Origin of the sequence: Richelia intracellularis HH01, from assembly GCF_000350105.1 — a bacterium.
Lineage (GTDB): Bacteria > Cyanobacteriota > Cyanobacteriia > Cyanobacteriales > Nostocaceae > Richelia > Richelia intracellularis.
Window position 1 is genome coordinate 1 of the sequence record NZ_CAIY01000087.1, and the last position, 47,102, is coordinate 47,102.

The 47,102-nt window shown below is 31.5% G+C and carries 23 protein-coding genes and 2 pseudogenes; 14 read left to right on the plus strand and 11 right to left on the minus strand.

Features of this window, described 5'->3' with window-relative positions:
* Window positions 1–666 precede the first annotated feature (666 nt).
* Window positions 667–1,071, plus strand: coding sequence for an NIL domain-containing protein (locus RINTHH_RS09605; protein WP_008235899.1), 405 nt, complete (start codon window positions 667–669; stop codon window positions 1,069–1,071).
* Between the two features lie 954 nt (window positions 1,072–2,025).
* On the opposite strand, the gene petL is transcribed toward RINTHH_RS09605, so the two are convergent.
* The gene (gene petL / locus RINTHH_RS10570) at window positions 2,026–2,127 is read right to left on the minus strand and encodes a cytochrome b6-f complex subunit PetL (protein ID WP_081606253.1); all 102 of its coding nucleotides are present in this window, start codon (window positions 2,125–2,127) and stop codon (window positions 2,026–2,028) included.
* A 127-nt stretch (window positions 2,128–2,254) separates the two neighbouring features.
* On the opposite strand from petL, the gene aroB reads away from it, so the two are divergent.
* From aroB to RINTHH_RS09620, 3 genes are all read left to right on the plus strand, one after another.
* Complete coding sequence (gene aroB / locus RINTHH_RS09610) at window positions 2,255–3,358, plus strand: 3-dehydroquinate synthase (RefSeq protein ID WP_008235900.1); 1,104 nt, start codon at window positions 2,255–2,257, stop codon at window positions 3,356–3,358.
* A 329-nt stretch (window positions 3,359–3,687) separates the two neighbouring features.
* Window positions 3,688–4,251: a recombination mediator RecR gene (gene recR, locus RINTHH_RS09615; RefSeq protein WP_231291189.1), complete on the plus strand. Its 564-nt coding sequence runs from the start codon at window positions 3,688–3,690 to the stop codon at window positions 4,249–4,251.
* Window positions 4,252–8,321: 4,070 nt separating this feature from the next.
* Window positions 8,322–10,223, plus strand: coding sequence for an N-acetylmuramoyl-L-alanine amidase (locus tag RINTHH_RS09620; protein WP_008235902.1), 1,902 nt, complete (start codon window positions 8,322–8,324; stop codon window positions 10,221–10,223).
* A gap of 641 nt (window positions 10,224–10,864) precedes the next feature.
* Here RINTHH_RS09620 and RINTHH_RS09625 read toward each other — a convergent pair.
* Complete coding sequence (locus RINTHH_RS09625; protein WP_008235904.1) at window positions 10,865–13,117, minus strand: hypothetical protein; 2,253 nt, start codon at window positions 13,115–13,117, stop codon at window positions 10,865–10,867.
* Between the two features lie 1,908 nt (window positions 13,118–15,025).
* On the opposite strand from RINTHH_RS09625, the gene RINTHH_RS09630 reads away from it, so the two are divergent.
* On the plus strand, window positions 15,026–15,733 hold the full coding sequence (locus tag RINTHH_RS09630; RefSeq protein WP_044305002.1) for a rhomboid family intramembrane serine protease: 708 nt from the start codon (window positions 15,026–15,028) through the stop codon (window positions 15,731–15,733).
* A 1,741-nt stretch (window positions 15,734–17,474) separates the two neighbouring features.
* On the opposite strand, the gene RINTHH_RS09635 is transcribed toward RINTHH_RS09630, so the two are convergent.
* Window positions 17,475–18,338: an alpha/beta hydrolase gene (locus tag RINTHH_RS09635; protein WP_008235909.1), complete on the minus strand. Its 864-nt coding sequence runs from the start codon at window positions 18,336–18,338 to the stop codon at window positions 17,475–17,477.
* 291 nt (window positions 18,339–18,629) lie between these two features.
* Between RINTHH_RS09635 and RINTHH_RS10245 the strand changes: the two genes are divergently transcribed.
* The gene (locus tag RINTHH_RS10245; protein WP_008235911.1) at window positions 18,630–18,938 is read left to right on the plus strand and encodes a helix-turn-helix domain-containing protein; all 309 of its coding nucleotides are present in this window, start codon (window positions 18,630–18,632) and stop codon (window positions 18,936–18,938) included.
* A gap of 32 nt (window positions 18,939–18,970) precedes the next feature.
* Entirely contained in the window at window positions 18,971–19,411 is a 441-nt protein-coding gene (locus tag RINTHH_RS10250; RefSeq protein WP_052312045.1) for a DUF4115 domain-containing protein, read from the plus strand.
* Window positions 19,412–21,357: 1,946 nt separating this feature from the next.
* Here RINTHH_RS10250 and RINTHH_RS09645 read toward each other — a convergent pair.
* Together RINTHH_RS09645 and RINTHH_RS09650 are read right to left on the minus strand one after the other, a co-directional pair.
* Window positions 21,358–22,620 (minus strand): dihydroorotase, encoded by a 1,263-nt coding sequence (locus RINTHH_RS09645; protein ID WP_008235914.1) that lies wholly within the window; start codon window positions 22,618–22,620, stop codon window positions 21,358–21,360.
* A gap of 93 nt (window positions 22,621–22,713) precedes the next feature.
* Window positions 22,714–24,069, minus strand: a complete 1,356-nt coding sequence (locus tag RINTHH_RS09650; RefSeq protein WP_008235915.1) for a histidine phosphatase family protein — start codon at window positions 24,067–24,069, stop codon at window positions 22,714–22,716.
* A 266-nt stretch (window positions 24,070–24,335) separates the two neighbouring features.
* Between RINTHH_RS09650 and RINTHH_RS11405 the strand changes: the two genes are divergently transcribed.
* Entirely contained in the window at window positions 24,336–24,470 is a 135-nt protein-coding gene (locus RINTHH_RS11405; protein WP_008235916.1) for a hypothetical protein, read from the plus strand.
* A gap of 173 nt (window positions 24,471–24,643) precedes the next feature.
* The gene (locus RINTHH_RS09655; protein WP_008235917.1) at window positions 24,644–25,099 is read left to right on the plus strand and encodes a DUF2141 domain-containing protein; all 456 of its coding nucleotides are present in this window, start codon (window positions 24,644–24,646) and stop codon (window positions 25,097–25,099) included.
* Window positions 25,100–25,252: 153 nt separating this feature from the next.
* Here the strand turns inward: RINTHH_RS09655 and RINTHH_RS09660 are convergent, their stop codons facing one another.
* The gene (locus RINTHH_RS09660) at window positions 25,253–26,329 is read right to left on the minus strand and encodes a PIN/TRAM domain-containing protein (RefSeq protein ID WP_008235919.1); all 1,077 of its coding nucleotides are present in this window, start codon (window positions 26,327–26,329) and stop codon (window positions 25,253–25,255) included.
* Window positions 26,330–26,513: 184 nt separating this feature from the next.
* On the opposite strand from RINTHH_RS09660, the pseudogene hemW reads away from it, so the two are divergent.
* Together hemW and RINTHH_RS09670 are read left to right on the plus strand one after the other, a co-directional pair.
* A pseudogene (hemW, locus tag RINTHH_RS09665) lies at window positions 26,514–27,670 on the plus strand (radical SAM family heme chaperone HemW).
* A 301-nt stretch (window positions 27,671–27,971) separates the two neighbouring features.
* Window positions 27,972–28,355, plus strand: a complete 384-nt coding sequence (locus tag RINTHH_RS09670; RefSeq protein ID WP_008235932.1) for a DUF4346 domain-containing protein — start codon at window positions 27,972–27,974, stop codon at window positions 28,353–28,355.
* A gap of 189 nt (window positions 28,356–28,544) precedes the next feature.
* Here the strand turns inward: RINTHH_RS09670 and psb32 are convergent, their stop codons facing one another.
* The 3 genes from psb32 to RINTHH_RS09685 form a co-directional block, all read right to left on the minus strand.
* Window positions 28,545–29,297, minus strand: a complete 753-nt coding sequence (gene psb32, locus RINTHH_RS09675) for a photosystem II repair protein Psb32 (RefSeq protein WP_044305003.1) — start codon at window positions 29,295–29,297, stop codon at window positions 28,545–28,547.
* A gap of 2,241 nt (window positions 29,298–31,538) precedes the next feature.
* Window positions 31,539–33,143, minus strand: coding sequence for a B12-binding domain-containing radical SAM protein (locus RINTHH_RS09680; protein ID WP_044305004.1), 1,605 nt, complete (start codon window positions 33,141–33,143; stop codon window positions 31,539–31,541).
* A 2,101-nt stretch (window positions 33,144–35,244) separates the two neighbouring features.
* Complete coding sequence (locus RINTHH_RS09685; RefSeq protein ID WP_008235935.1) at window positions 35,245–37,170, minus strand: serine/threonine protein kinase; 1,926 nt, start codon at window positions 37,168–37,170, stop codon at window positions 35,245–35,247.
* A 1,686-nt stretch (window positions 37,171–38,856) separates the two neighbouring features.
* Here RINTHH_RS09685 and RINTHH_RS09690 point away from each other — a divergent pair.
* On the plus strand, window positions 38,857–39,582 hold the full coding sequence (locus tag RINTHH_RS09690) for an ABC transporter ATP-binding protein (protein WP_044305005.1): 726 nt from the start codon (window positions 38,857–38,859) through the stop codon (window positions 39,580–39,582).
* A 1,100-nt stretch (window positions 39,583–40,682) separates the two neighbouring features.
* Here the strand turns inward: RINTHH_RS09690 and grxC are convergent.
* Window positions 40,683–40,955, minus strand: a complete 273-nt coding sequence (gene grxC / locus RINTHH_RS09695) for a glutaredoxin 3 (protein ID WP_008235938.1) — start codon at window positions 40,953–40,955, stop codon at window positions 40,683–40,685.
* Window positions 40,956–42,325: 1,370 nt separating this feature from the next.
* On the minus strand, window positions 42,326–44,263 hold the full coding sequence (gene gyrB / locus RINTHH_RS09700) for a DNA topoisomerase (ATP-hydrolyzing) subunit B (RefSeq protein WP_008235942.1): 1,938 nt from the start codon (window positions 44,261–44,263) through the stop codon (window positions 42,326–42,328).
* A 207-nt stretch (window positions 44,264–44,470) separates the two neighbouring features.
* Here gyrB and miaA point away from each other — a divergent pair, with 207 nt between their 5' ends.
* Window positions 44,471–45,385 (plus strand): tRNA (adenosine(37)-N6)-dimethylallyltransferase MiaA, encoded by a 915-nt coding sequence (miaA, locus tag RINTHH_RS09705; protein WP_044305006.1) that lies wholly within the window; start codon window positions 44,471–44,473, stop codon window positions 45,383–45,385.
* 677 nt (window positions 45,386–46,062) lie between these two features.
* Window positions 46,063–46,607 (plus strand): annotated as a pseudogene (locus RINTHH_RS11290) (NUDIX hydrolase).
* Window positions 46,608–47,102: the final 495 nt, after the last annotated feature.

The window sequence follows — 47,102 nt, forward strand, 5'->3', positions numbered from 1 at the left end:
ATTCAGATATAATCTATGCAAATTCTTATGATCAGCAAATTACTCATAATGGAGTGATTAAGTTTTTTTAAATAAATGATAATTTTTTGAATACTCACTTTGACTTACTTATAATGTATCTTAGCACAAAGTATAATCCACACAAAAAGTAGTTAATAATATTAACTACTTTAATAGTCATAAATAATCAAATTAATGTCTATAATTTTTGTAGAATAATTAGCCCCAAATTTAAAAATAAATACTTATTTAATATAAATGTTGAAAACATTGAGAGGCATAATATAAATATGTATCACACATAATTTAGATATAGAGCTAATATCCCTATAGATAGAATAATAATGTTAAATATGATGGTTATATAACTGACATCAATATCACTCATCTTTAAAAATAGAGTCTTATTCAAGAAATATCATTACTTTGAATTAATCATATTTTTATAATAGAAAAAATAGATTAGAAAAATAAAGCACAAGTGTTTGTACCAAGTTATCTACTTGCTGCAATCAAAGTAGATTAAGATTGATAAAGGCAAATTCTAGGCTGACTAAATTAATTTAGACACGCATTTTGTAAATATTTTGTGTTTAGAATCTACACTAAATTTTTACAAAAAACTGAATTTTATCAAATATCCAACATTACATAACTATAAAAAACGTGAAAAAAAGAGTTACCCTTACTTTTCCTAAGCGTGCCATCCAAATACCTATTACTTACCGATTAGCAAAGGACTTCAATGTTGCGGCTAATATTATCCGCGCTCAGGTTGCTCCCAATCAAATTGGTAAACTAGTAGTAGAACTATCGGGGGATATAGATGAGTTAGATTGTGCTATTGAATGGATGAAATTACATAATATTCAAATATCTCCCACTTTAGGTGAGATAATTATTGATGAAGATGAATGTGTTCATTGTGGTTTATGTACTGGGGTTTGTCCTACAGAAGCCTTAACCTTACACCCAGAAACATTCAAGCTAATATTTGCGCAGTCACGCTGTATAGTTTGTGAACAGTGCATACCTACTTGTCCTGTCCAGGCAATTTCCACTAACTTGTAATTTGGGTACTATAAATAAATAAAAAATATTGATTTATAAATAATTGTAGGACATTTATTTCAGGAAATATTGATAATAAATTTGTAAACTATAATGCAAACATGTCAACAATTTGAGTTTGATATTATTGATATTAGCAATTTTATTTTTCTCTTAAATGAAATATGAAATACAAAAACACAACTCATAATCATTCTAGGTTTTGATTGACGTATTAAATTATTGAGATTTTTGAATTAAAAGATATTATTTTAGTTTAAGTTAAAAATAAACTGGGTCTTTATCAATAGGTAATAGGTGCTTACCAAAAATAGAATCGTTCTCAATTGAAAATAAAACATCAGAAATAGAAAAAGCCTAGCTATTAAGTAATTGTTGTTTTTTGAAATCAAGTGAAGTAACAATAAACGCTTATAGCTTAGGAAAATTATGCATTAATATAAAAATATTTGCCCATATGAGTGCAATGGAATCTGGTATCCAAATCTAAGGGTTTTTATGAAACATTGTTATTTACCTGTTTAAAAATACCCTTTTTTCATAACAGTGTTTATAGTATTTCAGGACCAGAAAATAACTTAAGATGAGCATACTTTTCGGACTTAGTTTATTTACCCCTCCGGCAAAATACTTTAAAAGTAGGTAGTAAACTCCTTTATTTGATTTATCTATATGTTGTAGTATAGTATGTATTACGATTAAATGAAAATTGCAGTATATGTGGCAGTGAGGGGATATAGGTTACATCCTATATCTCTCATAGATTAACTTTGCTAATTTGGAAGTGCCCCTATGGTATTTATGTTACGAAGAGGAGTGCTCTATCTTTAAATATAGAACCCACCAAAATAAAAATTAAGGCCTGCAAAAACCACTTTAGATTAACCCCTTTTAAGAAGATTAACCTAAAGGGCAGAATTCTTTTTCAGCGACTCTTACAATTAGTTGTATAAACTACAACCATTTAATTGCACGCAAGCCGAACAATAAAACAGTAGCAATACCAATAAATAAACCTAAGAAAACCAGGTATATGATTATGCCTAACATTTGCATCTCTCCATATTAGTTCATCATTCTCATTGAATCACCAATTATTGTCCATTGACTTTTCACAAAATACAGATAAACACCCCCAGGACTAGGATACAATACGCCCTATTAAATTTGAAAGTGTGTTTGTATGGCATCTATAATAACAGTTAATTTACCACAACATTCCTACGACATTATGATTGTGCCAGGAAGTCTAGGGCGGCTAGGTGAATATATGGCCAATTTAAAATTAGGGAACAAAGTATTACTGATTTCTAATCCTATTATCTTCAAACATTATGGACAAAAAGTTATTAACTCCTTAGAGTCTGAGGGGTTTAAGGTAGCGCATCAAATTCTTCCTGCAGGGGAACAGTACAAAAACCCTAACTCAATTCAAAAAATTTATGATGTAGCCCTTGCTAACCACCTGGAACGCTCATCAACAATGATAGCACTGGGTGGTGGAGTAATTGGTGACATGACTGGTTTTGCTTCTGCAACTTGGTTAAGAGGGATTCACTTTATTCAGGTTCCAACATCTCTCTTAGCTATGGTAGATGCGGCAATTGGTGGCAAAACAGGGGTGAATCATGTCCAAGGGAAGAATTTAATTGGTGCATTTCATCAACCTGATTTAGTATTAATTGATCCTTACATACTAAGAACTTTACCATCACGAGAATTTCGTGCAGGAATGGCAGAGATAATAAAGTATGGCATAATTTGGGATACAGAATTATTTGCCCGTCTTGAAAAAAGTAAAAATCTAAGTCAACTATGGCATATTAAATCAGAGTTAATGGACTTTATTTTACAATATTCTTGTCAGGCCAAAGTTGATATAGTAAGCAAAGACGAAAAAGAAACCGGATTAAGAACAATACTCAATTACGGACATACTATTGGTCATGCAGTAGAAAGCTTAACTGGTTATACCCAGCTAACTCACGGAGAAGCCACTGCTATTGGCATGTTCGCAGCGGGGGAAATTGCCATAAAATTGGGAATGTGGACCAAAGAGAATTCCCAAAGACAGAACGCACTTATTGAAAAAGCAGGTTTAAAAACAAAATTACCTGATAGTTTAAATATTAGTAAGATTATAGATGCCTTACAAAAGGATAAAAAAGTTAAAGAAGGGAAAGTGCGTTTTATCTTACCCACACAAATAGGTGGTGTGGAAATTACTGATAGAGTCCCAACGACTGCTATTTATGAGGTTTTATCAAGCATGAGAACTAGAGATTAATTATGTAAAGATTTGTTGATGTATAAAGTGTCTTAAGAATATTTTAATGTTGAAACTAGATTACTTTAGGGTATTCATACACACCATAAACTATTTAATAAGCACTTGGAGTAATTTTATACTGCAATCGTGTAATGAAATAATCATAATTGAATAGAAAACAATGTAAATATAGTCTTAGTCATTTAAAATTGCACACTTCAAAAAACTGTAAATTGCTGTAAATCTCCATCCAAAATGTCCTAATGATGTCATGATAGTTGAAAGGCATTCATACTGGAGATAAAATTACGGTTTACGCACGTCCATTGGCCCGGTTAATAGAGCAATTGCAACGTTTGCCAGGGATAGGTCCCAAAACAGCACAGCGTCTGGCTCTGCATGTTATCAAGCGTTCAGGAGATGAAGTACAAGATTTGGCACAAGCCCTAATTAATGCAAAAAAACAGGTGGGCTTGTGCCGGGAATGTTTTCACTTATCTGCCGATCCAATTTGTGAAATTTGCAGTAACCCTAAACGGGATATTAAAACCCTATGTATAGTAGCTGACTCTCGTGATGTGATCGCTTTGGAAAAAACTAGGGAATATAAGGGCAAATATCATGTATTGGGGGGTGTAATGTCTCCCATTGATGGGGTTGGAGCAGAACAATTAAATATTGAAGCTTTGGTGCGGCGAGTTAGTCAACAGCAGCCCCAAGAGGTAATTGTTGCCATTAGTCCCAGTATGGAAGGTGAAACTACTACCCTATATCTTGGCCAGTTACTCAAGCCATTTACTAAAGTTACCCGGATTGCTTTTGGCCTGCCTGTAGGTGGCGATTTGGAATATGCAGACGAAGTAACTTTGGTAAAAGCATTGGAAGGTAGACAGGAGTTTGATTCTATTTGATACTCAAATAGAATTGGTTTTAAGGGTAGACTATTCATGATTACTAAATGCTGTAAACCCCCTTGGAACTTAACTCCATAGAGATTTATTGGTAGTATATGTTTTGATAGTTTTTCTTAAAAAACCTGAGTTTTTAACAATTCTCTTGTATTCATGAGTAATTACCCTTATAAATTACATGATATGGCCGTCATTGGCGAGTTTTAACATCGTAATAGAATTATTGTACCAAGGTCTTAGACACTTATATTGCTTGGTTGAACTGCTTAGCTTGTCAAAATTGACATAGCTGTTTGTAAGTACTCCGCTTTGGTTTATACCCCATTTCGATAAAGATGGAATATTTTTGAGTGTGAATGATTTTATTATTTGTGAAGGATATTTTGTTTTGGTTTCTTCATACTCAAATAGTATTTTTCTAAATGATAGATGGGAGAAGTGGAGAATATATGATACTTAATAGTCTTTCATACGCTTTTCTTCAAGCAGTAAAATTTCCTTTTATTCTTTAATAATTTTGGATTAACATCAGAACTTTCTATAGGCTAATCTCCTATAGAAAGTTCTGATATCTGCAAATTAAGCTCCTATTGCCAAACTCAACAAACATTAATAGTTTTCTGGATTTGTCTTAAGCTATCAGGTATTAACTACCATAAGACAAATTGTCTGTCTTATGATAAATCATAAAGCTTATTAACGAACTATGAGTCTGTTTTATTTTGTGTTACATCTCCGGCTGTAATAAATAAACTAAGTCCAAATTGCACATGATAGAAGCTGAAATTTATATTAATAGTTTAATCGTAATAATTTATTAATTTTTTATTTTTCTGTAGATTTCTATAAAATTCTGAAGGAGTTCGTATATGATGTTTTCACTGCATCAAGTTTTTATTGAGGATTCAAGCTTATAATAGCTAATTATCTTAATTATTAACTTTTTACCTTTTATTTATATATAATCTTAAACCTTAAGGAAGAGAATTATTTATATCATTGGGTAAGGAATATAGTTAAATCACATACTTTTCTTTTAGAGATGATTAGCACAATTAAAAGAAAAAGTAGTAGAGTTAACTAGTTTTATGTAAAAATATAAGCTCTATCTAAATTCAGTATTTTGACTCAATACCTATATGTCTTTGATTATTAATTTTTTAGGGTGTGCTTTTGGGTTAATTACAGATATTAACAATTACGTATTTTTATTTCAATCACAAGTAATCTTGATGTATACAAAATTTATAAATATATTCTCATTAGAAATTTGTTTAGTATTTTATCCAGAGAAATTGACTATGAGCGGTTTAGAATATTTTTAGTATAAGTAAGGTTTTGTTTATACAAGTAGTAGTTTTTATATTATTTTTTAGAAAGTTACTCAGAGTGAAACATAATAATTTTTAACTCTATTTGCCTGTGAAGTTTATTCTGTAGGTTTCTGAAAAAATAACCATGCTAGTAGCACTGATAAATAAATACTAGATAATATATTAAGTCTGATGATAGTAAACTTATTTACCCTATTTTATGCTTATAAAAGCATTTTTACTTAACTATATTTTTGAGTTTCATTTTTTATTGAATAAATTTATTTATGTTGCATTTTTACAGAGTAGAAGGAAATGATTATATTTTTCTTGGAAATCAAGAAAACACAGATATATTTAAATTTGGAATATAAGCAATAATATCATGCTTGGTAATTTGTCTTTATAAATATAAAACTTTTTATAATTAGCCGCTCCCTAATTTTTTCTACTTAAAATTAATCTTTCTTCTCTGTGATCAGATTTTTCTAATTATTTTTGAGAATACATGCCTGTTTCTCGAAGATATTAAATATTATATTAAAATCTATTGATCACAAAAATCAGCAAGTTGAGATGTATTATTCAATTTATATTTAAATAATACATCTTTCATTCTTATACAAGATATAATACTTTATTATAATTTATAAATTTAGGAATAGGTTGGAAATACAAACCCATCAAATATACAGTAATAACTAACCTTGGATAGGTTTATATCTCATTTTACAAATGATTAACATAATACTTGGTAAATATTATTATGATGAGTTTTTGATATTTCTATCTCTACCTCTCTCTCTTAAAATATTGCTTAATACTTCCCTAAATTATATTAGTTCTTAACGAGCATATTTTTTTATTTGACATAATTATAGTTCTTACTATTTCTGCTGAATTATCTTTAAATGCTATAATAGTTGGTATTGCTTCGATTTTTTTTAAGCCAATAAGAATATTATTTATATGTAAATACCAAGCCTTGCGTAACCTAAACTTACGGTATTATCAAGTTACAAATTAAAGGTGTCAATAGCATTTTTTTGTATTTTACTCAAAATTGTGTTCTGGCGATTCCCCTCAGTATATGTCTAAAAGAATCTTTATTATAAAACTCTTTGTTTGGTATATAGCTATCAAATATAATTTTCTTGATTTTAATAAAATTTATTAAGTTATATAGTTGATTTGAAGACTTTCTTCAATGTCAGAAAACATGCAAAAAGGTTTATAAGCAGTCTGAATATATTACTAGGACTAATATCCTTCATCAATTATAGGATGTTTGTCAATAGAGGATTAGATTAAGAGTCAATTTAGGGTGATAGTGTGACAATATAGCAATTTTAATGGTGGTAAAAATCTCAAAGGATATAACAAAGACTTCATAATTTAATATTTTTAGGATTAGTAATGAATTTTATAGCAGGTAAATTTAGGGGAATTATGGAAGCCAAAAACTCATCGAATTAACAAGATATATTATCCAAGATATTACCTAACAAACATTTACATCGATTGTGGTTTGGATGAAAAGCAATTTATCCAAGGAAATAATAAATTCTCTCCTTGGATTATACCGATAGTTTTATTTTAAGACGTGCAAAACTGGGAACCTTATATTACTAAACGAAAGTTTATTACCAGAGATGATTTTAGTCATTATCAAGAAATAACAGCAATTGTTTCAAGAATATAAATTAGCATTCAAAATATCATAGACTTTTTTCATATCCTAATTGAATCGGCATTATTGTAGGCTAAGCAGCATAATTTCTTACCATAGAATAAATATCAAATATTTTTTTAGCAAACCCTATAACATAATTTATCAAAAATATATTAAATATATTTTTGATAAATTATGTTTTTTGATTAAGTAAATTGACAAGAAAAGTCTTAATTATCCTTGTTAAGCATTTTCTCGGTTATTAATTCTGAGTAATAAATAATTCTTAAATATCATCAATTCTTTAATAGTATTAAATTACAGTTTATCCGTGTAAGGAATACAGTTACAAGTACTACTATACTTTGCAGTGCATCAGAGAAAATAAAATCACACATTTGAGCTATTAATCTTGTAATACATGACATAGTTGACTTTGGTGATTAAAATAAAATTCAGGAAAGAAACTTATGTATAAAAGTCTACGTCTTGATAAGATGTAGACTAAAGACATCATAATGTTATTGTCAACACAATTATGTATTTGACTCTTCCTTAATATAAAAATTCAAGAATTTACATCCCTGATAATATACAAAATGAATGCATAAGTTCATAGTTATTATCAGCATCAGAAAAATAATTGATTTACAGTAATATTTCCCAATCTCTATATGACAATTTTTCCCCCATCAATAATAAAGTTTACTGATATGGATTGACTACTGATGTATGTTCTGATTACCCTTTGGTTAGTGTATTCTGATGCTTTGGAAAATTATACTTTGTGTTATAACTGCATGGAAAAACAATTAATGTTCTAAACAATAGGAACTTTTACATTTATTTGGATGATACACCATGGTTACGGAGGAAAGTCAGTATAAAATCCATAAAATGCACAAAAAAGCAGGGCTGGATGCAGAATAGCTTCTTTCTATTGAGAAAAATTCAGATTCTGATGACAGCATAACTATCCTATGAAAGGCAATCACCTCTTAGGCTGACATCTCGAGAAAAAGATACAGCAATATCTACGTTGAAGGTAGTTAAAATCCCGTAAATGCATATCAGGAAAAAGCACTGTGAAACTAGACTGGTTAATACCTGGAACTATTGGAACAATATTCGCATTATCTTCGCCTGCATTAGCAACAAAATTAGAATCTTGGCATTTTGATGCTAATCAAAATCGTTTGGAAATTAATACTAATGGATATGTTCAGCCCCAAACACAGTTGATTTTTGGTCCTACACGTTTGATTATTGATTTACCAAAAACAACATTTGGCAAAAGCCACCTAACTCAACCGGTCAATAAGGCTATTAGAGCAATTCGCGTGGGGCAATTTAATCCTCAAACAGCACGTTTAGTAGTGGAATTGAGTCCTGGGTATACTCTTAACCCCAAAAAAGTAAAGTTTGTTGGGACAACTCCTAGTCGATGGTTAGTACAACTGCCCAAACTAACTAAAATAAATAATACTAATACCTTTTCAAAAAATAATGTATACAATAATGCTGTAACTGTTAATACTTCTAGTGACTCAGAAATCATTCAAGGTTCTAAAGTTTTAAAGAATACTAGTAATGAGGCAGAAATTACAAGATTGCTGGTGACAGGTGATGGATTTTTTGTTCGTACTAGTGGTGGGAGACCAAAAGTAGAAGTAAATCGCAGTAAAGATCGCAAGACAATTACTATGGATATTTATAGTGCGAGGATATCCCCTAGTTTCTCTCCTAGAACAATCCAAGTCAATAAACATGGGGTAGAAACGATTCAAGTAGAACAGCTTAAAAATAGTTCTTCCTTAGTACGCATGACATTAAGGGTTGATAAAAGTAGTCCTGACTGGCAAGCGAGTAGTGATTATATCGGTGGGTTAGTAATTTTACCTGGCCGTATGGTGCATAATCTTACTAGTAGTAATAGTGCTAAGAAATTAACTAATACTCAAAAAGCAAAATATACACTGGGATCACATCCTATTATTCATAATGCTATTTCTACAATTAAGTCAATAGAACTGACTAATGATGGGAGTCAATTATTGATTCATGGCGATCATCCATTATCAGCCAGTAGTAGTGGATGGGATCGAAAGACTGCCTTGTTCCGCATCGAAATTTCTAATGCCAAGTTATCTGCAAATGTTAAAAAAACAAAATTAAATGCCAACAGTCCAGTATTAAGAGTTAGGCAGCAACAGCAAAACCCAAATACAGTTGTGATTTTTATACAACCAGCTTCTGGGGTGCGGATGGGTACCCTTAACCAAATGGGGAAATTGTTATCTCTAAAAATACAGCGATACAGTAATAGTATTAGCAGCAATAACAATCCTATTGTTGGTTTACCCTCCTTACCTTTTCCTAATCCTAGACCTGTCCCTAATATTTTAGTATCTGGAAATATTCTTCAATCTATACCTATAAAAAAGGGTAAACTAGTCGTTATCATTGATCCTGGCCATGGTGGTAAGGATTCTGGTGCAATAGGTATTGGAGGTTTGCAAGAAAAGCAGGTAATTCTTCCTATTAGCAAACGAGTTACCGAAATCCTTCAGCAAAATGGTATTCAAGTAATAATGACTCGTAGGTCTGATTATTTTGTAACTCTACCGGGTAGGGTCAAAATAGCAGAACAGGCAAGTGCGGACTTATTTGTGAGTATTCATGCCAATTCTGCTGGTATGAATCGTCCCGAAGTAAGTGGATTAGAAACTTATTATTACAATACAGGACTTGAACTGGCTCAGTATGTTCATAATAGGGTTCTTAAAACTATTAAGATGAAAGACCGACGTATACGAAAGGCAAGATTCTATGTTCTCAGGAAGAATTCTATACCTTCAATACTTGTTGAAACAGGGTTTTTGACGGGCCAAGCAGATGCCAAAAATCTAAAAAGCCCATGGTTCCAAAATAAAATGGCAGAGGGAATAGCAAGAGGTATTCTGGACTATATTAAGCAGTCTCAATAAATATATTTACACTGATGTAATTTACTCTTTTTGGTAGGTTAGTATGATTTACAATATTAAACTTCTCTAAATTCTTGGATTAGGATAATTGTATTTCATCTTATGTAAAGTTCTTCAGTCATAGTGGAAGTAGCCAAAATGATTTTTGTTTAGCATTCAAAATAACTTTTTCATACCCCTAAATTAGATCATTTCGTATAACAGGGACTCACTATATGCATACTAGAGAGAATTCCTATAATATTATTGCTGCCAAGTACTAGACAAAACACAACCCAACCCTGATTTTAATAATGTGGTTTTTGCTTTGTACCGCAATCAATGCCCTTTTATGTCACCTTTTAACGTTTATCCCCAATAGATGTTTAATCATATTGGAGTAGTTGAACACAATTATAATTTCAGTTATAAACCCTATGAAATTATCTGAAAATCATCAAACTAACTTCTAAATTATTCTAGAAAGCTTTATAAAATTTATTAGTCTATTTGTATTTTCCTGTTATTATCGTATTATTATATTCTTTATACTAAGCACAAAAATTATTTGGTTGTTTATTGTATTTATTAAGTATAATCTTAACTGATTAATGTAGTGAAATAAGCGAAAAAATTGCTGCTCTGCTAGTTTCTAGTAGTATTTAATTAGTCTTAGGCTCATAAATTATGAGCTGTTTATTTTGGAATTCATTTGTTTTCTTAGCTTTTTTAACTAAGTCCTGCCAAATTTCTTGTAGTTGTATACGTTTTTCTATTTCTTGAAATTCAGGCCAGACCTTAGGAGATAATTTTCGTAAAAAGATACGCCATTCCAGTTGTACTCCCTTAGTACGGAGTATGCGGTCAATGAATACTTCTACCATATAATAGGCATCTAAACTAGGTTCACAAAGCAACTTATTAAGAGCTTCCTCCGCTTTATCTGCAGCTTCCTTGTGGAGTTTTTGCAGAGCAGCTAAAATTAACTCTTCTTGGTTAGGTAGAGATGCATCTACCGGCAATAGACCACTGCCAATTGCCACTTCTGAAAAGGTCATACGATTATCATCGGGTCTGAGCCTATTAAGATTCTCTCTGATGTGTCGCTGAATTTGTGCTGCCCCAGAAACATTAAAATTATTGAACGCACTAAATGCAGCTTTTAAGGTAGTAGCATTCTCTGGCAAGTCCATGGCAATTGCTTGCAGTAATTCTAAACTTTTACCATTAGCTATATCTCCTAAATTAGTTTCGAATACTTTTGAAACTAATAACTTATGTGTTCCCACAGATTCCTGCATTCCCACATCTAAGGAAAGGAAATGTTGCAGAAAATGGGTGCGAATTTCATGTAAAAATTCGTTATATGCTGTTGTGTAGGAACCGAAGAAATTGCGACGCTCCATAATTTCTTCAAACGTTTTTGGAATACCTGTATCATGGCGGCAGTTATCAACAGCTTGCTGAATTCTTGTAGCAAATTTGTAATCCTGATCATGACGATGTTGGGAAAAATGAGTCAGTAGATTCTCTAAATCATTAGTAAGTTTTTGCCAAAACTTCTCAAATAAAAATTCAAATAGTATATCTTTATCAGCATAATAAGCTAAAGCTTTTTCTGCCTTGACTAATTCTATATTAATTTTCCACTGCAAATGATCAATTTGTTTTTGATAAGAATGAGCATACTTTTTGTCAATATACTCAATATTATCTGCTAGATAGTTCAGAATTGGTTCTAAAACTTGGGAATTAGCTTCTTCTGGATTGGAGCAATCTGCAATCACACATTTTTCCACACTAATTGGCGTTTGTTTCAACTCCGTCTGTAACATCTGACACCGATAACTATTATCTCCTCCCTCCACGCTATTTTGAGTTCGATTCAAAACCATAAAGGAACATTCATGTAAGGGCAATTCTCCCAAGGCCTCTTTTGCTACTTGGTACAGTTTGATATGTGCTCCACCCCAAACAGCATTAGCTTCTGGACGACGCACAAACAATACAAAATCGGCTTCATAGCGTAGGGTTCTAACCAAGCGGTCAGCATCAATAAGGTTAGTATCTCCCAACCCGGGTAAATCGATTAACATAATTTTGCCAATATCCTCGGAAGGAAAAGGACAAGATATCTCCAATTCCTTTACTGCTAAATAATTAACAATTTTTTCCCCACTTCCATCTTTAGTGTCTTGAGTGACATATTCCCGAATTTGTCGTTCGCTAATCTCCACCGATGGTTTACCTAAAAGGTGATAATACTTTCGAATATTGGAAAAATAGTCCTTTCGTAAATGTCCATAAATAGCTTTGTCAATTGCACTATCCCGACGGTCTATTGGTAAGGGAGGTGGTGGATACTTAGCAAAATTATCCAAACTTGTAGGTGTAGCTCCTAAACCTAAGGTTTCATAATAAGGATTGAGAATATCTTCTCGAAAATCTTGCCAAGAAGAAAATTTCACTTTTGCTTTCGCTTCTAATAATCCTGGTTCATGACAGATCTTACTCAATGTGCCTGTGCAATAGCCATTACCACCATCTGGAATTACAGTATTTTTTAACCCTGTCAAACTAAGTAATAAACGACTCTTTCCCTGGCGGGCATAACCAACCACCGCAATATTAATGGTGTTGCGGGTACAGCGATCATACAGTTGTTGTAAGGATACAATCAGAGTCTTGATATTTTCCAGTACACTAAAATCAATTTCACTCAGGCAAACGGCAGAATTAGCATCAATGCCTTTAGTAATTAAATCATCACGATGCTTTTTTAGATTTATCAGAGCACACTTACAAGCTTCTAAACTCTCCTGATCACGTTGTAGTTTAGCACTAAAATTTTTTCGTTTTTTTATAATTTGATCTATACGCTGCGCTCTGGTGGGGTTGATATGGGTGGTATTCATTTGATCTTATCTCTTATTTTAGGGATATATCAGCAGTAAAAATGAATAATGTCACTGAATTGATTTATAAGAAGTCAAGTAGGTTGTCATATTAGTCGATTCCACCCTGAATGATGTATGGTAGCATGCACTTATTCATAAGCCATCCGAAAATATTGTAAACATTGTTTCTCTTTAACTATTTACTAATTACCACTTGTAAAATGCAAAATCCGCCTATAAGTAAAAATAACTAGATTAAAATATAATATTTGTATTGTGTTATGGGTGTGATAAATAAAAACCCAAATAGATGGTTAGAAATTACATTGAAAATTAATAGTATAAAAATACTTCCAAAATTAATATTTGTATCACTAATAGAATAATAACTGCTAATATTCTAGATTCTATATTATGGATTTAATCCACGTTCTCCAACTTTACATCTGGTTTCCATATAATTACTTTATGCTTCGATAAGCAACCTCTATTTAGTTGCAGTAGTAACTGAAAAACTATCATTAATTGATTACCATAATTCCCTCACAAATTTTCCATCTGGAGTCTTGATTAATTTGACTATTAATATATTTTTTCTTTGTATTTCTAGCAATAATTTAGCAAAAAAAGATTTATAGACCTAAAAAAATTAAAAAATACAACTACAAACATATCAATTAGTATATTATGAGAGAAACATAAATAAAATAATGCCTAAATAAATAGCTAAAATAATAATATACAAATCAAACAGCAAATACTGGGAGGTTATTTGATAGATCTATATGTTAATTTTATTAGATAAAATATTTTTTGCGGAAGGTAGCCAAAATGGTAATTAACATAAGTGTATTAGTGAATATAATCTAATAAGCCAATGTGAAAATACTTGCTATTACTAACATTATTTAATAAAGTATAGAAATTACTTAATCGAGAATTATGAGAAATAAACAATCTGAAATTCATGCTAAAACTTTGCAGTAGAGTTTATAGAAAGCAGCATTAATCATATTAATTTTGAAGTGAAAATAAGATAATTAATATCGATTTTGACAAAAGTCAAAATCGATAAATAAATTTAATATCAAGATAGTGATTTCTAAAAATTTAATCAATAAGGTATGTTTGTTAGAATAAAAACTATAATAAATAATGTCATTATATTATAAATATTTTATCTAATACATAACCAGAGTATAATTCATACATAACATAAAGTTGAATGATTGTAAATCAGAACCTTATTATTTTTGTAAAAGCCTTGCTATACATGTAATTTTTATGTCGATGAAAACTGCATTATAATCTCCGTATTGAGTCTAAAATTTTATTTATATATCTTATATATTTCTAAAATAATAAGGTTAGATTATTGAATAATAAGTATTTTATGTAACTAGTTACATAAAATACTTATTATTCTGGTATTATATTATAGGTTTTAACCTTATCTAAAAGATAAGTATATTTAAGTTAATCTCTAACTCTACACCAAGCTAGTTTTGAGGTTTAATCTATAGGGTTATAATTAGTGGCTAAACTAATGAGAAACCTTATTTTTATCTTTATTGTACAGGTTTATCTGGAAATACTAACTGACATAATTATTACATCAACAAAATATTACTTGTATACATATACAAGGTTTTATAAAATTCATATTTTCTTAATTACAAATTTATACATAAATATAAGTAAAAAATCAGAAGTAAAAAGACTATTTTTAGAGCTTTTGGGATTAAAATAATATACTAGCAGAATTAATTATAAGTATTAATTGAACTAATTGGAAAAATTGCGCTAAATAATTATAGTCCAAATGATAATTATCCTAACCTAAAAATTGAGCTTATTATATGCCTTCCATAATTTTGCTTATTCAAGCTATATTGCAGATAAAGTAGATTATTAGGAATAAAATCTGTGTTTCCCCTTTATGACGAAAATCCAACAAAGACTACACCATATTTTACCTATGGGTTAATAGGTATCAATATTATTGTTTTTCTTCATGAAATTAGTCTATCTAACGTAGAGTTAGAAAAATTTTTTCGGTTGTATGCAGTAATTCCCCAGGAGCTAAGTAATAGCTTTCAGGGTATAGTCTTAACTAGTCAAGAATTTCCAGAATTAGCAACTTTAATTACATCACAATTCTTACATGGTGGCTGGTGGCATTTGATCTCTAATATGTCATTTCTTTGGGTATTTGGTAATAATATTGAGGATAGATTAGGTCATATTAAGTATTTAATTTTTTATTTAGCTTGTGGAGGATTTGCAGGTTTATGTCAGTGGTTTATTAGTATGAATTCTGCTATTCCTTCCTTAGGTGCAAGTGGAGCAATCTCAGGTATTTTGAGTGCTTATGTCATAAGTTCTCCACAAGCAAAGGTTTTAACACTAGCTATTTTAGGCTTTTTTGTAACTACTATTAGAATTCCCGCCCTTGTTCTTATTGGATTTTTCTTTATTCAAAATGTTATCGCTGGGATAGCAAGTCTACAAGCAGCAGCTAATATGAGTGTGGAAACAGGAGGAGTGGCTTACTGGGCACATATTGGTGGTTTTATTGCAGGACTTATTCTTGCTCCAGTTTTAGGCATATTTCATAGCGATAATTGGAATTAGGGAACTCCAGAAAATAAAAAATATCCCCTATAATCTCAAATGGGATATTTTTACTTATTATAGATATCCTAATTTTACTAACTCAATTATCCAAGTAAATAAACTCCTTAACTAGGAATCTATTTGTATTCGACTAAGATTATCAAAATAATTTGAGTGGTCAGCTATTTTAAACATTTTCATACTCTGGTTAGTATTAGAGTATGTACAAAATGAATATCTAATTCTATAAGCATGTATCAAAATATTGAAACAGCTGGTTAAATAACTCAGACATGTTACTAAGCTCAATACCCATGGTACTCTAAGCAATTTAGAATCTAAATAATACTTAAATACAATAACAGTTAATAAGAGGATATGTCATTGCTATTCAAAGTAAGTTAAGAACTTTATATTACTTCAGGAGTTATATTTAGTCTATGATATATTTTTCACTAGTATAATGTTATGAGTTGTTGCCTAAGAATAAGATACTATTTGTATTTTGACTATGCTATATATCCAAGTGGACTTGAACAAGTATCTTTTGATTTCTGGCATTTTTTCAAATACCCTGTTAACTGCTAGGAAGTATTACTGACATAAGGAATTGAAGCTTCAACGTCAGCAGCTTTACTCTTAAAAGGAGGCTAATATTTGTCAGGATTACTGTACTGTTCCTAAGTTACATTAAATAGACTTTTATTAAAACTTAAACTCTGTTATTAGAGTTAATAATAGGAATCTAGGTAAATTCGGATAGGATGATATTATCATCATTCTTGCTTGACTTTATATTTTTATCATGAAAAACTTTCTTATGATTTGAATAAAAATACTATTTACTAGAAAGATTATCCGAGTGGTCTTATCTTAAACTGGTTATTAATTACCTTTAAAAGATGTGTGCAAAATAAAGATAGGGATGATATATTATAGTCCCTAACATACTCTTGGTAAGATAATTTCAATATAACATCTAATGAATACCACTATTTTCTAACTTGATTAATATTTTTGTATTTGTATACTAGCACTTAGAGTCATCTACAACTAATTAGATAGAGTGAATAATGCAATCACTAAATATACTAGAGCATTGCACCTGGACGTCAATGATAAACTTCTCATCATCTTTCCAGCTAATACTGTATAGTTTATGTATGGAGCTACTTGATGCAGTTCATATTTAAATCCCTACCTTGCTAATATATATTTTGTGGAGGTTATAATTGTATTATAAAGAGAATGAGACTTTTCCTAATTAGTGGGAATATAGCTTTCTCAGGGTTTTCTAAATTTAGGGGCTTCTAAATTTTCGGCATTTATATTTAATTTGTAGCATTTATATTTGATAGTGTATCAATATGTTTAGTAATAGTTAGTACCCTTAATATGGTAGACACATCGCTGGTCATTTTTGCCATTTAAACATGATTATTACAAAATTTCCATATGTCAAAATAAAGCCAGACCAGATAATTAGTGAATAATAGAAGCTGTCAGTGTTAGATTTTTAAATTTTAACTATTTCTAGAGTTGTGATATCCACCATATATGCAAACACTATCCAACCTCGTCCAATTAAATATCAAACAATAACTTTCAACTCAGCAAAGACTTATTTACAAATCATAATTGAATTGGCAAAAAACCAGTATTGAATAAATTATACCTCTGTTTCTATTGAGGGTTATCTATAAATAGCTTCTATTCTTCCCTATTAACTTTATATTTTCCTGGGTCAGAGAGAAAAATTCTATTTGAATACTTTTGCTGAAAATGAGTTTACTGCTTTTGTGTATTGGAAGGGTGCAACATCAGCAACATCATTATGCCCAGCCCCAGAAATAAGAAGTAGTTCCTTGGGTTTGGTAACAGCATTATATAACTTTTGACTCATGAAATAAGGGATGGTTACATCTGCGGTACCATGAATGAATAAAGTCGGCATTTGCAACCTGGATATTTTGGTAATTGATGCAAATCTTTGTGTCAAAATCAAATTGATAGGAAACATGCTGAAGTCACTCCTATAGGTTATGACGTCTCTAATGGAAGTGAAAGAAGACTCCACAATTAACCCAGCAGCATTATGGTGTTTGCTGGCTAAATCAATTGCTACTCCTCCCCCTAAGGAATGACCATAAATTACTATTTGGTTGGGTGGAATACTTTTTTGCTGTACCAGATAGTTCCAAGCAGCAGCAGCGTCTTCATAAATTTTTGTTTCATTAGGAAAAGAACCCTGGCTTTGACCATACCCCCTATAATCTATGAGCAATACTGAAAAACCCAACTGATGAAAACGGGTAGCACGGTTTATACTTGCACCCATATTTAGTGCATTACCATGCAGGTATAACAGGACCTTTGATTTAGGTCGTCTGGTAGGTATCCACCACCCATGTACATATTCAAATTTACTCTTACCCACTTTAATAGGTAGCCAAACCTCTTCATAATTGATGTAAAAAGAGTTAGGGGTAGTTTCAATATGGGGAGATGGGAAAAAAAGAAACCTGGTTTGATAAAAAAAGAGAAATATACACATAGAAATATAAATAATTGCTGTGACTAAACTTAGTTCAATCAATATATTAAAGGGGTTTTGTATTGGCAATTCCAGTGTCCTTTCCTCCTTAGTTGTATATTAATGTCATATAGTAATTGCGTATTCAATGTTTGTAATAAAACACCATGTACTAACAAGTATAGATATACTTAGGGATACTCTTGTAAATTGATGGGTTGTTTACAATTAGACTCAAGAAAATTAAATACTACTAGTATGTTCTTTTAGTTGTTAATACAACACGTCTTAAATAAGACATATATATTAATATAGTGTTTCAGTCAATCCAAGAAACTAATTTTATCTATACTGAACATTATTTATTTGCAGGAGTGAATCATGAAATTATTGAGTGATGTTAAGAAAGAGCAGTTGAAGGAAATAGTAAATAGTTTAGTAAAAACCAGACAGGAAAAATCTTTAACCATAGAAGAAATAGCTATGAAAACTCTTATTAGGCCGGCTTTGTTGCAGGCTCTGGAAGAGGGAAGATTTGAGGAATTACCAGAACTGATTTTTGTCCGGGGATTTATTATTCGTTATGGAGATACTTTAGGACTAAATGGTAATTCCTTAGCAGAACAATTTATTAAGATTTCTGAACCATCAAAACTAAAACAGGAAAGTCCACATGTGAAAAAAAAATAGACATATACATACCTATTTTTTTACCATATGTTGTGTTAGTTTCTTTTGCAAGTCTAGTATTATTTTATATACTTGATTTAAGTAAAAAGACTGCAAAAATTAGCTATACTAATTATAGTAATCATCAAGTAAATCATAATACACATAACCTAAATAAAAATATCTTAGAAAATAATGTTCCTATACCCATATATAAAACCGTGGTTATTTTAAAGCCATTATTTAATCCTAATCAATTACAAATAACTATAAAACTTCAAGGAAAATCATGGTTAAGAGTAATAGTCGATAATAAAAAAGTTTTTGAGGGGATTATTGATAGAGGTGCTCAAAAGATATGGAAAGCAGAAAAACGTATATTTGTACGCTCAGGAAATGCGGGTGCAATTTTGCTTTCTATTAATGGGGAAAAAGAAAAAATTCTTGGTAAACAAGGAGAAATACGAGAGTTTATTTTAACTAATAAGGATTAACCATTTCATAAAAGCCTATATGGTTAATAACCTCTTACAAACTATAGTTATAATTACAGGATAATCAAAATATACTCACTATATTTTATCTCTATATTTTTCTGCTAACTTTTTAATTATGAAACGTTTTTTCCATATTCAATAGCTCTAGTATTTCCTGATAGTTATATTTTTTAATTAGAATTTATACTGTTCTTAGATATGCTCATATTGTAATAAATATAAGCTTTGATATCAGTGGTAACTTTTATTTTTTTGTATAATCGGTTGATTATTTTTCCTTACTGGCTATAAATAATTTAACAATTATCCTAATCTGAATAATTTATAGAAAATATCGGTAGTCTTTTAATAATAATTAGAGGCTATTTATGATTAACTATACATAAGCGTGAATATATAAGTATCTAGTTTTAACTAGGGCATAGTTAAAGACTACTATTCTTGATAGCTTTATTTTTGGTTTTTGCTTCTGACTCATACACAACACTATAATTATCCAAGCGTTATGAAATTAAAGTTCATTTGTGTATTTTGTAGTTCTTTTGATTATAGTAGTTAAAGATTTTAAAGTTACTTTCAATTCTTCTAAGAAGTCTTCCATCTGTTAATATAAGTTATTGTATATTTTAGTTATATCTATTATCTGCAGAAATTTCTTAAGATATACTAATCTAAAAAAGTCTTTAAACCAATCACAGAAAATAATAGCACCCTGAGAATTTTTCTCTTAATGATTAATTTAACTCTGCATTAGAATATTTACATGTGCTAAGTTTAAGGTACATGTTCTAACAAGAACAACATTTTTTTTAATTTTTAAGTCTTAAGTTTTGAATAATTACTATAATTCCTTCCCAATTCATTTGGGAGATATTAATTTGAGTTTGTCCAATAATCGATTAAATTAATAGTTTAATAAAATATAAATAATTTCAGAAAATTATTAATTAATTACTCCTGTAGCATAAATTTGCTTAACTGTTTTTTTTAACATACACCACTCTAATATATATTGAGACTTAAAACCTGGTTAAATACTTCAATAGCTTTTACAACGTCATTTTTTTCTATTTTCGTAATTTTATATATAAATATTTATATATAAAATTCTCTTGAGTATACCTGTTTCTAAATACAAATAAATTATTAATCAGTGATACTTAGACTAAAAGAAAAATTTGCGCTTATAACTAAACTCTAAGATAAATACCAAGTAAATTGTAATGACATGGTTGAAAAATATATAGGGTAAAATTATTCATTAGATTAATATAATGCTCATAACAGAGCATCGCTGTTTAATCTAGATTAACAATAAATTTATTGTATATTTTTTTATAAAAAAATATACAACCAGAACTTGCATAGTATTGAACATAATCCCTCAAAATTTGGCAAGAGCAATAATCTATATTTTCTCAATAGAAATAAAAGCATATTACAAGTAAATGCTAGTATTAGCATACAATAAAAGGGGGTATCATTTTTAAGTATAGTAACCTTAGAAAGGGTTATAAAATTCAAGTTATATGAGTAGTAATTACATTTAAAAAAACTTAAAAAATCTGATTCAGATGCTTATACATGTAATTAAGGTCAAAAAAGCTAGCACATTTATATAAAAATATAATAATTAAAACTATCGAATGAGCAACCTAAGTGCAAATAGCATGATGTTTTTACTAGACTAAAATTTGACTATCATATTTTCAAAACCTGCCATAATATAATATGTAGTTTTTAATAATTCTCAATACCTACTGAATAACTGAATAGCAGACTATAGAACGTTGATTTGATTAAGAGATATAATAAAGTGTATTCTATAAAATCTTAACTATAATTCTAATTAACTGACTAAATACTGATAGTATTAGGTACGTTTAAACATTAGATAACAAGACTAGTAATTCAAGCTAGTTTGAAATCCAAAGTTCTTGGTATTAACACCAAGTTCGCAAAACTTTACCAGTTATCTCCTGATTCCACCATGGTGTATTGCATGAAAGTGTATGCAAGTTTCCAGCTTCAACCTTCCAAGTACTTTGGGGATCAAATAAAACCATCTCTGCTTTTTTCTGTGGAGCGATAACACTGGGGTTTTGTTGTAAACAATATGCTGGATTGCTACTTAAAGCCTGCCATAACTCTAGTGCTGTAAATTCCCCTGTTGCGACCAAATTTTCCCATAGTAGGGGTAAAGCTAACTCTAAACCAATTGCTCCTGGGGGTGCTTCCGCGAATGGTAATGCCTTTTCTTCATATGTATAGGGGGTATGATTGACTGCTATCGCGTCAATAATACCTGTTCTTACACCTTTCCTTAATGCCATCATATCTCTAGAACTACCTAAAGGTGGCCCTAAATTCAAACTGGGATTATAACTCTCCAATGTTGTTGTATCTAGTAATAAGTGCATCCATGTAGTACTAGCAGTAATAGGTAAACCATGCTCTTTAGCACTAGATATTATCTGTACACTACGTTCAGTAGAAACATACATAATATGCACAGGAGTTTTGATAGCTGCAACTAACTCGATCAGACTGGTTATTGCTACAGTCTCTGAATAGGGGGGGCTACCTGGTATACCAAGACGAATGGCATCATAACCGTCACGTATGACCCCATCACCTGCAAGTTGGCGATCACAGCACCAAAAAGCTACAGGCTTGTTAAAGGGATGTAGATATTCCAATAAACGCCTAACCATAGTTAAATTTTTCCATGGCTGATTATCTGTAAAACCAACAACTCCTGCATTTAATAAATCAAATAATTCTGTCATTTCTTCACCCCCAATTCCCCGAGAAATTGCACCCCAGATATGAAGTTGGGGAGAGCAGACACCTATCTTTTCCCAGATTCTTTTTAATTGTACGACTATACCCGGATTGTCTACTACCGGAGAAGTATCAGGAAGAACAGCCACTCTGGTAAAACCCCCAGCAATTGCAGCATCATGGAGAGATAATAGAGTTTCCCTATTTTCAAATCCTGGCTCTCCAGAATGGCTACATAAATCAATTAACCCCGTACCCAAAATTAATCCCCGAGCATTACAAATCTTAATACCATTAGGTATAGGATTAATATTATGAGTAACTGATTGAATATAATTGTCATAAATTAAAACATCTGCAAAGTAATCAGTGGCAGATATCGGGTCGATTACCCTTACTTGTTGTAGTAGTTCACCAGTCATTCAATTTTGAATTTTAGATTTTGTATTTTGATGTCAGATAGAAGATCGAATATCCCTTTTTTTTGAGCTAATTAACCTCTAATTTCCTTTTCTTTACATGGCCCCAGGTACTGTTTTATCATCCACAGCACTATCATGCAGATGAGAGGTGATATTTATAGTCTGTAAAACTGGCATGCTATCCTCAGTAACGGGAAAATCAATCACACTTAGAGAACCATTACTTTGACGGAAATTCCAGAGTTCCCCTGGTGTCAAGCCCAGTATATGGCAAAATAATACCTGATTGATAACACCATGGGCAACAACTAGAATAGTTTGCAAATGTTTATTTAAGGATTCTTCAATAATTGCATTAAAAATTATTATGGTGCGTTTCCATAATGTTTGTAGCGTTTCCCCTGAAGGTATTTGTAATTGACTTGGATGAGTATGCAAATGTTGTAAATACTTCGGGAATTCCTGGGCAATTTCTCTTTCTAATTTACCATCCCAAAATCCATGGGTGATTTCCCTCAAACCATTATTCATATGTAAATTAATATGGGGATGATACTGTGAGATGATATTTGCGGTTTCCTTTGCACGGGACATAGAACTACTAATAATTAGATCCAACTTCACATCTTGAATTAATTGAGCTAATTTTTGCGACTGCTGTTTTCCAGTTTTATTCAAAGTTACATCGATATGCCCTTGATACCTTCTTTGAAGATTCCAATCAGTTTCCCCATGACGCACTAATAATAATCTTAAACCTTTATAGTATGCTCTGGGAGAAGGCAAATTAACCCCCATATGCTGGGTTTGATTCAGAGATTCTAACTGCACTGGTTCGCCCCAGCCACCAACAAAATTTAACACGCTGATACCACAGTTAGACTGTTGAATGGAATGATAAAGACTAGGAGAAAGATTTAACGCTGTGCTAACAAGGGATCGATTAATACCATTATGCCCAATAATTAAAATAGTTTGCCCTCCGTAACGAGGTAAAATCTCTTGCCAAAACTCCCTGGCCTGCCTATATAAGGATAAAACTGGGAAATGTTCTTTGAAACCCTTGCTCTGGGGAATAAGCATCCTGAATTTGTGGGGTTCTTCCTTCCAGGTGCGATAATCATCTGGGAATAAATTCTTGACGTCGATTGATAGCATTCTTTCCCACAGGGGTAAATCTATTTCTAACAATTTATTATTTGATTGGGGAGTTGCAGATTGTCCTGGATTGAGCAATAACTGCTGGTGTATTATTTCAGCTGTTTGCCTTGCACGATTAAGTGGACTACAATAGATTGAATCAAACACAATTTGGCAAAGAAACTTGCCCACATGACTTGCATCATTGCGACCCTTATAAGTCAATCGAGAAAAATCTGTACGCCCTTGAATGCGTTTTTCCACATTATAATTACTTTGACCATGGCGTACTATGATTGCACGAGTCACTGTATTTTATCCTTGAATTTAGCTAGGGTTAATATTTTCATTCAAATTGTTGGAATGTTAGGGGTATTTTAGGTTAAGAATATAAAAGGTTAAAAGTCCTAATTTTATAGCTATGTATAAGTAAAAGATAAAAATTCAAGAAGGAAAAGGACTATTAATAGTAAATCTAAGCTTATGATTACATCATGTCACAATTAGATGATAATCTCCAATATGGAAGACATAATTAATTAGTTAGACTAACAGCGTTGGAGAAGAAAAAGCTTTTGTTCCGATTATTTTTAGGAGGTTTAGTAGCCAGATTTGAAGTTTGGTTAGAATATAGCCCAGGAAGACATTCGCAGTTAGGAGATGTTATTGTGATTGTCAGTGTAACCTCTTACATTTCCAGGTTAGCATGATAATGCTTGATAGTCCCCAATGCTTTTATTAGGGGTTAAATTGATACCTTTCAATGAAGATAAGCACTTTAACTAATGTACATCTAAAATAAATAGATGAGAAAATCTCATCTTTGAAAATAGTCTTTTCAGCTTTTCTATTCTATTTATACTCTATATTGGAGAAGTCAATCATGCAAAGACTTCAAGTTGCTATTCTAGCGATTACTGCTTTGGGGAATTTGGCATTTTCATCTGGTACACAAGCTTACAATAATAGTAATCTCAGTATTAACATTAATGGTATCAAGAATCTTAGAGGACAGGTCTGTTTTAGTATTTTTTCCAGTAGCAAGGGATTTCCAACTGACAAGAGAAATGCAACTAAATCAGGGTGTGTCAAAGCTGTAAATAAAACTGTTAAAGCTAAATTTGATCAATTGAAGCCGGGTAGCTATGCTGTTGCTGTCATTCATGATACTAATGGAGATGGCACTCTTAATAGTAATATCCTTGGCATCCCCAAAGAAGGCATTGGATTCTCACGTAATCCTAGAATCATCACAGGCCCGCCCAAGTTTGGGGACTCTGCAATTATTGTTGTTGGTCCCAACACTGATATTTATATTCAATTACAGTACTTTCTGTAATTGAATACCTGAACTTCTAATTTAGTCATCTTTCCACTTACATATTGCAATGTTAATGATTGCCAGCGATAGACACAGATAAACCAAGCCAACTTGTTCTATAGCATTCTATTGGCCAGTTGCTAACTGGCAATTGCCAGTCATTACCCTTAACTATGCCCATGCAGAAGCCTGAGGCTTGGCAAATATCATTCTGCCAGCAGAAGTTTGCAAAGCACTAGTAACTACCACACGTAGTTCGCCACCCACATAATTACTACCCTCTTCTACTACTACCATTGTTCCATCATTTAAATAACCTATACCTTGACTTGGTTCTTTCCCTTCCTTAAGAATTTTCAAGTCAATGTTGTCTCCTGGCAAATAGTTAGGACGAACAGCATTTACTAAATCATTAATATTTAAGACAGGAACTTTTTGTACTCCTGCCACCTGGGATAGATTATAATCATTGGTAAGTATTATTCCGCTGATTTCTTGGGCAAATTTTACCAACTTGGCATCTACTTTTAGTATGTCTTCATAGTCAATAGAGTTTATTAAAATGCGATCAGGGTAGTCTTGTTGAATATGTTTGAGGATTTCCAGTCCTCGTCTACCCCGAACTCTTTTTTGGTCTTTGCTTGCATCTGCAACCTGTTGTAGCTCTTGTAGAATAAATTGCGGTAAAATAATTTGCCCCTCTAGAAAACCAGTATCTAACAAAGCCTTAATGCGACCATCGATTATGCAACTTGTATCTAGAACCTTGGTATTAGCAGGTTTTAGAGTTCCTTCTACAACCATAGTCTCCATAGTATTAGGGTTAATTAGTCGCAGTAATAGCCGGCCGTGAGTGTCTGCCAAGTTCATACCCGTATATGCAAGTACAATACTTCCTACAACAGCTACAAGTGGCTTTATAAAGCTGAAATCAGGGGGAATTGGCAGTAAAAATATTGGAGCCAACATCAAGTTGGCAATTAGTAAACCCAAAACTAAACCAATAGCGCGAGTGAAAATAGCTTCTGGAGGCATTTCCCGAACCTGAGTTTCCAAACGGCGATAACCTGTTTGAAATCTTAGTCCCACTGCACCCCCAATAATAGCAGCAAAAGCTGCGAACACTAGGCGCAATGCTTCTAAATTTGTTACTCCATCTAAACTCCCATTTGGAAGTAGATCTGTAATGTAGAAACCTGCTAAAGCAACTGCTAGGATGAATGAAAAAACTATAATGGCATCAAGCATGATATTGTTGTGTTCCTACAACCGTGTTTTTGTGTCTAGTTCCATAATTTTTATTTAAAAGTCAATATAATCAATAAAACTTATGTTCATAAGGCAAGTTAGGCTTGATAAAATCTGCAATTATTATAACTAAATAGCAATATAACGTTTATAACAAGATTGAATAAGATTGAGTAATTTAAATATGGTAAGTGCTGCTTATATACATATTCCATTTTGTCGCAGACGTTGTTACTATTGTGATTTTCCCATATTTGTAATTGGTGACCGCTTGCGGGGTGAAATATCAACGGGAATACAAAAATATATAGCAAATTTAGCTGAAGAAATTAAAAATACAAACATTTATGGTAGTGGTTTGAGAACTGTTTTTTTGGTGGTGGTACTCCCTCTTTATTATCTGTAGATCAAATACATCAAGTGTTGGCAGTTTTAGATCAACAATTCGGTATTTGTAAAGACGCTGAAATTTCTATGGAAATAGATCCAGGAACTTTTAACTTTATAGATATCTCAGGTTTTTGCCATGCAGGTATTAATCGGATTAGTTTGGGAGTGCAAGCATTTCAAGAAGAATTACTGCAATTTTGTGGGCGTTCGCACACCCTAGAAGACATTTTCATGGCAATTAAAATGATTCGTCAAGTAAAAGTTCCTGAATTCAGCATGGATTTAATTTCTGGTTTACCCCATCAAACCTTAGCAATATGGCAAAATTCTTTAGAACATGCTGTAGAAATTTCACCAACCCATATATCTATATATGATTTGACTATAGAATCTGGAACTGCGTTTGATCATTATTTTCAATCGGGCAAACAACCTTTACCTGAAGATGGAACTACAGTGAAAATGTATTGTCTAGCACGGCAAATTTTGACTGATGCAGGTTATGAACACTATGAGATTTCTAATTACTCCCAACCAGGACACCAATGTCGACATAATAGAGTTTACTGGGAAAACCTTCCTTACTATGGTTTTGGTATGGGTGCAGCCAGTTTTTTAGAAGGTAAACGATTTACCCGCCCACGCAAGACCCAGCAGTACTATCAGTGGGTAAAAGATGGATGCATAATGAACTGTGATGTAACATCATCAGGTGAGATGTTACTAGATACTTTAATGTTGGGTTTACGATTAGCAGATGGTGTAGGTATAGAAATGCTAGCAGAAAAATTTGGGGGAGAAAATACGGAGAAAATACAAAAGACTTTGAACCCTTTCATTGAAAAAGGATGGGTGTATATAGTTGAGGGAAGGATAAAATTAAGTGATCCTGAAGGTTTCTTATTTTCCAATGTGGTGTTATCAGTCTTATTCAAGGAATTTGGTTTGTAAAAGTATTTTGTATTTAAAACCTAAAATAAATACACCACAACTAAGTTTGTCATGAATTTTATGATGGCTTACTCGAAGACTGCCCGAGCTTGATAGTGATCCAGTTTTTGATTTTACCATTATACAGGTCTATTATTAGACATACTGGTCTACTATTAAAATATACTCAAGTACCAAACATGATACACACAATCCCTAACTATTATATGATATCTCTTATATAAACATAAATATAACTAACAACCTTATAATTGTATGGTTTTTTCAAGCAATGGTTCGCATAATATTTTCATCATAAATTATGGACTTAACAATTGAAAATTTAGTAAAGATAGATAATAGCTTATCTCAGCGTCACATTGACCTTGATCCAGCTGGCTATTTTATTATTTATCTTGATCGTGCTGCCAATCTGATTTGTGCTAAGCATTTTACTAACATTATTAATGAAAGTGGTTTAGCTGTTGATCCAGAAACCGGAAGAGTAATTCCTGCTCGTGGAAAACTGAATAGAACCCATACAAATTTTTTCAGCGGTAGAACAGCTAAAGAGATTTGTGTAGAATTATTCGAGAAAGCATATCCTCAGCCTTTAACAATGTTAAGTCATGCTGCTTATTTAGGTCGTGAATTTACAAGAGCAGAAGCAGCTTTAGTTGCAGGTAGAGAATATGTGCAAGATTAAAAATAAGAGTGATGATTTTCCATTCATCACTCCCTAACAGGTGATTTACATGTTTGAAGTTGTTGGTAAAAGGTGATAAGGTTTGATAAATGAAGTCACCAGTTTCTTAGCAAATAATAAATAACTTTTGAATAATTGCATTACAATCACTGTTTACACAGTTTAGTTTGCTTTATTAGAATTCCTTGTCTATGACAAATTGTCCTGCCCGTCAGAAGATGTCTGATTTATTTGGTAGATATAATAAGTTGCCATGGGGATGATAGTAGCAGCTATTAGCAAACCTACAACCCAGGCAATTGCATTGCCCTGATCAATATCCTCAGCTTTGGGAAAATTAGGCTCCAGTTGTCTATTATCAACTATTGCTGGAGGGCCAGGATCTGGCTGTCCTGATAACACTGCAAACATGCGGTTACTTGTATTAAGTAGAGACTGATTATATTTATTACCGTTCCTTAAAGGGAGCATTAATGTTTCTGATACTATGCTATTAGCAATATCATCCGATATTAAAGGTTTAATTTTATCACCAGTGATAATTGCAGCATCATTCGTTAGCGTATCTAACACCAGTAAGACTTTATTTACTTGTTCTTGTGGTATGGGAAACCACTTTTTGAACAGGGCTATGGCAAAACTACTAGATGTTTCACCATAGTCCAAGCGGCGAATGATGACGATCCTTACCTGATTATCAGTTTGATCTGTCAATTCTTCTAAGGTCCTATTAATAGTATTTTCAGTAGCACGGCTAATTACTTCAGCTTCATCAATAATCCAATTATGATTAATTGTTTGCAGACTTGGCATTTCATATAATCCGGTTGCTACGGCTGGAATTGTAAATAAAATACCGGATATGATTATTGTTAGTAATATTGTTAGCCTTTGGAAAACATTTTTTTGCCAGTCAAGTAGATAATTTACAAATTGTTTCATAAGTAAATCCCTAGGGTAAACTTTCACCAAGTATACCTAAAACTAGCACCGTTGTATGGGTGTAAAAAGTAGGAAATGCTGATATCTCTAAGTTAGAGATATCAGCATTTCCTACTTTAGAATAGAATAATTCTGATTACATTTAGTGCCATATTACTGAGAAAAATACAATCATTTAGATTTTTACCTACTTTGTGTGCTCATTCAAAGTGTTTTGCTTACTTGCAATTTTCTTTTGGACACTTCAAAGTTCTTTCTATACTGGTTACTGGACTATGCAATCTCATAATAATATCCTGGTGAGTATGATTCAAATTATCTATTAAAAATAATTGGCTAAATTAGCCTAGAATAAAATTGTTTATACATCCTAACAACAGAAGAAATATATATGAAGGTAAATTAGTACCCAAGAAATAATTACTGAGAAGACATATAAGTCTATAATTTTAACCGGGTGTAAATTACAAGTAAATTATAGGATAATTACTTTGCTGATAGATTTATACATTTTAATCTATCTTTAATATAAAAAATATGCTTTTTGACAGAGTATTTTTTTAATACTTATTTTAAGTGGATATAAATCTTTCTAAAGATAATGGTAATTATTAGTAAATACCAAGAAATATTTGATAATTGAAAAATTCCTAAAATTAAGATTAAAGTTATGAAAGTTATTATTATGGAAATATAAATTAAGATACATCTACAGGGTGCTATTCGCTATTTTAGCATAATACTTTTAACTCTATTTAGGAAAATAAAAGTATTTGATTTACGGGGCAATAGTTGATAGCTATAGACTAATTGATAGAAAGGGTTTTATTAGCAAAATAAAACTATTAGCCTCTCAGAGCTCCAGAATGACTTTAATAATTAATCTAAAGATGAAATCTTTATTGTATCAAAGTTTCTCAGCTAGAAATATTAGCTGCCAATAAACTGAAGTGGCAGCTAATATTTCTAGTACTTCTAAACTTCATTGATAAGTTAGTCTATTTACTTTCATGACTAACTTCCAGACTATCTATATATAACTAGGACTTACAGCACTAATTCTAAAATTCCAACAATGATAAGTCGTTTTTGCCACTGATTTAATATTCCTATTATAATTAACACCTAAATTTTGATTCAGTACTACTCTATTCTTAAAACTTTAGCTGTTGGATAATATCGTAAATATATAGATTCTATAAACTTTATACCAATAATAACTATTTAATTATACTTTGATCGTACAAATATAATCATATTATTTGCCATATATATACTATTTATAATCTGAGACTTTAATAGTAATTTAAACAAAAAAATACACATAATTGCGAGAGTAATTCGGAATCTTAACTGGAAAGCTTTAAAGCTTATAAATAATCAACTCTAAATAAATTCAATATTCATTGAAATCTTAATTAGCATAAATTATCATATTGACTAAATTAGTTTAAACTAACTTTGTTTGGAGGCCATTTTAGATAGGTATAAAAATATATACAATCATCGTCTTAGGATATTAATAGAAGTTGATTATACATTGACTCTTTTGAAGAGCTTGGTTTAGTATTGAGTTAATATGAATCAAAAAAATATAAACCTTATAGAACACTCCGTCTTGATAATGACATAGCAGGTGACAGACACCCAAGCTATTCATTAAACGGGATTAATATTTAGCAGATACAATTTTGTTTCCTATTTCTCTATATCTGCAGGAAATCTTAGGTGGAATTTAAAGGGTAAAATCTTGTACTTTTCTTTTGTGACTTCATGGAAAATAAGGAAACATAGTTTCTACCTATGTTTGGATTAATTAGTCTCTAAACTAAGTACAGAAAACTAATTGTTGTCTATTAATAAAATTTTGTCATTTTCACAAATAAATTAAATTTACTATATTTAGTCAGCCAGGTTAGTAAGTAAGTACTATAGTTGATATACTTTAAATATAGTTATTGATTCCGCATTTAATATTTTTTTCATAGCAACCCAATGTTGCTATTTGCAAAGGGTGGTTGCAAGTCATAAAATAACTGGATTTTTAAAAAAGCTCTACACAAACACTAATAGTTCATTTAAAACTGGAGAATAATAAAATGATGGAGCTATTATGTTGTGTTATTCCATTACAGCTAAGTAACACTTACGCTTTATCAATAATAGGCTTAGAATATAAAAACAAGCCTTCATATCTTTTAAGTTATCCTCGCTTTTGATTTATAAAATTAACTTTTTTATTCAGAGTTTAGAATTTGCTAAATGCTTTAGTAGTGTAGATTTAGTAAGGGGTCCTTTCAAATGATTCCATGGTAAAATCATATCTGTTTTCCAGTCCTGGTGAACATAAAAATCTAAAGTTGGAATTTGTCCTTTTAACTCTTTGAAAGCACGTTTGTAACTACCCAGAGAATTTCCAAAATCACGAGTTAGCTCCAATAGTTTTAATAATCTGCGATCACCCCTTGATAATAAAGTTTGAATAACAGACCAATTGTAACTTTCTGGGTTGAAATCTATACCTTGAGTCCTGAGCTTATTACGCAAATATTGTAGTTTCTTTTCAGCTTTTTTGTTTAACCCAAACCACTGAAATGGTGTATGAGACTTAGGAACAAAAGTACTGCAACCCAGAGTTAAACGCAATCCAGGAGCAGCATTTCTAATCTCTTTAATCATAGCTACCATAGCATCTAAATCTTCTGATTCTTCCCCTGGTATTCCTACCATACCATAGAGTTTTAAAGCTAATAAACCCCCTTGCTTAGCATTGACCGCAGCTTGAATTATCTCCTCATTATTTAGCTTTTTATTGATAATTTGCCGTACTCTTTCAGAAGCGCTCTCTATAGCAATGGTAAGTGATTGTGTGCCTCTTTGAGCTAAAGTATAAGCTAATTTATGGGTAACAGTATTCGTTCTTACGGAAGCAATACTTAAACGCACATGATCATACTGAGGATGGTTGATATAATTTAGTAATTCCCCAAATTCTGGATGTTGAGTCACCGAAGCACCTAATAATCCCAGGCGGTTGGTAACTTTTAAACCCTTTTCAATGGATGGAATCAGAGAATCATCTAAACTTGCTGTTCTAAATGGTAGAGTAAGGTAGCTTGCTAAGCAAAAACGGCACATTTCTGGACAACTTCTTACCATCTCTACCATATAAATATTATCCCAAATGGCTCTTCGAGTAACTACAGTAGAGGCTGAAAGGATATTACCCTGATATGTCTGTTTTTGGACTACTGATGGTATGCCTGGAGATATAGGCTTAATAGAGGCGATCATGCCATCTAATTTATGGTATTCCACATGGTATAAACTGGGGATATAAACACCTGGAACTTGAGCTAATGTAGTGAGCTTAATGTTACGATTACTATTTCTTACTTCCTTATAAGCATCAATAAAGTTGTTTAATAAGTGCTCCCCATCACCTAATAAAATAACATCAAAGAAATCAGCGAAAGGTTCAGGGTTAGCAGTTAAAACAGGTCCACCACCAAAAATAAGGGGGTGTTCATTATTACGTATATTTGATCGAATGGGAATATTTAAGGATTCAAGTAAGTTTAAAATATTTATATAATCAAGTTCCCAAGAAAGAGATAAACCAATCAACTCTGGTTCTCTGGGCAGGGGCTCTCTAATATCAGTAAATAAGCGACTGACTTGTACATCAGTACGTGTTGCTAAACTAGCCCATATGACTTGATAACCCAGGCTTGTTATGCCCACAGTATATTTATTGGGAAAAGCAAAAATTGTAGGAATAGCATCATTTTTGGGAATTGCAGGGGCAAACAGTAATTTTTCGTCGGCAAATACAGAAGACATCATACGATTTTCTAACTTTATGGTTTTTGATTCCTCCGAGTTTAATTTAGCACTTATAGATATTAACCCACATGTATAAATGAAATTACCGCATACTCAAGCTTACATATACTAGTTAACATATAATTTTTGTTGTCTAAACCTTCATAACGAGCCTTTCTCAAAAGTACTAAGTATATAAAAAATAAGTAGTAGAGTTATAAAATTTACAAATTACCATGTATTTTACCGTATTAATACTAAATTTTCTTATACAAATATTCTGTTTACTAGCAATATATAAACTATTGATCCTGAAGCTACAGTTAATTAAATATGCTATGTTTCGTGGGTTATTACAGATATATAAAAATTTTACCTGAATGATTTAGATATTAAAAATAGTAAAATAGTTGACTATCTTGAAAATAAAGTTAAAAGTATTATCAATAATTAGATATTAATACTTATTAATCGGCAATAAAATATTAATTAGAAGATGCAAGTGAATAGATGATTTTCAAGATCAAATAGATTTGATTAGAAATACACCATTAGCAAATATAATATGAATTAATAAGAGCAATAAATAAGAAGAAAGATCATATGGAAAGATATCAAAATGGAGATTAAGAGTAAGAAAATAAAATCATATAACAACTAATATTAAGTTTAAACAAATAAATTGTATGTATCAAGATTATATAATCCAGTTCCTATAGAATGGGGAAATTGCATAGTCAACTAGTCTAAGCCACAATATAAAAGTAAACAGCATAGATAAAAACCTTAATTAAAATTAGTGGAATATAAAAAGTATATTTATATTCACTTCATATCTCCTGTAGGCTTATTAAAAGAGAAATAATATTAAAATGAATAGAAATATAAAAAATAATAAATTGTTGGCCAGGTTAACATAAAAAAACATTATAGCTAGTTGCATTTTTGAAGCATAGTTATAAATTTTTGACTGATTTTACATAATTAATAAGGAGCGTTAGTACTTGTGAAGCCTAATGCATATTTAAAGCTACAAAGGCTAATTTCATCATTAAACTTCACATCATAAATCAACAAGAGATTAGGTAACAATTTATCAGCTTGACAAATAAAATTTTGAACTACACTTTTTTCTAAAAATCTTAAAATATTTATCAGCCTTATGGATGAGTATTTAAGTTTCAGGTGAACGTTTAATTTTCTACATTGAAGTAGTAAAAACGGATGTAGATAATCATTAAATTTCAAAGTAAAAACTTTGAAAAAAATACTTGATAGTTCTTAGAAGCAAGAAATCAAAGTAGCAAGTTAATACTTTTAAAAATTAAAGAAATAGGAAAAATTAATTACAAAATACACAAAATTCTGAAGACATATCAAAAAATATATCTCATTATGTTTAGCTTGAATTAGATTAGATATTTACTATTGTCAAAAAAGATTATCAGAACATAATTAATGTATAATAATACTACTTAATTAAAGACTAAAAGTGTGTAGTCTTACTAGTAAGAAAGTAGTAAAAATTTAAATTTGAGTTAATATAAAATGTTAATAATTCCACTAAATAAATATTAAGTTTAGTCAGAAGTAAAAAAATACTAGCAGTTATTGCTTATTAGAGGAATTATAAATATTTCTCTGGTTTTCTTCCGACTACTAAAGACTCATTCTTATCAAGAATCTTATGTAATTTTATTTTTACACCAAGCTATTATGGTGATGGTTAACTATAATGTGCATAATCCTCCTTATGACTCTTCCAATTTTAGAATTAAATTCCTACAGTCATACTTTGAAGAATCTAAGATTTAGGTTATGACTTTTACATTTTTTATGATTTCAAAGTCAATGATTTTTTTAATCCTTAGTACTAATAGCTTTAGTTTAGGTTGGTAAATGCAACTATCAGGTATTTAAGCTGAGTGGAAGGGTCTTGAAAAATACAAATGATTATAGATGAGAGCAGGTTTAGTTTTATAATCTATGTAATTAATTTTATAATAGATGTTTAATAAATAGCTATAGACTTATTTTCGCCTTGGATTTAGTTAATTTTAACTCTCATAAGAATCTCCACTTTGAGTGTTTTTGATATACTGTATTTTATAAAAAAAACAATCTATTTAACTGTATTCCCACCTATTGAGTCTTTTTTGTTATCTTGAGTAGTTTTGGATTTTGGTAAGGGAATTTCAAAAAGCTTATTGATTGAATTTTGTTTTTTGCCGAGTTTGCTTGGAGTTGGGTTTTCTTCTCTTGCCATCTTGTCAGCAGCCTTTTTTAATAAGGGCTTTATTTTATTTCGCCAATATTTTATATCAGGTAATTTCTCCAAATTTCTCTGATAATCCCCAAGTATTTCCCATTGTCTATTGTCTAATGCCTTATTAATATCATTGAATAGGGATTCAGCTTTTTGCCAATTTTGTTGCCATTCAAGTATAATTTCTGCTGCTTCCTGGAACTCAGAAGCATTATTAGAAATTGATTTTAATAGGGCAATAGCTCCCACAAAATCTCCTGATTTATATTGTTTTTTGGCTCTCTCTAAAATCTTGTTTGCTTTTTCACCAGTGGGAGATAAAATTGAAATAGAGGATGATCTAGTTGAAGTCTTATTTTTTCCAAATTGTGCATGATCAATTGTCTTTCCAGGGACATGATTAATTACAGTATTATCGTCTATAATTTTAATCTCAATTCCTTTCTTCTGTAGGCAATAAACCCAATTTTTCCGGTTTTTAATCGTACCTAAATTTACCCAACCTAATTTACCAGAGTTTAGTTTGACTTGCACCCATCTACTTTTGGTATATTTGCCAGTAAGCTCTAAATTAGTATCATCTGTAACAGTCCTTATTATATTGCTAGAGTTGATAGTGTTTGGTTCAGAACGAATATTAGAATTACCTATAATCTTGGCAAAACAAGTTTTGTCTATCTGTTCTCCGCGTATGAAATTTGCTGTCACATCCTGAACATTATGCATTACCGTAGGAGCCATAACTGCTGAAGTACAAGTTAAAACAATCAAAATCGAGGATTGCAACAAATCAAAGTTATAAAAAACATGAGTCGTTGTAGGGGTAACCCCTGTAAGAGCTTTTTCACCCTGTCGGGAATTTGCTGGTGCTAAGGCTATGGTTTTTTGTTGAGAATCAAGCGGGCGCGTTACAACTACCGGAAATTTAGACAAATCTGGAGGTTTCACTGAGCCTGAAAATGTACATAAGGGCTTTAATCCTTCTAAGGCTTCGCTAGCACTTTGATATCGATTTTTGAAATGGTAGTATACCATTTTTGTTAGAAATTTTGAAAACTCCATATTTATTGATACCAAATGCTGCCAAACTATTTCCCCTGTATTGGGATCTTCTTGTAAATTAATAGGGGAAATACCTGTGAGGGCTTGAATTGCAATAATTCCCAAAGCATAAAGATCACTATTGGGGCGGGGTTTACCCTGTCCCTGTTCTGTTGGCATGTAACCAAGTGTGCCGATTGCCACTGTTCCTGTGGGATTGGCTCTAGAAGACAGATGAGAATTGTGCAGCTGTTTTACAGCCCCAAAATCTACTAAAACTAATTTACCATCACTATCCTGGCGAATTATATTATCTGGTTTTATATCCCGGTGAATTACATCATGATTATGGACAACTTCAAGAATTACTAATATTTCGTGCAATAGGTAAATGACTTGAGTTTCACTCCAACAATTTCCTGGAATTAATTCTTCAGAAAGGGAATGTCCTTCAATAAATTCCTGTACTAAGTAAAATTCTTGATTTTCAACAAAATAAGCTAATAGTCTAGGCACTTGATCGTAATTACCCAATTTCTCAAGGGTTTCTGCCTCAATATTAAAAAGCCGTTTGGCTGTAGTAAACATTTTTGTATTGGATTGAGAAGGTTTGAGATGTTTAACTACACAGATAGGATTTCCCGGACGCTTGGTATCTTGTGCAATATAGGTTTCGCCAAATCCTCCAGTCCCTAAGACTTTAATTAACTTGTAGCGATAATCTAGTAACCTACCTATCATGAACCCCCCCCAGTGTTAACATCCAGAAAAACAAATGGTAATAATTTAAGTATCCTCATATTCGTCACGATAAAATATGCTAATTTGAGAGAATAATTCCATAGATCATAGTGGCTTTAAAATCATGATCTAATGTTAATTTCTGCCTAGATATGTTTGATTCACCATTGAGTGCTACCTAGAATTACTAAATGAATTACATAGTAATAACGTAGAAATGCTAATGCAGCCTTTATTTATTGGGGTGTGTTAGATGATACTCGAAAGTAGACACATTAATCAGGACAGGGATACACTAAAAATCCGCTGATTTCAGACTAAGGTGTAGAGACTGAGCCTTAAGCCCTAGTGACTAGGTTAATATCAAATTTTAGACAATGCCTCCCCGAAAGAATTAAAGCAAATAAAAAATTACCCTGCCACTTTACCTCTGTCCCGTACAGGATATCATCTATATTTGCAACGTCAAGATCAATAATTAATCTTAGTATATCTGGCATTTATGTTATTAGATATGTTTTAATTATGACTATCTAGGGAGTTATAAAGTTTACATTGATGTGAATTTGATTAGTAGGGATAGTACAGTAAAATATTCATATTTGGATTTAAAAATAAAATATCTAATTAAAAAGATATTCACTGACCTGCTAGAAGATTACTATCTGAAAGTATTATTTAAGTTTATACTCTCAACTGAAAATAGTTATTACTAGCAAGTTATACAAGTATTTTTACTAACTGCTTCCTCACAAGGTGGTGAGGGTAAAAATAGAACACAGTCCCTGGTACCTTGGGAAATCAGTTATCAATTCCTAAGTAACTACTGGTCTGAAGATATCACTCAATAAGCTAACTACAAATTATGCGATAACAAAAATATTTTTTGAGTAGTGCAAAACCACTAATTTATTGCAGACCCAAAACTATTTAGATAATGCAAAGACAAAAACTGATCATTACAATATTATAAAATTTTCTTTACTAAGACTATCATTCACATAGATAATTGTTAGGGCATGTTATTGAAATTTCTTGAGTATTTTGAGAAGTTGTTTACTCCCAAAACTCTCTCCTAATTTTCGCATTATAGCTAAGATTCAATATTATTTCTCAAAGCTGGTTGAAATATTTATGAATCATAAGCGTAATCTTTGAGATTTATGTTAGGAAGAGTAAAGTCATAAGTCTGGTTTGAAGGTTTTTTCATAGCAGACAGCACGTAGATAATTGTTGTAAGGATATTTTAGTTTGAAATATGCCATACTCTTAGGGATTAAAAACAGATATAAAGTATCTAAGACAATCGTCAATGGTAAAAATCTTCACATTAAAGTCATAAGGGTTCAAGACATATTTTCTAATAATCGTCTTCATGAGAAACTTTTTATCCAATAATGTAGTTAATTTTTCGTTATTGGACTTTTATTTAATTAGTCTTGAACTTTTAATAGGCTAAAGACTTTGTAATTCTTAAAGAAACCTGGTAATGTAGCATAATTTTGGACAACTTAAAAATGCTAGCAATCAGCTCAGAACTATTAATTTATTGTCCAAAACATCATAGGATTTTTGTATCTTGCTATAATCCCTATAATAGCAAACTAATGAATCTGCCTTCTTGCCTTTAATACCCCTTAAAGTGTACCTTCATATTTCAACATAAGATCTAAAATACAAAATTATATGGCTACTGAATATTTATTAGAAGTTAAAAATGTCAAAGCTGGATACATGAAAGATGTGGATATTCTCCGGGGAATCAATTTCTACATTGAACCGGGAAAAATAGTTTCAGTAATTGGTCCTAATGGTGCAGGAAAATCGACTTTGGCAAAGACCATTTTTGGTTTGCTTATGCCACACACAGGCAACATATTCTTTCAAGGCGAAGATATAACCAAACTTAAGTCTAATCAAATTGTGAAGAAGGGAATGTCTTATGTACCTCAAATGTCCAACGTTTTTCCTTCTTTAAGTGTTGAAGAAAATTTAGAAATGGGAGCTTTTACTCATAAAACATCTATAGTTTTCCTAAAACGGCGTGTATTCGGTATGTTTCCCAAATTAAGTGACCGCCGTGATCAGCGTGCAGGAACTCTATCCGGTGGGGAGAGACAAATGTTAGCAATGGGTAGGGCCTTAATGTTAGAACCTACCCTACTAATTCTAGATGAGCCATCAGCAGCATTATCTCCAATTCTTGTAACTCAGGTGTTTGAACAAATCAAACACATTAATCAAAATGGTACAGCTATTATTTTAGTGGAGCAAAATGCCCATAAAGCATTAGAAATGTCTCACCAGGCTTATCTCTTGATATCAGGTAGAGATGCAATTTCCGGGTCTGGAATCGATTTGTTAAATAATCCCCAAGTAAGAGAATTCTACCTTGGCAAAAGTAGACATTAATGCAAATTTTCTGTTTCAGCCTTACTGTAGGGTTATAGTAATTATACTTAAGGTATTCGCAATAAATACTTGGAAAATAACACAACATACAACCAACTCGAAAATATACTTTTCTAAATCCAAGGAATTCGATTGGTTGTGATAATCTCCTTATTTTTTAATATAAATTAATTCCAACTAGGGGTTGTTGAAATAACTAAAATAGTTATTGAGGAATAAGAGAATAGTAATTCGGATAGACAAAATACCACCTGCAAATTAGTTAAATATTTGATAAAAATTAACTAGAATAATGATATAAGAATAATCAAATCAAGTAGAGGAATCTCTGATGCTTTATCAGAAATTATCTACGTTTATTGTAAATAATACTTGTACGATATTACAGCCATTCTACTTTTGGTAGAATACTTAAAGCCTAATTATATTATCTACCAGATAAGTATTTTGATATTCCGTTCCATATTAAATAATTGCCTCATATTTTACATATTAATAATTTCTATTGAATATTAGTTATGCTTAAAAGGCTGAAATAATATGCGCAATTGATTATAATAAATTCTAGAATATGTTTTTAATAAGTAAATAGTACTTTTAGATTATCAACTATGTGGTATATGGCACAAAAATAGATTTATAATTTCTAGTTGGACTTAGGAAAGTTATTACTCATGAGATGTATCCTCCCATTGATATAGAAAGCTAAAACATAAATAGGTTAGGTGCTGTAATTAATGGTACATATCGCATTTTAGATGTATTTAGCCACTATTGGAGTCTAAAAATAGGAAAGTAATATTCTCATTTATCATCAAGAGCCTGAATATATTGGATTGAAACAATATGAAAATAATAAACACAAGTATTTGATTAAATATAGGTTAGTTTTTGACAATATCTTCAGCTGAAGCTAAACTCCATGATTCTCTTAAGTCAATCTATCTTAATCAAATATTTGATGTTTATATTCACTTAGATAATTAAATGTTTTATGACAACCCAAAATGGGCTTTGCAAAAGAAAGAGGTTCAATAATAAAAATTTAAGCACCTAGTTATTTATAAATACCTTTGAACTTTTCACAAAAAAGCTTAAAGTTAGACACCACTATGAGCAAATAATAACTTATCTAGTTGTCCTTGATCTTCTAGGTTATGAATATCATCACAACCACCAATATGAACATCATTGATAAAAATTTGTGGTACGGAACGTCTGCCATTAGCTCTTTCTGCCATTATTGCCCTTACCATTTCATCTCCATCAATCCCATACTCAGTAAATTTAACTTTCTTTTTCCGTAGCAATTGCTTGGCACGAATACAGAATGGGCAATTACTCCAAGTATATATTTCAATTTTTGCAGTCATTATATTTCCAATTTGCTCAACTTAAAATAAGTATTACTAATTGTACATTGTTTGTAAATATCTTGTCTGTAGTATTCAAACTATCTTAAAGTTTAGATAATTCAGAAATAAGCTTTATCAAAATTACTGAATTAGATAGTATATGTTCTAAACCTATGATAAGTTAGAATTCTAAAAATTATAGAATTCTAACTTAATAACTCTGTTTTTTATAAAAGTCAAAGGATAAAGTCATTAATTAGCTAGGATCCTATATTTTTAATTAAACTGCTAATGTAGGTCTGATTTGAGTATAAAACAATTCTGCTATAATTTTTTCAAAAATCTAATTCTTATATTAATTTAGTCTAAATATCTTATTCATCATTGATTTTGGTAAATGTTCCACAATAAAATTACAGTCATAATTATCCATCCTAATTATGGGGTGGAACCCTGTATGACAATTATTAATCACCATATTATTAAGTCCAGGTTATTAAAAGAAACATTGGCATTCAATACCTGGAATAAATAGGAGAAACAACGAGTTTTAAATACCCGATTAGGATAAATATTCAACTTGCTGGAAAATATATTGGGTCCTAAGTTTATATTCCAGGATTTTATAAATAAATGAGGCCCATTGTAAGTTGCTATTAGATAAAGATTTTATAGTTCAAGAAGAGTGAACGTTTAGTTTTGTTAAACATGAACTGCACAAACCCATAAAAATTCCAAGCAAGTACTTGTATGATAATAATGTGAATCTGCGTTCTAGCAGCTCTACATTGTAAATCAAAGTCCATTGAAAATATCTTATGCCCAACCGAATAAATCCAAAATTTTATTTAGATAAATAACGCAAAATTTATCCTGGGAACTGGGCAAAAAATCTTTACATAGACCCCATAGTTATTATGGGGTCTATGCTAAATCAAACTTAATATTTATAAATAAATATTACTAAAAATTATTAAGCTTCAAAGACTTTAATTTATGAACCTAGTCATTTCTAATATTAATCACTCTTTTTTTAATGCTTACTCAATTCTTACCCCCATCTTATCAAGAACTTGTACTATATCTGACTAATCCAAGAACTTGATTAAAATAACTCCATTTAACCATTGTGCCAATTGACAGCTGAATCTTCTCCTTGGAGACAACTTTTGCTGAATACCTTAAATTAGTCCTGTATGGTTGTAATCAACTTGTCAGCTAATTACTTGAGGACAAAAAGCCCTATTGATAGATGATAGCTTACTTGCCAGACATCATAGAACCGTTCTTTAGTAAGAATTATTGAAAATTCTTTGTAATAGTCATATGGGAAATAACAAGAAATAATATATAGAAATTTCTATTTTTCTTTCCTGCTTTTTGGATTATTAAATATCTAAATCCATCAAGTCAAGTTTAGAGCCGAAGGTTTCAATAAATTCACGGCGGGGGGCAACGCGATCACCCATTAGAATTGTAAATATGCGGTCGGCTTCAGCTGCATCCTCAATTTCTACTTGTTTTAAAGTGCGAGTTTCTGGGTTCATGGTGGTATCCCACAGTTGGACTGGCATCATTTCTCCCAAACCCTTAAATCTTTGGATGGTGTAATTTGCATTTTCAGGGAATTGTGCAATTGCTTTTTGTAATTCTTTCGCGCTGTAACAGTACTTATGAGTACGCCCCCGTTCTAATTTGTATAATGGCGGACAGGCAATGTAAATAAAACCTTGCTCGATTAATCGCCTTTGGTAACGATAGAAAAAGGTTAACAATAATGTCCTTATATGTGCACCATCAACATCAGCGTCTGTCATAATTACTATATGGTGATACCGTAACTGAGCTTGGTTAAATTCTTCCCCTTTCACACCTAAGCCCAATGCAGTAATTAAAGATTGGACTTCATTATTCTTGTAGATTTTAGTATCATCAGTCTTTTCAATATTAAGGATTTTGCCCCTTAGGGGAAGTATAGCTTGAGTCCGACGATCACGTCCTTGTTTGGCACTACCACCTGCACTATCACCTTCTACAATAAATATCTCCGACTCACCGGGATCACGGGAGGCACAATCTGCCAATTTTCCTGGTAATGGGGAGGATTCTAACACTGATTTCCGTCGGACTAGTTCCCTTGCATGGCGAGCTGCTTCAGCAGCCTTAAAAGCTTGAATAGCTTTATCTAAAATTGAATCGACAACAATGGGATGGAACTCCAAGTATTCTGTGAGGATCTCACCAATCAATGAATCAACAATGCCTCTGACTTCAGTATTTCCCAATTTTGTTTTAGTTTGCCCCTCGAATTCCGGTTCAGGGACTTTCACAGAAACAATTCCTGTTAATCCCTCCCTTACATGTTCACCACTCAGATTAGAATCATTTTCCTTCAGTTTATGGCGTTTACGAGCAATTGCATTCATACTGCGGGTAAGAACAGCCTTCAAACCTTCCATATGTGTTCCACCATCTATGGTACGAATATTATTGGCAAAACCAAAGATATTATCAGAGTAAGAATCAGTACACCATTGTAATGCCGCTTCTACCTGAACTTGATTACGTTCCCCACAGATATAAATAATATCTTCATGTAGTACCTGTTTATCTCGGTTTAGATAATTAATATATTCACGAATACCACCCTTATATTCATAGTTTTCTACCTTAGGAATACTAGTTTTAAGTAAATCCAGGCGATTATCCGTAAAATTAATTTTGACACCAGCATTTAGATATGCTAACTCCCGCAGACGACCTGCAAGGGTAATATAATTAAATTCCGTAGTATTCGTAAAAATTTGGGCATCGGGCTTAAAGGTAACAGAAGTACCCGTACGATTTCCCTTATATACTTCTACTTGTAAATCATTAATAGGAACTCCCTTTGCATAATGCTGAACATGAACCTTATTATCACGCCAAACAGTAACTTCTAAACTTTCAGATAGAGCGTTCACTACAGAAACACCAACACCATGCAAACCACCAGAAACCTTATAACCGCCACCACCAAACTTACCACCGGCATGCAATACAGTTAATACAGTTTCTAAGGCTGATTTTCCTGTCTTGGGATGTATCTCAGTTGGGATACCACGACCATCATCTGTAACAGAAACAGATCCATCAGCATTTAGGCTAACTTCTACATGGGTACAGTAATCAGCTAGGGCCTCATCAATAGAGTTATCAACTACCTCATATACTAGATGGTGAAGACCCCGAGGACCAGTCGAACCTATGTACATCCCTGGGCGTTTGCGAACTGCTTCCAGACCTTCCAAAACCTGAATCTGATCAGCACTATAACTGGTTGTCATGTAAATTCTCCAGAATCGTGGATATCAACCGGATAAAAACAAAAAGTTTAAATGGCCCAAAGATTTTAACACAAAAGCCTTAATGCCTGCTGCAGAGCAATTATATTAGAAGTTTGTTAAGGGGATATACCCAACATAATAAAAGTTCAGAAGAGATAGGTAATGGAATCTAAAAAAATAACATTTAAAATACAAATTATTTAGATTATGACTAAATTGATTGTTATTTGTGGAGCGACAGCAACTGGAAAATCCAGATTGGCTTTAGAGTTAGCAAAACGTTTGAAGTCAGTCATCTTGAGTGCAGATTCCCGCCAGGTATACCGGGAGTTTAATATCGGCACAGCAAAACCAACATCACTTGAACAGGAATTGGTATCACATTATTTAATTGACATATGTACTCCAACAGAAATCATGACAGTGGCTGATTATCAGGAACAAGCACAGGCCATAATACAATTTCCATTTTTACTCGTATCCCAAGATACACCCTTACTTTTAGTTGGTGGTACTGGTTTATATATCCATGGAATCACTAGAGGCATTAAAATTCCTAAGGTTCCACGAAATACAGAACTTCGAACACAACTAAAATCAATGGATCAAACTCAACTTTACATGATACTACAACAAGTCGATCCTATTGCTACGGGAAAAATTCATCCTAACGACCGATTAAGAACTATTAGAGCTCTAGAAGTATTTTATGTTACTGGTTATCCTATCTCAATGCAGCAGGGAGAAAATCCCCCTACTTTTCCTATTTTACATGTTGGTTTAGATTGTGATGCTGTCAGCATTAACCGTCGAATAACTGAAAGAACCCAATGTATGATTGCCAACGGTTTAGTTGCTGAGGTGGAAGACTTATGTGTTAAGTATGGGGTAAATTTATCTTTGCTAAATACTTTGGGATACCGAGAAATTAAGCAATACCTGAATGGGGAGATATCCTTAAAGCAAGCCGAGGAAAAAATTATCATTCATACAAGACAATTTGCTAAGCGCCAGCGTACTTGGTTTAGAGCAAATTCAGAAGTTGAGTGGTTTGGTGCAGATACTCCAGACTTACTGGATAGTGTTTGGCAGAGAATCCAAGATTTTATATTGACTACATAATAAAAAAATATAAGTAATCTTTCGCAGCTATTTAGGTTGTTATGGAATATTTTGTTTGCAAAATGATGAATACTATTGTTAGTAAAATATGGGCTTAAATCCCTGTAATGCTTAGACTATGTAATAAAGAAGATGATTGAATTAATAATATAAAATTGATGAATTATTTTATAGATATAGTAAAAAATATTTTAGAAGGAAATGTCCCATAATTAGGAAACTAAGAACAGTAAAACCTATTTTCAAATTTAGTTTTCTTCCATTATGGAAATTTTTAGGGTATTATCAAAAGATTGGATTTATAGATATTTATCACTTTTGTGAATGTTATACTTTCTGATCTATATGCTATTTTTTTATTGGCCAATTTTTCATTATTGTAGGAAAAACTAATTATTATAAGCTAGGGATCAATTACTAATTTTAAAAGTGGTTAAGGATTATCAATTATAAGTAAGCAAAATGATAAATTTCAACAAATTGCTACTAATAAGATACCAATTATAAGAAGGGTGCAGTCACATAAAATATTTCCATTCATGGTGAAGTATACAGTCTATTAATTACTATTAGAATCAACTCAAGTTATATTAACAACTTAAGAAAAACCCAAAATTTTCTGATTAACTAGTTACAAGAATACTAAATTTAGTTTCCATATATTTACGGCCAAATTGATACTAACAAGTAAAAAGTTACTACAGTTGCTCAAGCAATGTTTACTTTACGAGGGACGTAAGTTTAATTTTGAATTCAACCACTTATGTTTACCAAATAATGCAGAAAGAGAATCGTAATGTATTTGATATCTTGGTGGTTTTGTAGCAGTAATAATTACATCCGAAGGTAAACTGGTAGAAATTCGCCAGTATTTTTATCGTTCTGTCATAATAAGTGGAAGGATTTTAGAATTTCCTGCAGATACAATAGAAAAGAATGAAGATGAATTTGAAACTGTACAGCATGAAATGGGAGAGAAAATTGGCTGACATGGCAAAAAATAGGGAATTTTTTCCCTGCTCCTGGTTATTCAAGTGAAATTATTTATGCATATTTAGCAAAGGATGTACAAAAATTAGAGTATCCTCCATAGCATGAAGATAATGAGGATATGGAAACAGTATTATTGACTCCAGAAGAATTAAAACAAGCAATCAAGAATAGTGAACAAGTTGATAAAAATTCATTTGTAGTTTCATGTTGGTATAACCCTTTATTGTAAAGGGCTGGGTTTGAATATAGATAATTATAATGAAGGAATTATCTATATAAATGTTAACTATTATTTAAAACCATCAATTTATTTGCAGTGTCTTGAAATTAATCTATAAATAAGAACTGCTACTAAACTTTATTGCTACAATTACCAAAAAAAATGGTTTTATTATAAGTTAATCATCAAATATTAGGAATATATTGGCTGTTATTATTTTAAGAATTTTGTTGACAATTAAAATCTATATTCATTAAAAATTAATGAATTTTACAGTTTTATTATAAGTCTTATCAATGTTATAGATAAAGAGAAAATAATACCTTAAGTTTGAGCTTCCATGTATAAAATGAAAATAATATAGCATTATACTATTTTCAGGGGAGAGAGAAAATATTAAGTTTAAGAATTCTCTTATTATCATGATAGTAAATAATATTGGCTCAGCCTATAATTTATTTCGTTGGTGAATTTTTATCCATTACTTGAAGTAACTATTTTAAT

Excerpts from the sequence above, each read along its gene's own strand:
- petL (WP_081606253.1), bottom strand. The coding sequence starts at position 2,127 with ATGCAAATGTTAGGCATAATCATATACCTGGTTTTCTTAGGTTTATTT.
- aroB (WP_008235900.1), top strand. The coding sequence starts at position 2,255 with ATGGCATCTATAATAACAGTTAATTTACCACAACATTCCTACGACATT.
- RINTHH_RS09625 (WP_008235904.1), bottom strand. The coding sequence starts at position 13,117 with ATGAATACCACCCATATCAACCCCACCAGAGCGCAGCGTATAGATCAA.
- RINTHH_RS10245 (WP_008235911.1), top strand. The coding sequence starts at position 18,630 with ATGAAATTATTGAGTGATGTTAAGAAAGAGCAGTTGAAGGAAATAGTA.
- RINTHH_RS09645 (WP_008235914.1), bottom strand. The coding sequence starts at position 22,620 with ATGACTGGTGAACTACTACAACAAGTAAGGGTAATCGACCCGATATCT.
- RINTHH_RS09655 (WP_008235917.1), top strand. The coding sequence starts at position 24,644 with ATGCAAAGACTTCAAGTTGCTATTCTAGCGATTACTGCTTTGGGGAAT.
- RINTHH_RS09660 (WP_008235919.1), bottom strand. The coding sequence starts at position 26,329 with ATGCTTGATGCCATTATAGTTTTTTCATTCATCCTAGCAGTTGCTTTA.
- RINTHH_RS09670 (WP_008235932.1), top strand. The coding sequence starts at position 27,972 with ATGGACTTAACAATTGAAAATTTAGTAAAGATAGATAATAGCTTATCT.
- psb32 (WP_044305003.1), bottom strand. The coding sequence starts at position 29,297 with ATGAAACAATTTGTAAATTATCTACTTGACTGGCAAAAAAATGTTTTC.
- RINTHH_RS09680 (WP_044305004.1), bottom strand. The coding sequence starts at position 33,143 with ATGATGTCTTCTGTATTTGCCGACGAAAAATTACTGTTTGCCCCTGCA.
- RINTHH_RS09685 (WP_008235935.1), bottom strand. The coding sequence starts at position 37,170 with ATGATAGGTAGGTTACTAGATTATCGCTACAAGTTAATTAAAGTCTTA.
- RINTHH_RS09690 (WP_044305005.1), top strand. The coding sequence starts at position 38,857 with ATGGCTACTGAATATTTATTAGAAGTTAAAAATGTCAAAGCTGGATAC.
- grxC (WP_008235938.1), bottom strand. The coding sequence starts at position 40,955 with ATGACTGCAAAAATTGAAATATATACTTGGAGTAATTGCCCATTCTGT.
- gyrB (WP_008235942.1), bottom strand. The coding sequence starts at position 44,263 with ATGACAACCAGTTATAGTGCTGATCAGATTCAGGTTTTGGAAGGTCTG.
- miaA (WP_044305006.1), top strand. The coding sequence starts at position 44,471 with ATGACTAAATTGATTGTTATTTGTGGAGCGACAGCAACTGGAAAATCC.